Below are 56216 nucleotides of genomic sequence, written 5' to 3'. Positions count from 1 at the left end.
CGTCGGTCTCCAGCCGTGGCCACGCCGGCCCGCCGCCCTTGACCAGGTCCACGACGACGACGGTGCGCATGGCCGCCTCGACGGCGGTGCCGCAGACCTCGCCCTCGCCCTGCCGGCAGTGCCCGTCGCCGATCGACAGCTGCCCGCCGGGGACGTTGACGCCGAAGTACAGCGTCGTCCCGGCGCGCACCTCGGGGGTGTCCATGTTCCCGCCGTGCGCACCCGGGGTGATGCTCGCGTGCACCTCGCCCGCGCCCGGGGCGACGCCGATCGTGCCGTGCATCGGGTCGAGCGGGAGCTCGACCTCCGGCCCGCCGCGGCGCGGCCGGAACAGGCAGGTACCCCGCTCCCGGTCGACCTCGTAGAGCCACACCAGCTCCTCCAGCGGCGCGTGCAGCATCGCCGTCTGGTGCGTGGTGGTCAGCGCACCGAAGTGCGGGAAGGTGGTCGACACCGCCCAGTCGCGCACCGGCGCGACGTCGACCAGGTGCACGGCCAGCGTGTCGCCGGGCTCGGCGCCCTCGACGGCGATCGGGCCGGTGACCGGGTTGAGGTAGGGGAACACGCAGACCTGGCTGGGCAGGTCGTCGACGCCGCGCACCGCCCCGCCGAAGCAGTCCTCCGTGGTCAGCTCGACCACCGTGCCCGGGGCCACGGTCAGCAGCGGCTCGGCGCCGCCGAAGGAGTACCGCAGCTGGTCGGGGGCCGGCTCCAGCGAGACGACCTCGAGCGCCGCGGTCACAGGTTCTCCTCCGCCCGGATCTCCGGCCGGCGGCCGGTGGCGATCAGGACGACCATCAGCACCACGCCGATGGCCAGCCACACGAACCCGAGCTCCTGGGCGGCCACCTGGGCGTTGTAGACGACGTAGGCCAGGATGCCGAACCCGATGACCGGCACCACCAGGTGCAGCCACCAGTTGCGGCTCCTGAGGCGACCGACGAAGTGCCAGACGACGGCGACGTGCAACAGCAGGAACGCCGACAGCGCGCCGAAGTTGACCAGGGTGGACAGCAGCGTGATGCCGTCCTCGCGCTGCTCCATGTAGAGGCCGAGGACGAGGGAGACGGCCGCGACGAGGAAGGTGGCGTTGACCGGCACGCGGCGGGTCGGGTGCACCTGGCGCAGGAAGCCGGGCAGCTGGCGGTCGCGCGCCATGGCGAACAGCAGCCGCGAGGTGGCCGCCTGGGCGACCAGCGAGTTGGCGAAGCCCCACGCGACCGCCGTCGCGATCGCCGTCAGCGTGCCCAGCCAGGCACCGCCGGCCACCTCGGCCGCGTCGTAGAAGGCGGTGCCCGCGGCGTCGCCCTCGGCGATGAGCGCGTCCGGGTCGGGCACCAGCAGCGCGGCGACCCAGGTCTGCACGATGAACAGCGTCCCGGCCAGCGCCAGCGCGGCGATCATCGCCTTGCCGATGGAGCGGGCCGACTCCCGGTTCTCCTCGGCGAGGGTGGAGATGCCGTCGAAGCCGAGGAAGCTCAGCACCGCGACCGACACGGCGCCGAACACCAGCTCCAGCGAGAAGGTGTCGCTGTTGTAGATCGGCGTGAGGTCGAAGCCGCGGCCCTCGCCGGAGGCCAGCGCGACGACGCCGATGACGAGGAAGACCGCCAGCACGACGAGCTCCCCGACCAGCATGATCTTGTTGACCCGCGCGGTGAACTCGATGCCGAAGTAGTTGACGACCGTGTTGAGGACGACGAAGCCGATCAGCCAGACCCAGACCGGGATCGACGTCACGATCGAGTTCATCGCGACCGCGGCGATGAGGTACAGCAGCGCCGGGACCAGCACGTAGTCGAGCAGGATCATCCAGCCGGCGATGAACCCGACCGGCTGGGCGATGCCGCGCCCGGCGTAGGTGTAGACCGAGCCGGCCATCGGGAAGGCGCGCGACATCTGCGAGTACGACGCCGCGGTGAAGGCCATCGCCAGGCCGCCGATGGCGTAGGCGAGCGCGATCATCCCGCCGGAGGCCTGGAAGACGCTGCCGAAGATGCCGAACGGCGCGATCGGGACCATGAAGACCAGGCCGTAGACCAGCAGGTCGGTGAAGCTCAGCGAGCGCTTGAGCTCCTGCCGGTAGCCGAACTCCTCGACCCCGGCGGCGCCGGCGGCCGGGACCGCGCCGGCACCGGTGCTCCCGGTGGCGTGCGCGGTGGGGGTGGTGCGGGGGTCGGTCACGACTCCTCCTCTCGGCCGGCTCGGGGCCGGACGCGGGGAGGGTAGGCCGAGATCCTTCCAACTGGAAACACCGGGGGGTCGGCCCCGCGGTCAGACCTCCCGGAAGACGAGGCCGTCGGCGCGGGCCAGCCGGGACCGGGGTGCCCGCACGGGCGGCGCCGGCTCGCCGGCGAGCAGGCCGGCCGCGGTGCGGACGCCGTCGTAGACGCCGCGGGCGTAGGCGCACACGACCGGCGCGTCCGGCCCGGCGCGGGCGGCCAGCCGCTCCTGCAGCGCGAGCTGCCCCTCGTCGGTGGCGCCGGCTCCCGCGGCGAAGGAGGGCATGCAGGCGTAGAGCTCCCCGGAGCCGTCGCCGCCGACGGCGTAGAGGCCGTTCTCCTCCAGCGCCCCCGACAGCCGGACCACCCGGCGGTCGAGGCCGGCGCGGGCGAAGGCCCGGTTGAAGGCGACCAGGTCGCGGCCGACCAGGCTGAGCAGGACGGCGTCGGCGCGGCTGCGGCGGACCAGGTCCAGGGCCGGGCCGGGGTCGGCCGGGCCGAAGGGCACCAGCAGCTCGCCGACCACCTCGGCGCCCAGCTCGCGCAGGACCGCGCGGGCCGCGCGGTGCACCGCCTGCGGCCACACGTAGTCGGTGCCGAGCAGCACCCAGCGCCGGGCCCGCCGCCGGCGCACCAGCCAGGCCAGGGCGGCGGCGTGCTGGCCGAGCGGGGAGGAGCCGATCCGCAGCACGCCGCCGGTGCTGCGGCCGCCCTCGTGCGGCGGGGTGAACACGTAGCCGGCGCGCCCGGCCAGCGCCCCGGCGACGGCACGGGACACGTCGCTGGTGGAGAAGCCGACGAGCACGTCGACCGCGCCGGCGGCGTGCAGTGCGGCGGCCTCGGCGGCGACCTCGGCCGGGCGGCGCCCGGCGTCGACGGCGACCAGTTCCAGCGCCCGCCCGCGCACGCCGCCGGCCTCGTTGAGCTCGTCGGCGGCCAGGCCCGCGAGGTCGAGCGCCGACGGCGCGGTCATCGCCAGGGGACCCGACAGCGGGACGGCCAGACCGACCCGCGCGACGCCGGGGGCGCGGCCGACGACGGCGGCCTCCCAGGCGTCCAGCGGGACGGTCGGTCCGGGCACCGCCTGAGTATGGTGCCGACCATGACGGTCGAGCAGCGGGCCACGGGTGTTCCCGTGCCGCCGTCGACCGGGCCCTCCCTGGTGGAGCTGCTGACCGCGGTCACCCGGCGGGTCGCCCGCGGCGTCACCGCGGTGCTGGCCGAGGACGGCGCGACGCTGGACTCCTACCGCGTCCTGCGTGCCCTGGGCGCCGGTCCCGGCTGCACGATGGGGGAGCTGGGCGGCGCGCTGACGATGCCGGCGCCCACCGCCACCCGGCTGGTCGACGGGCTGGTCGACGCCGCGCTGGCCTACCGGCTGCCCGACCCCGACGACGGCCGGCGGGTGCGGGTGCACCTGTCGGCCCGCGGCCGCACCCGGCTCGACCGGCTCGAGGCGCTGGTGCGCGCGCACGAGGACGCGCTGGCCGCGGAGCTCGGCGCCGAGCGGGTGGGCGCGCTGGTCGCCGCGCTCACCGACGTCGCCGCGGCGCGGGTCTGAACCGCCGTCCGCTCACTCCGCGGGCGGCAGGATCCGGGGGACGAAGACCTCGTCGATCGGGCGCGGGCCGACGTACTGCCGGCAGGTGCAGGGCACCCAGGTGTGCCCGGCCCAGCGGCCGCGCTTGTCGTAGGAGTCGCGGCGCAGCTCGGCGTAGCAGGTGTTGGTCTCGGTGTCGTGCTGGCTCAGCGCGTGACCGCAGCCGCACAGCGGCACGGGGTTCGGCGGCGGCGCGGCGGGACGGCGCCGTCCGAGCCGCCCGGCCACGAACCCGACGGCCAGCAGTGCCGCACCGACCACCAGGCTGACTGGTTCCACCGAAGACCCCTCCTGACGCCGCTGCCCTCCCGACGGTAACGCCAGGAGGGCAGCGGCGGCGCCGGACGGCTCAGGTGTCCTGCTTGCCCCGCCCGCTGACGGCGTCGCGCAGGTGGTCGATGAGCGCGGCGACCGGCCCGACCACCGTCCGGACCACGCCCTCGTTGGGCGTCATCGGGTGCGGCCGGGTCGGCGCGATCTTCTTGACCCGCTCCACCTGCTCGGCCATGCGCACCAGCTCCGCCCGGTCGAAGGAGGCGCGCAGCTCGGTGAACATGCGGCCCTCCTCGTGCTCGACGTGGCCGCGGATCTCGTGGATCAGCGTCCGGATCTCGACGTCGTAGCGCTCGTCGGACGGGTCGAGCCGCTCGAGCTGCTTCATGGTGTGCTCGGCCCGGTCGTGCTCGTGCTTGGACCGCTGCGCCTCCTCGGCGTCGACCTCCTTCTGCACCCGCGGGTAGACCTGCGTCTCCTCGGCGACGGAGTGCTTGACCAGGCCGATGCTCACCTCGTCGACGAGGGCGCGCTTGCGGGCGAGCGCGTCGGGGTCGGTGCTGCCCATCAACTGCTCGAGCTCACGGAAGATGCGGTCGAACTCGCGGTGGTCGGCGCTGAGCAGCTCCACCACGTCGCGCTGGGTCTCGGTCACGGCGTCTCCTGGGGGTCGCGGTCCGCGGCAGGGGACCGGACCCTTCCCCGGCGGCCGCCGGGGCACACGCGAGGACCGGGGCGTCAGCGCCGCCGGCCGCTGATGGCCGACAGGCCGGTGATCTCGCGGCCGACGATCAGCGCCTGCACGTGGTCGGTGCCCTCGAAGGTGTAGATCGCCTCGATGTCGGCGTGGTGGCGGGCGATGTGGTGCTCGAGCAGGATGCCGTCGCCGCCGAAGAGGTCGCGGGCGTCGGCGACGATCTGCCGGGCGGTGGCGCAGCAGTGCCGCTTGGCCAGCGAGGCCATCGCGGCGGTCATCCGGCCGGCGTCGGCGAGGGTGGACAGCCGCCAGCACATGAGCTGCATGGTGGTGATCTCGGCCAGCATCCGGGCGAGCTTCTCCTGCACCAGCTGGTAGCCGGCGATCGGCTGGCCGAACTGCTCCCGGTGCAGGCTGTGCTCCAGTGCCAGCTCGTAGGCCGCCGTCGCCAGCCCCAGCGCCCGCCACGCGACCGTGTAGCGGGTGCGGTCGAGGATGGTGGAGACGTCCTTGAACGACCGGCAGTTCTCCAGCCGGTTCTCCACCGGCACCCGCGCGCCCTCGAGGGTGATCTCGGCCTGCCACACCGCGCGCAGCGCCGTCTTGCCGGTCATCACCCGCGCGGTGAAGCCGGGCGTGCCCTTCTCGACCACGTAGCCGCCGACCTGGCCGTCCTCGCCGCGCGCCCACACGATGACGTGGTCGGCGATCGTGCCGTTGCCGATCCACTTCTTCTGCCCGTCGAGCACGAAGGCGTCGCCGTCGCGGCGCGCGCTGGTCTCCAGGGCGACCGCGTCGCTGCCGTGCTGCGGCTCGGTCAGCCCGAACGCGCCGATCTGCTCCATCCGCGCCATCGGCGGCAGGAACCGCTCCCGCTGCTCCTCCGAGCCCAGCAGCGCGATCGACTGCATCGCGAGGAAGCTGTGCACCCCGTTGAAGGTGCCGATGCTGCCGTCGGCGCGGGCGAGCTCGGCGGCGACCAGCCCGGCGGCGACGCAGCTCATCCCCGGCGAGCCGTAGCCCTGGATGGTGCCCCCGGCGATGCCGAGCTCGGCGAAGCCGGGCACCAGCTCGAAGGGGAACGCAGCAGCCTCCCAGTAGTCGTTGATCCGCGGCGTGACCTCCTTGGCGCACCAGTTCCGCACGCGGTCGCGGATCTCGACCTCCTCGGGGGTGAGCAGGTCCTCGAGGGCGTAGAAGTCGGTGAGCGCGGTGTCGGTCACGCGCCGACGCTACGCGCGGCGGGAGCCCGCCGCCGGACGGCGCCGGGCTGCCCGCGGGCCGAGCCCCACCGCGGCCCCCGGACGCCGAGTGGGCGGTCCTGGCCGCCCGGGACGGCGTGTCGGCGCGTGCCGCCGACCGCGACCGCCCACTCGGGCCGCGACGGTGTGGCGGCTCAGGCGCCCAGCAGTCCCCGCACGTAGGCCGCCTGGCCCACGTGCTGCAGGTCGTCGGAGAGCACGCTGACCAGCCGCACGCCGAGGGTCACCGGCGGGTCCCACCGCTCGTCGACGACGCGGTCGAGGTCGTCGTCGGTCAGCCCGTCGAGGAACGCGTCGCTGGCCGCGGCGACGGCGTCGGCGTACTCCAGCAGCAGCCCGGCGGAGGGCACCCGCACCGCCTCGACCTCCTCCGCGGACATGCCGTAGCCGGTGGCGGCGTCGTCGACGGGCAGGCCGAAGCGGGCGGCGAAGCCCTGCGCGGTCCACACCTGTGCCGTGCCGGCGACGTCGGCGAGGTGGTCGTCCTGCACGCGCAGCAGGTGCCAGGCCAGCCAGCCGACGGGGTTGGCGCCGGGCCCGGGCCGCTGGGCCAGCTGCTCGGGGGTCAGGTCGGCGACGGCGCGCCGCAGCGTCTCGCCGACCTGCGCGTAGGCGTACCGGAGGAGCTCGGAGGTGCGCATGCCGCAGCGCTACCCCTCCCGCTCGCGGGGGACGCCCCGGGCGGCGGTGCGACGGTAGGTTGCGGTGTCCGCCCGCCCGGCCGAGGGGGTCCCGCGTTGCCGTTCCTGCTGCAGCGGCTCCTGCGCACCCTGCGCCTGCGGCTCGGCGGCTGGCGGCTGCCGCTGGCCGTCGCCGCCCTGGTGTTCCTCACCAGCTGGGCGGCGATGGCGCTGGTGGAGCCGCCCGGCAGCGGCATCGCCGCGCCGGCGAACTACTGGTGGTACTTCGTCGTCACCGCCGCCACCGTCGGCTACGGCGACCTGTTCCCCGTCTCCACCGGCGGCCGCGTGGTCGGGGCCTACGTCATCGTCGGCGGGATCGTCACGCTGACCCTGCTGTTCACCGAGCTGGCCACCGCCCTGCAGACCACGCGGGGCAAGCGGCTGAGAGGAGTGGTCGGCCTGGACCTCCGGGACCACGTCGTCGTCCTGGGCTACACGCCCGGGCGCACCGAGCGCATCGTCGCCGAGCTGACCGTCGAGCCGGGCACGCGGATCGCGCTGTGCGCGCACGACGACGTCGCGGTCAACCCGATGCCGGAGGAGCCGGCGGTCTCCTTCGTGCGCGGGGACCTGACGCACGCCGACGTCATGACCCGCGCCGGGGTGGCCCGCGCCCGCACGGTGGTCATCGACGGCCGCGACGACAACGAGACGCTGGCCATCGCCGTCGCCGTCGACCACGCCAACCCCGACGTGCACATGGTCGCGGCCGTGCGCGACCTCGGCCGGCGCGCCACCCTGCGCTACGTCAACGCCGGGGTGCAGGTGGTGCAGTGGCACATGCCGTTCCTGCTCTCGGAGGAGGCGGCCGACCCCGGGCTCACCCAGGTCTACAACGAGCTGATGACCGCCGGCGGGCACGGCAACACCTACTCGGTGCGGGTGCCGCCGGGGATGCCGCACCGCACCTTCGGCGAGTGCCAGACCGCCTTCGGCCGCGACCACGGCGCGACCGTGCTGGCCCTGCGCACCGGCGAGGGCCTGCAGGTCAGCCCCTCCTGGGACACCCCCGTGCCGGAGGGCGCGACGCTGTACTACGTCGCCGAGCGCCGCCTGGACCCCGCCGGGCTGGTCCGCCGGGGCTGATCACCAGAAGCCGAGGAGGGCGGCGACCAGCGCCACCAGCCCGCCGAGGGCCGCGACGACGGCCAGCACGGTGACGACGACCGGCACGACGACCCAGCGGCGCTTGAACCGCCAGCGCTGCACTCCCCGCCGGCGGGTGCGCTGCGGCGTGCGCGGCATCCCCCGCGGAGCCGCCGGCCCGGGAGTCTGCGGCGCGGGAGTCTGCGGCGCGGCAGCCGGTGGCGCGACCGCGCGCGCCCGGTGCCCCCGGTCCGGCCCGCGCTCCCTGCCGTGCCGGTGCTCCCCGGAGCGGTGCTCCTTGCGCTCCTTCCGCTCCTTCCGCTCCTTCCGCTCCTTGCGCTTCTCGGCGAGGTAGCGGGCCTGGTCGCGCGCGTCGCGGGCCACCGTGCCGATGACCGAGGCCAGCGCGCGCAGGTCGTCGAGCTCGAAGCGCTCGACCTGGCTGCCCAGCGTCGGCCCGCTCACGGCCGGGGGGCCGCCGGGTGCCGGCGGTGACCAGGCCGGCCCCGGCCCGGCGCCGGCGAGCGCGTCCCGCAGGCCGGCCCGGGCGCGGCCGACGTCCCACCGCTGCGCGGTGTCGCGCGTGAGCAGCCCCTGCAGCACCGGCGCCAGGGGGCCGGCCCGCTCGGGAGGAGCGGGGTCCTCCTGGACGACGGCGAGCAGCGTGGCCATCGGCTCGGGCCGGTCGAAGGCGAGCCGGCCCTCGACCGCCGTGTAGAGGGTCGCGCCCAGCGACCACAGGTCGACGGCGGGACCGGGCTCCTCGCCGCGCGCCCGCTCCGGCGACATGTAGGCCGGGGAGCCGAGGATGGCGCCGGAGGTGGTGATGGACGCGTCGCCGGTGGCCGTGGCGATGCCGAAGTCGGTCAGGTGCGCCGAGCAGTCGGAGCCGACGAGCACGTTGGCCGGCTTGACGTCGCGGTGCACGATGCCCGCCGCGTGCGCGGCCTCCAGCGCGTCGAGGACGTCGAGGCCGATGCGGGCCACGGTGCGCCACGGCAGGGGGCCCGAGCGCTGCACGATCTCCTGCAGGCTGCGGGACTCCACGTGCTCCATGACCAACCAGGGCCGGCCGTCCTCCTCGACGACGTCGTAGAGGGTGGTGACGCACGGGTGCACCAGCCGGGCCGCCGTCCGGGCCTCGCGCAGGGTCCGCAGCCGCAGGGACTCGCGCTCCTCGTCGGTGAGGTGCGACGGGTAGACGATCTCCTTGAGGGCGACCGGCCGTTGCAGCACCCGGTCGGTGGCCCGCCACACGACCCCCATGCCACCTCGGCCGATGACCTCGGACGCCGCGTAGCGCCCGGCGACCACGCGTCCGGTACCGGTTTCGGCGGACATGCGAGAACGCTACGCCCGGGAGCGGGCCCGCGTCCCCTGCTCAGGCCGGGTTCGCCGGCTCCTGGGGGTCGCTGCGTTCCTCCAGGTCGGCGGCCACCTCCTGAGTCTCCATCTCCACGGCGATGTCGCGCGGCTGGGGGGCGTCGGGATCGGGCTGCGGCGGCGTCGTCATGTCCGGCAGCCTGCCCCGGATCGCGGCGGCGCGCTCCCTAGACTCCGGCGTCCGTGAGCGTCACCCGCCTGCTGGTCGCCAACCGCGGCGAGGTCGCCGTCCGCGTGCTGCGGACCGCCGCCGCCCTCGGCCTGTCCACCGTCGCGATCGCCCCCGCCGACGACGCCGGGAGCCTGCACGTGCGCCGCGCCGACGACGCCGTCCGGCTGCCCGGGACCGGCCCGGCCGCCTACCTCGACGTCGCCGCGGTGGTCGGCGCCGCCGTGCGCAGCGGCGCCGACGGCCTGCACCCGGGCTGGGGCTTCCTCGCCGAGAGCCCGCGGCTGGCCCGCGCCTGCGCCGACGCGGGCATCGCCTTCGTCGGCCCGGACGCCGGCGTGCTCGCGCTCTTCGGCGACAAGACCCGGGCCCGGGCGCGGGCGGCCGAGCAGGGCGTGCCGGTGCTGGCCGCCACCGGCGCCGACCCCGGCCCCGAGGCGGCCGCGGCGTTCCTCGCCGGCGGCCCGGCCATGGTCAAGGCGCTCGCCGGGGGCGGCGGGCGCGGGATGCGGCCGGTGCACGACCCGGCCGGGCTGCCCGCCGCCCTGGAGCGCTGCCGGTCGGAGGCGCTCGCGGCGTTCGGCGACGGCAGGGTCTACCTCGAGCGGCTGCTCACCGGCGCCCGGCACGTCGAGGTCCAGGTGGCCGGCGACGGCGCCCGCGGAGTCGTCCTCGGCGACCGCGACTGCTCGCTGCAGCGGCGCCGGCAGAAGCTGGTCGAGGTCGCGCCCGCCCCGGCCCTCGACGACGACCTCCGCGCCCGGCTGGCCGCCTGGGCGACGGCGCTGTGCGGCTCGGCCGGGCTGCGCGGCCTGGCGACGGTGGAGTTCCTCGTCCGCGGCGGCGAGGTCGCCTTCCTCGAGGTCAACCCGCGGCTGCAGGTCGAGCACACCGTCACCGAGGAGGTCACCGGCCTCGACCTCGTCGAGGTGGGCATCCGGCTGGCCGAGGGGGTGTCGCTGGCCGACCTGGGCCTGTCCGCGCCGCCCCCGGCCCGCGGCGCCGCCGTGCAGGCGCGGGTGAACGCCGAGACGCTGCTGCCCGACGGCACCGTACAGCCGGGCACCGGGGTGCTGGAGCGCTTCGTCCCGCCGACCGGGCGCGGCGTGCGGGTGGACACCGCCGCGGTGCCCGGCGCCGAGGTCGGCCCCCGCTACGACTCGCTGCTGGCCAAGGTCGTCGTGCACGACCGCGACCTCCCCCGCGCGCTCGCCGGCACCGCCCGGGCGCTGGCCGAGCTCGACGTCGCCGGCGTGCCGGTGAACCGGGACCTGCTCGCGGCGCTGGTCGCGCTCCCGGAGGTGGCCGCGGGCGGGGCCGGCACCGACCTGGTCGACGCGCGGCTGGCCGAGCTGGTGTCCGACCGGCCCACGGCGGAGGTGCGGCCCGTCGACGGGGTGCTGCCGGTGACCGCGCCGCTGTCGGGGGCGGTGGTCGAGGTGGCCGCCGCCGACGGGGACGCCGTCGCCGCGGGCGCGCCGCTGGTGGTGCTGGAGGCGATGAAGATGGAGCACGTGGTCGCCGCACCGGCCGGCGGCGTGCTCACCGGCCTGGCGGTGCGCGTGGGCGACGTCGTGACCGCCGGCGCGGTGCTCGGCGGGGTCGTCCCGGGGGACGTCGGGGCCGGGGCCGCCGGGCCGGGGACGGCCGACCCCGACGCCGTCCGGCCCGAGCTGGCCGAGCTGCTCGGGCGGCGGGCGGCCACGCTCGACGAGGCGCGGCCGGAGGCGGTCGCGGGCCGGCACGCCGCGGGCCGGATGACCGCCCGGGAGACCGTGGCGGCGCTGGTCGACGACGGCACCTTCGTCGAGTACGGGCAGCTCGGCCTCGCCGCGCAGCGCGCCCGCCGGTCGCTGGAGGAGCTCGTCGCCCGCACGCCCGCCGACGGCATCGTCACCGGCGTCGGCGAGGTCGGCGGCGTGGCCTGCGCGGTGCTGGCCTACGACTACACCGTGCTGGCCGGCACGCAGGGACGCACCGGCCACCGCAAGACCGACCGGCTGCTGGAGCTCGCCGCTGACCGGGGGCTGCCGGTGGTGCTGGTCGCCGAGGGCGGCGGCGGGCGGCCCGGTGACACCGACGGCGCCGGCTTCTCCCACCTCGACGTGCCGACGTTCACCACCATGGCGCGCCTGGCCGGCAGGGTGCCCACGGTCGCCGTCGTCTCGGGGTACTGCTTCGCCGGCAACGCCGCGCTGGTGGGCTGCTGCGACGTCGTCGTCGCCACCGAGGACAGCAGCATCGGCATGGGCGGCCCGGCGATGATCGAGGCCGGCGGGCTGGGCGTCGTCGCGCCCGACGACGTCGGCCCGACGGCGGTGCACGCGGCCACCGGCGTCGTCGACGTCGTGGTGCCCGACGACGCGGCCGCCGTGGCCGCCGCCCGGCAGGCGGTCGGGTTGCTGGCCGGCCGGGTCGAGCCGGGGGAGGGCGGCGACCAGCGGGCGCTGCGGACGGCGCTGCCGGCGAACCGGGTGCGCAGCTACGACGTGCGGCCGGTGGTCGGCACGCTGGCCGACGCCGGCAGCGTGCTGGAGCTGCGCCCGGCGTTCGGCCGCGGCGTCGTCACCGCGCTGGCGCGGCTGGGCGGGCGGCCGGTGGGGTTCCTCGCCAACGACCCGCGCCACCTCGGTGGGGCCATCGACGGGGAGTCGGCGGACAAGGCGGCGTCGTTCCTGCGGCTGTGCGCGTCGGCCGGGCTGCCGGTGGTCTCGCTGGTGGACACCCCGGGGTTCATGGTCGGGCCGGAGTCCGAGCGCACCGGCACCGTGCGGCGCTTCGGCGGGCTCTACGTCGCCGGCGCGCAGCTGGGCACGCCGCTGCTGGCGGTGGTGCTGCGCAAGGCCTACGGCCTGGGCGCGATGGCGATGCTCGGCGGCGACCTGCGGGCCCCGCTGCTGACGCTGGCCTGGCCGACCGGCGAGTTCGGGCCGATGAGCCTGGAGGGCGCCGTCCGGCTGGGGGCGCGGCGGGAGCTCGAGGCGCTGCCGCCCGCGGCGCGGGAGGCGCGCTTCGCCGAGCTGGTGGCCGAGTCCTACGCGCGGGGTGGGGCGCTGACCGTGGCCTCGGCGTTCGAGGTCGACGACGTGGTGGACCCGGCCGAGACCCGGGAGGTGCTGCTCCGGGCGCTGGCCGGGCTGGCCTGAGCGGGGTTCAGCCGGACTCGCCGAGCCGGCGCTGCAGCACCTCGTGCTCGCGGCGCAGCACCACCTGGGTGACCAGGTCGCGGACGGCGGCCTCGGCCTGCCGGCCGATGAGCGGCGCGTGGACCTTCGCGTCGCCGGTGACCGTGGCGCGCGTCCCGTCGGCGGAGGGGGTCAGCCGCCGCTCGCAGCGCACCCGCGCCTCGCGGCCCATGATCTCGGCGCGCAGGTCGAGGGCGCCCCGGTGGCCGCCGTCGCCGTCCGAGGTCCAGGTGGTGGTCTGCGAGACGGGCACGGTGCTGCCGACGAAGCGGGCGAAGACCGGCGGGATGCCCGTCGTGGGGGCCGACAGCCGCACCCGGGTCGTGGTGGCGGTGCCGTCGGCGCTGCTCGACGCCTCCTGCACCTGCGCCTCGAGGGCCGCGGCCACCTCGCGCAGGAAGGTCTCGTCGGTGAGGACGGCGAGGACGCGGTCGGGGTCGGCGGTGTAGGTGGTGGTGGCGTCGATGGGCACGCCCCATCGTCGTCCGACCGGCCGGCGGCTGCACGAGCGGGGTCCGCGGGGGTGGTGGGACGGGTGCGCCCGGCACGGTGCGGACCTCCGCGGTTCCGGTTCGACGGCGACCTAGCGTCCGGGCACTGCGCGCCGGTCATCCGGATCCGGCGCCCTGATCGAGGAGACGACGCGTGCGCCGCAGCACCGCCGTCGCCGGGGCTCTCGCCGCCGGCGCCACCATCCTGTTCACCGGTCCGGCCGCCCAGGCCGCCGCGACCGATGTCCTCCACGTGCCGGACGAGTTCGTCCCCGCACTCAGCGACACCCGCGCCACGGGCCACTACGACGTGGTCGGCACCGGCCTGCGCGTCTGGACGACGCCGAACACCGCTCCCGCCGGCTCACCGGGCACGGACAAGGTCGCCGAGTACGTGGCCACCGACGTCCCGCTCGCCGACGTGGGGGAGCCGAGCCTCGACTACACGGCCACCTCGGGCACCATCCCGCCCGGCTTCCAGCTCCGGATCGACTTCGACTCCGACGGCGACTTGGACGGCATCCTCATCGGCGAGCCGGCCTCCTACGGTGACGACTGGTGGCTGAACAACGCCGCCGCACAGTTCGTCAAGGACGGCGCCCCCGAGAAGGTCAGCTCGGGGTCCGGGGGCCCCAACCACGGCACGCTCGACCAGTGGCGGGACGCCTTCCCGAACGCCGATGTCCGGGCGTTCGGCTTCTCGCTGGGATCCGGGGTCCAGGGCGACGGGGTCATCGAGTCGATCGAGTTCGCCGGGACGACCTACACCTTCGCCGAGCACGTGCGCCTGACCGGCAAGCAGCAGTGCAAGGACGGCGGCTGGGCCTCCAGCACCGACCCGGTCTTCCGCAACCAGGGGCAGTGCGTGGCCCACTTCGCCAAGGCCGCCGAGCGCTGACCTGCTCACGGACAGGGGCCCGTCACCCGGGATCGGGTGGCGGGTCCCTCGCCGTCCCGGCTCCACACTGCTGGGGTGGACGGCGTGCTGATCCGGCCGGCGGAGCCGGGGGACGCGGCGGGCGTCGCGTCGGTGCACGCGCGGGCCGGCCGGGCGGCCTGGTCGTCGTTCCTCGGGGACGTCCTGGCCGAGCCCGACGTCCCGCTGTGGCAGGAGCGGGTGACCGCACCGGGGTTCCTGGTGGCCGAACGCGACGGCGTCGTCGTCGGGTTCGGGCGGGCCGACGTCACCACCGGTGAGGTGGCCCTGCTCTACGTGGACCCCGCCGGGCAGGGGAGGGGGACCGGGCGGGCGCTGCTCGGCGCCGTCGTCGACCTGCTGCGCCGGGCGGGGTGGCAGCGCGCCCGGCTGCGCACCGAGGAACGCAACACCGGGCCGCGGTGCTTCTACGAGCGGGCCGGCTGGTGTCCGACGGGTGAGGTCCTCGAGCGCGAGTGGGCCGGGCGCCGCCTGCGCGAGGTCTGGTACGCCGCGGACCTGACGGAGTGAGCGCCCGGCCGACCCCGGCCTCCGGACAACGGCGGAGGCCCCACCCCGCACGAGGGGTGGGGGCCTCCGTCCCGTCGCGGATCAGGGAGTGGCGGGCGCCGGTCCGGCCGGGATGCAGACGGTGGCCTCCGGAGTGGCTTCCGGGGTGGCCGCGGGGTCGGTGGCCGGCTGCTCGGGTGCCGTCGTCGCCGGGTCCGTCACCGCGGGGTCCTCGCACGCCGGGTCGGTGGGCGTGGGGGCCGGTGTGTCGGTCGGCTCCGCCGGGGCGGGGGCCTCGGTGGGTGCCGGCGAATCCGCGGGCGTCTCCGTGGGCGCGGGCGCGGGCGTCTCCACAGGCGCGGGCGTCTCCACAGGCGCGGGCGCTTCGGAGGTCGGAGTCGGGGTCTCGGTCGGCTCCGTCGGCGCCGGCGTCTCGGTGGGTGCCGGAGCCTCGGTGGGCGTCTCCGTCGGCGTCGGGGTCTCGCTGGGCGTGGGGCTCGGCGTCTCGGCGGGGGTCTCGGTGGGCGTCGGCGTCTCGGTGGGCGTCTCCGTCGGTGCGGGGGTCTCGGTGGGCGTCGGTGTCTCGGTGGGCGTCGGTGTCTCGGTGGGGGCCGCGGCCGGGGCGGTGCTCGGGGCCGTGGAGGCCGGCGTGGTCGGCGTCGGGGTCCCGGTCGGCGTCGGGGTCCCGGTCGGCGTCGGGGTCCCGGTCGGCGTCGGGGTCCCGGTCGGCGCCGGGGTGCCGGTAAGCGCCGGCGTGGCACTCGCGGTCCCCGCCGGGGCAGGCGCGGGCGTGACGCCGGGAGCGGTCGAGGGGGCGGGGGCCGTGCTGCTCGACGGGGCGGCGGCCGTGGGGCTGCTCGACGGCGCGGCCTGGGTCCCCGCGGAGGCGCCCTCGTCGAGGTAGCGGTCGAGGTCGCGGGCCAGGGGTGGAAACGGGTCCTCGGGCGTCAGGGCCGTCCAGTCGACGACGGGCTCCAGCGGCGGCGCCGGTGCCCACCCGTTCTCGAAGCCCGGGGCGAGCACACCGATGCTCGGCAGGGCGAGCGGGCCGGCGTCGGAGGCCGGATCGGACGCCGACGCGTCGACGTCACCGGTCGAGGAGGGGTGCCCTCCGGTGGCGCCGGCGACGGGTGCCCCCGATGCCGCGGTCAGCGCTGCCGCGACCCCCAGCGCGCAGGCGCTCGCACCCACGGCCGGGATGAACCGGGCCGAGCGGATGCCGCGTCGTGACCTGTCCACTGCTCTCCCCCCTGAGCCACCGGACGACGTGGACGCCCATCGTGACCCGGACGGTTCCGGTCGTCTACGGGAGTCCGCGCGTCGCGGTCGACCGGCCGCGTGTCGCGAGGCCACCCGAACGCGCGGGTCGTCACTGCCCGTGCGCGCCGCTGTCCGGAGCGCGGCAGGTGGTCGGGCCGGCCGTGGTGTGCCGGTCAGAAGGGCGGCAGGTCGAGGTCGGTCCCGAAGCGCGGGGGATGGCTGTGCCGCACCTCTCCGCCGGGTGCCGTCACCTCGAGCGCGCCGTCGTCGCCGACGTCGAACCGCCAGCCGGGCGCCTGGTGCTCGAGCCGGTGGTGGTGCTCGCAGAGGCAGCACAGGTTGGTGTGGGCGGTGGGGCCCTCGGGCCACGGGCGGCAGTGGTCGAGGTCGCAGGTGCGTGCACGGGCGCGGCACCCCGGGAACCGGCAGCGCCGGTCGCGGAGCCGGACGAACCGGTCGAGGTCGGTGCCCGGGGTGTACCGGTCGCTCCCGGCGGGTGGGCCGAGGGCGGCCCCGCGGCGGAGGCCGGCGGCGTCGGTGAGGGCGACCAGGCTGCCGCGGAGCATGTCGACGACCGCGACGTTCGGGCGGTGGGCCAGCCCGGTGCCGCGGATCGTGTGCGTGCCGAGCAGCGCGCCCAGGTCGAGCAGGCCGCGCAGGTCCCCGTCGGTCCAGGTCCCGTCCAGGACGGCCTGCCGGGCACCCGACGACGCCCGGGCGGCGGCGAGCGCCATCCACTCGGCCAGCGGGCGGTCGGTGACCGGTGTCGGTGGGTCCGGTGGGCCGTCCGGCGGCACCCCGGTCGCGGCAGGCGGCCGGTCCGTCACCTGCCGGATGCCGTCGGCGGATCGGATGTCGCCGAGCCGGACGCCGTCGCCAGGGCGGGTTCGGCGTCGGGCGGGTCGTCGACCGCCGGCGTGGGCCGGGGGAGCAGCCCGAACGTGTACGCCAGCTCGCGGACCAGCTCGGCCGGCACCACGTGACCGTCGACCTGTCCGGGTTCGGTGCCCCCGAGCACGGTCTCCAGGGTCGCCACCAGCGTCAGGGCGATGCTCACCGGCGGCAGTCCGTTCTCGCCGGGCCGGAGCACCAGGTCCTGCAGGACGTCGGCCATCCGCTGCTGCTTGGTGCGCTCGTCGCCGTCGACGCGGGCCTGTTCGGCGTGGGCCTCGAGCGCCCGGTGGATCGCTGCGCACGCGGGCAGCGGCAGGTCGATCACGATGCTGCCGGTGCCGTCGCGGCGGTCGTGCGGGCGCACGCCCCGGTCGCGGATCGCGGCGACGAGCTTCCGACCGGCGGCCTCGGCGTCCTTGCGCAGGACGACGCGGCGCGCGCAGTCCCCCAGCTGCGGTGGGGTCTTGTCGCCCAGCAGGCCGAGCACGTGGGCCTCGATGTCGGCGCGCAGGGCGTCGTCGCGGACCGGCCCGACCACGGCGACCATCTGCCGGGCGTGTGCCGGGGTGAGTGCGCCGCGGGACAGCAGCGCCAGGGTGGCGGGGAGTCGCTCGACGAGCGTGACGGCTCGTCGAGCTGCACCGACGCGGCCCGGGTGGTGATGCGGAGGGCCAGGGCGGCCTCGTCGACCGCCCACTCGCTGACCTCGGTCAGGGCAGCCGGGCGGGCGGCGCGCGTGCCGGCGGACATGGCTCCCCGTTCACCGGGCTGCCGGTCCAGCAACGCCGATGGCCGGCAGCGGGCGAAGTCGGCGAGGGCGGAGGCGGACACCGCGGCCAGCCGTGCCGCCTGCCTCGACGCCGTGGTGGCCCGCGCCAGGGCCTCGGCCCCCGACGCCAGCAGGCGGTCGAGCTCGGCCGCCCCGGCGCCCACCGTGGTCGTGCGACGGTGCGGGCCGGACTCGATCAGCCACTCCCGCCCCGACCGGAGCTCGGGATGGAGCAGATCGGCACGACGCGGCGCCGGTACACCAAGGCGCCCAGGGCGTGTTCGATCCCGCCGGGAGCCAGCCTGTCGGGATCGAACACGTGTTCGATCCTAACCGGCGGAGGTGACGCTGACCAGCGGAGATGCAGCCTGCGGAAGACGGAGCGTCCTCCACGCGACCGGTGCAGCGCGCGTCCGTGACCGAGGTCGGGGACGCTCGTGTCGCGGCACCTGTGCCTCTCGTGCCGCGGTGGACCGCCTCGTGGTCGGCGCGGGCACGAGGGGCTGGAGCGGCCCGGGCAGGGGTCGGGGGTGCCGGGTGGCGCCTCGACGTGGACCGCCGCGCCCACCGGTGCGGCGAGCGCGGCGGCAGCCGTCGTCGAGCAGGACGGTTCAGACCGGCACGGCCTCCCGGGTGACGGGTGCCGGCGCCACCGGCTGCGAGCGGCGGGCTCGGGCGGCGGCCAGACCGATCAGGGCCAGGCCGGCCAGGCACCACACGGTGAGGGTGAGCGCCGCCGGGCCGGCCCCGGCGCCGTCGAACCAGGAGGTGACGCGCAGCAGCGTCCCGGTCGCCCCCGGCGGCAGCCACTGGCCCACGGTGCCCCACGCGCCGGGCAGCAGGTCGGGTGCGCCGGACAGCCCGGACAGCGGGTTGCCGAGCAGCACCGTGGTCGCCGCACCCAGCGCCAGCCCCGGCGTGCCGAGCAGTTCGTGCAGGCCCAGCAGCACCAGTGCGGTCGCCGCGATGCCGAACGCCACCACGGCCGACGTCGTCCACCACGACCCCTCGACCGACCCCAGCCAGCTGCCCAGGACGGTGGCGGTCACCGTGCCGCCGGCCACCGCCGCGGCGAGCGCCGTGGCCACCCGCCGCCCCCGTCCGCGGACCAGCCGCGACGTGAGCCCGGCGGTGACGATCCCGCCCAGGGCGAGCGGCAGGGCGGCCGCGGCCAGGCCGGCACCGCGCGGGTCCGCCTCCGGCGCGGGGACGACGTCCTCGACCGGCACCGGCGCCCCGGTGGCCGCGCCGAGACCGGCCGCCACCTGCCGCAGGGAGTTCGCGACGGTGGGGGAGGCGGCCGAGGCGACCAGCAGGCGCGGCCCGCCGGTGTCGACGACGACGGCGCCGTGGACCTCGCGCTCCTCGATCGCCGCGCGGGCCGCGGCCTCGTCGCCCACCGGCCGGACGTCGAAGGCGCCCGGCGCGGCGGAGCCGAGGGCGGTGGTCACCTGCTCGACGGCGGCCGGCGGCCCCGCGACGGCGAGCGGGAGATCGTGCGGCGCCGACCGGACGGCGGGCCACGCGAACGCGGTCAGGACGACGGTGAGCAGGACGGCGACCGCGGCGACGGCCGCGAGGGCGGCTCCGCGGGGGCGCCGGACCGGGGATGTGGCAGAGGTGGGCATGGCAACCGCTCCTGTCGAACGAATGACCGTTCGCTTACGCCGACGAGTGTGGCCCCGACACGGCCCGGCGTCAAGAACGGTCGTTCGATTTACCATGGCGCCGTGCCCCGCGTCCCCGAGTCCCACCTCGCCGCCCGCCGCGACCAGATCCTGGACGCGGCCACCGCCCGCTTCGCGGCCAACGGCTTCCAGGCCACCGGCATGGCCGACGTCATCGCCGCGTCCGGGCTGTCGGCCGGCGCGGTCTACCGCTACTTCCGCAGCAAGGACGAGCTCATCGCGGCGATCGTCGAGCGGGTCGTCGGGGAGGCGGCCGGCCGCTTCGAGGTGCTGCTGCACGACGACGTCCCCGACCCGGCGACGGCGGTGGCCACGGCGGTGCAGATGGTCGCCGACGTGGCCGCGCGCGGGCCGGTCGACCTCACGCGGGTCGCCGTCCAGGCCTGGGGGGAGTCGCTGCGCAACCCCCCGGTGCACGCCGCCGTCGAGCGCGCCTACCGCACCATGCGGGGGTTCTTCGTCGAGGTCGCCCGGAGGAACCAGGCGGCCGGCCGGCTGCCCGCCGACGCCGACCCGGTGCACCTGGGCGCGACGATGCTCTCCTCGGTCATCGGCTTCCTCGTGCAGCGGCTGCTGCTCGGCGACGTCGACCCCGCCGCCTACGGCCGGGCGGTGCAGGTGGCCTGGGGCGGCGCCCCGGTCCCGGGCGCCTGAGACCCGGTCAGCCGCGGTTGCGGCGGGCGATCTCCCCGCTGAGGACCGTGGCGAACGCCGTCCAGGCCGCGTAGGGCAGCAGCGCCCGGCCGGCGGTGCGGTCGAGCCGGGCGGTGCGCCGGGCGAGGTCGGCGGTCGACGCCGCCAGCGCCGCGGCCTCCACGGTCGCCAGCGGCGGCCGGTGCGCGCGGAAGAACGCCCACGACCAGCCCGCGTTGAGCACCAGGTTGGTCGCGAAGGCGCGGGCGTAGGCGGGGTCCGCCGGGGCGGCGAGCCGCAGGCCGCGCCCGCCGGCGAACGCCAGCAGCGCGTAGAGCCCGGTCCACACGATCCCGAACACCGGTCCGGGCGGCTGCCAGCGGGGCTTGTCGAGGCGGCGGTACCAGGTCGAGTCGACGTCGGTCGCGGCCGTGCCCGCCAGGGCGGTCGCGACGACGGCGGCCGAGGAGGTCAGCGTGGGACGTCGCACCGGTCCAGCCTGCGCCGTCCCCGGGCGGTGCGCGCGGCGCCGGCTCAGGGCCGCCAGCGGTGCAGGCCGGTGAGCCGCCGCACGGCGGCCGCCGTCGCCCGGTAGGGGAGCCGTCCCAGGACCGCGGCGAGGCGGGCGTCCGGGCCGACCGTCACCCGGAACGGCGGGCGGCCGGCGGCCAGCGCGCAGGCCACGGCGCGGCCGACCTCCCGCGGGTCGCGGGAACGCGGCAGGTGCTCCTCCTCCACGAAGCGCTCGACCGTGGCCAGCAGGCCGGCGTAGGGGCTGTCCGGCGGGGTGACGCGCGGGGTGGTCGACCAGATGGCGGTGTCGTAGTTGCCCGGCTCGACCAGGACGACCCGGACGCCGAAGGGCTCCACCTCGTAGGCCAGGGACTCCGCCCAGCCCTCGAGCGCCCACTTCGACGCGCAGTACAGCGACAGGCCGGGGTTGCCGTAGCGCGCCGAGTCGCTGGAGACGAACAGCAGCCGCCCGGAGCGCTGCGCACGCATCACCGGCAGGACCAGCTTGGTCAGCCGCATCGCGCCGAGCAGGTTGGTGTCGAGGACCCGCTGCCACTCGCCCTCGTCGGTGTCCTCGAAGGCGCCGCCGGAGGCCGTGCCGGCGTTGCTGACGAGCGCGTCGAGCCGGCCGCCGGTGAGCTCCAGCGTCTCCTCCACCGCCCGCTTGGCCGAGTCGGGGTCGGTGACGTCGAGCGCGACGACGTCGAGCGGGTCGAGGCCGGCCTCCCGTGCGCGGGCGTCGAGCGCCGCGCGCCGCTGCGGGTCGCGCATCGAGGCGACGACCTGCCAGCCGCGGGCGGCCAGCTCGACGGCGGTCTCGAGGCCGAGGCCCGAGGAGCTGCCGGTGACGAGGACGGAGGGGCGCTGCGGCTTCACCCCCCTCCCATCGGCGGGCCGGGACCCGGACCGGACGTCCTGGCGGGTCCGGGCGCCGACCCGCCGGGCCGGCGGTTGTCGCGCGCGCCGCCGGGGCGCAGCCTTGCGGCATGGCACGCAGCGGGAGCTCCGCCGGCACCGTCGTCCGGTGGGACGACGGCACCGGCGGCGTCATCGAGGTGACCGACCCGCCGGAGGAGTGCTGGGCCGACACCGCCGTCGTGGTCGGCGGCCCGCTCCGGGCCGGGCAGGTCGTCACCGTGGACTGGACCGAGCCGGGCGACCACGGGCGGCCGCTGCGGGCGGTGCGGGTCCGGCGGCGCGACGACATGGGGGCCACGCCCGGCGGCTGACCGGGGCCGGCGCCGTCACCGGGGCCCCCGGCTCTGCCTACTCCGGGCCGCCTCGAGCAGGACCCGGGCGCGGGCCGGCTCGCGACGACGGACGGGACCTCCCGTCGTCGGCGGCGTCGGAACGGCACCACCATCGGCCCGGGGCCACCGCACGCCGCTGCGGCAGGTCCCCGACCAGCGGGACGTGCAGCACGCGGCCGGGGACCTCCGGCCCTACGGAGCCGGCCGCGCCCGCGCGGAGGCTCTCCGGATGAGGACCCCGACGCTGCCCGCGGCGGCCCCCGCACGGACCTGGCCCGCGGGCACCGGTGCCGGCTGGGACGGTCCCGGGCCGTGGACCCTGCCGGCGGCGGAGGTCGTCGCGCGCACCGGTGCCGACCCGGTGTCGGGTCTCCCCGAGGGGGAGGCCGCGGCCCGGCTGGCCGCCGACGGGCCGAACGAGGTGGCCACCGAGCCGCCGGTGTCCCTGCTGCGCTCGGTCCTCGCCCAGCCGCGCGACACGCTGATCCTCGTCCTGCTCGCCGCCGCGGTGCTCACCGCGGCCACCGGGGACCTCGTCGACACGGCGGTCATCGGTCTGGTGGTCGTCGTCAACACCACGCTCGGAGTGGTCCAGGAGCGGCGCGCGCTGCGGGCGGTGGCGGCACTGTCCCGGCTCGTGGCGCCGTCGGCCCGGGTGCTCCGCGGCGGGCGCGACACCTGGGTGCCCACGCGCGACCTCGTCCGCGGCGACGTCCTGCGGCTGACCGCCGGTGACGTCGTCGGCGCCGATGCGCGGCTGCTGCGCAGCACCCGCCTGCAGGTCGACGAGTCCCCGCTGACCGGCGAGTCGCTGCCGGTGGACCGGACCGCGGACTCCGTCTCGCCCGCCGACGCCCCACCGGCCGACCGGTCGGGCATGGTGCACGCCGGCACCACCGTCGTCCGCGGCACCGGCGAGGCCGTGGTCGTCGCCACGGGCGCGGCGAGCGCGGTCGGGCGGGTGGCCGCGCTGGTGCAGCGGCGGTCACCGCTGACGCCCCTGCAGCGCCGGCTGTCCCGGCTGGGGCGGCAGATCTCGCTGGCGGTGGCCGTGGCCTGCCTGCTGTTCGTGGCCTCGGGGCTGCTGCGCGGTCAGCCCTGGGAGACCACGGTCGTCGCCGGCGTCGCCGGCGTCGCCCTCACCGTGGCCGCGAGCTGCCTGCTGGTCGCCGTCGTCGCCCGCGCCCAGGGCGGCCCCTGGCAGACCCAGCTGTTCGTCGCCCTGACCGCCGGTCAGCCGGCCGTCGCGCTGGCGATGCGGCCGGCCGGGGCCTGGCGCGCCGGACGCTGGCTGCCGGTCGCCGCGCTGGGCAGCGCGGCCCTGCTGGCGGCGGCCGTGTACGCGGCACCGCTGCAGGACCTGCTGGGTACCGAGGCGCTGGGCGTGGCCGAGCTGGCCACCGCTCTCGTCGCCGCGCTCCCGCCGGCCCTCGGACCCCTGCTCCTGCGGGGACGGCGGCGGGGACGGGCCACCTGACGTCGATCCCGGGACCTCGATCCCGGGACCTCGGCCCCTCCGGACCGGGCCCTCGGGCCGTCCCGCGCGGTGGTGCCGCAGCCCCAGCATGGGTGCACCGTCCGCAGCGCGGCGGCGACAGCCGGCCCGCCGGCTGCGGTGGCTGCCGTGCGCCGCCGCCGAGCGGCCCGGACGGCCGGACGTCACCACGACGGTCGAACCGACCGGGAGGACCGCACCATGACGACTCCCCGGGGACGACGGTCCCTGCGCTGCCTGCTCGGGATCCACGACTGGGTCCGCCGACACCCACCGGACGAGCGCTACGAGGGCCCGGATCGCCGGGTGTGCCGCCGCTGTGGTCGGCAGACCGGGCCGTGGGACGTCCCGCCGGGCGCCGTCGGGGTCCCGGGTGGCGGGGGCGTGGCCTGAGCCCGCGGCCCGCGCCAGGGGCTCGCCGGCCGGGGCCTTCCGACCCTGCCCGTCGCCGGCGACCGGTGGGGAGGCTGGACCGGTTCACGAGGAGGGGTGGCATGGGCCGACGGGTGGCGCGACGGGCAGGGCGCGGGACGGTCCTGGATCCCGTGGCGGTGCGTGCGCTCGCCACGGGCGCGGTGGCGCTCGGGTCGATGGCCGTGGGGGCCCTGGCGGTGGGGTCGCTGGCGGTGGGGTCGCTGGCGCTGGGGCGGCTGGCGGTGGGCCGGGCGGACCTGCGCACCGTGCGGGTGGGACGCCTGGAGGTCGGGGAGCTCGTCGTCGGCCGGGTCTCGGGCCCGCGACCCGGCGGGTCCTCCCCGGACACGCGGGAGGGCCCCCGGTAGGCCCGCCCACGCGGTGGGCGGTCGTCCGACCCCTGGCGGCCGCCCGGCTCAGCCCATCCGGCCGCTCAGCAGGCAGGTCGCACCGGCGACGTGGGCGTCGACCTCCACGAGACGGCGGCGGACCTCGGTCACCACCTCGTGGTGCGCGGCGGGCAGGGCGAGCAGCACGGGCCGGGCACGCCGGAACGCCGGCTCGGAGAACAGCTCGGTGACCAGCGCGGCCGCCGTCCGGGCCGGCAGCGGCCGGGATGCGCGCACCTCGACGCGCACGGCGTCCTCGTCGTCGCGGAGGACCGCCTCGGCGACGCCGCCGTCGGCCGAGCGCGCGGCGACGGACCCCTGCCCGTGGACCACCTGCCAGGCCGTCGACCGGGCGTCGGCAGTGGCGTGACCGACCGGGAGGGGGGAACGGACGTCGTCCATGCCGTGACGGTGCCGCCCGCCGGCCGGCGGCGGTGAGGGCCGGACGTCCTCCGTCGCCGGGCCGGAGGTCGCGGCGGGCTCCCGCGCGGGACGTGCGTGGGTGGCACGTCCGGGGGAGGGCCGGTCTCGCCGCCGGTGGCGACCTGCGACCGGGGGCCCCGGAGCACGACGGCGACCCTGCGACGCGGCGCGGACGCCGCCTGCGGAGCCGCTCAGCGGCGGCGGCCCCAGCGGAACCAGGCGAGGGGACCGATCCAGTTGACGGCGATGACCGCCGCCCAGGCGGCCTTGCGGCCGTGGACCTGGTCGGGGCGGCGGCGGGCGAGGTCGGTCCAGGCGGCGACCGCCAGTGACAGCTGGACCGCCCCGAGGGTCAGCAGCAGTCCCTGCTGGCGCGGGCTCAGGTCGGCCCAGCGGCGCGGACGGCGGGACCGCGTCCTCGCCCGGCCGGCGGCGGGTCGGCGGGCGCTCCGGGTGGACGTCATGGCCGGGCCTCCTCTGCTGCGGGGTGCGTTCCGTCCAGGCTCCGGGGCGGACGATCGTCCGGGCAGGGCCCGAGGCACCACCGGACGGGGCCCTCCGTCCCGCTCGGGCCGCCGGGCGTCGGCAGCGGGCGGTGCGTCCCTGGCCGCGCGGGACGTTCGGCACTCCGGCCCCGCGGGAGGGGCGCGCTGGACTGGACGCTCCGACGACGGGAGGAGAGGTCATGGAGGCGCTCGTCTACCACGGTCCGGGCAAGCGGTCGTGGGAGGTCGTCCCCGATGCGCGCATCGAGGACCCCGAGGACGCCGTCGTGCGGGTCGACGGGTTCACCATCTGCGGCACCGACCTGCACATCCTCAAGGGCGACGTCCCCGAGGTGCCGCTGGGGACGATCCTCGGCCACGAGGCGGTCGGCACGGTCACGGAGGTGGGACCGGGCGTGCGCACCGTCGGCCCCGGCGACCGGGTGCTCGTCTCGTGCATCACCGCGTGCGGCCGGTGCCGCTACTGCCGGGAGGCCCGGTACGGGCAGTGCCAGGGCGCGGGCTGGATCCTCGGGCACACCACCCACGGTGTGCAGGCCGAGGCGGTGCGCGTCCCGTTCGCCGACGGCTCCGTCCACCGGCTGCCCGAGGGGGTGGCCGACGAGGCGGCGCTGATGCTGGCCGACATCCTGCCCACCTCCTACGAGGTCGGTGCGCTCAACGGCGGGGTCCGGCCGGGGGACACCGTGGTGATCGTGGGCGCCGGCCCGATCGGGCTGGCCGCCGTCATGACCACCGGCCTCTACACCCCGGAGCGGATCGTCGTCGTCGACCCGGTCGGGGCCCGGCGCGAGGCGGCCACCGCGCTCGGCGCCGACCTCGTGCTCTCGCCCGACGACGACGTCGTCGGTACCGTGCGCGCGCTGACCGGCGGGCTGGGCGCCGACGTCGGCATCGAGGCGGTCGGCATCCCGGCGACCTTCGACCTGGCCGTGGACGTGGTCCGGCCCGGTGGCCGGGTGGCCAACATCGGGGTGCACGGCAAGCCGACGACGCTGCACCTCGAGGACCTGTGGATCCGGGACGTCACCATCACCACCGGCCTGGTCGACACCCACACCACGCCGATGCTGCTGCGGATGCTGCAGGCCGGGAAGCTCGACGCCGGCCGGATCGTCACGCACCGCTTCGGCTTCGACGAGGTGGCCGCGGCCTACGACCTGTTCGCCGACCCGGTCGCCTCCGGTGCGCTGAAGGTGGCCGTCCACCGATGAGCGGGACGGTGACCGAGCGGCCGGTCGTGGACGGCCCCGGGTACGGCATGGCGGTCCAGGTCGACCTCCCGTTCGACGAGGCGCTCACGCGGACCCGGGCCGCGCTGGCCGGCCAGGGGTTCGGCGTGCTCACCGAGATCGACGTCGCGGCCACGCTGCGGGCGAAGCTGGGTGCGGAGGTGCCGCCGCAGGTGATCCTGGGGGCCTGCAACCCGCCACTGGCCCACCGGGCGCTGCTGGCCGAGCCGGACGTGGGTCTGCTGCTGCCCTGCAACGTCGTCGTCCGGGTCGACGAGCAGGGCGCCACCCGGGTGGCGGCGATGGACCCCGGCGTCATGGTCGCGCTGACCGGCCAGGCGACGCTGGCCCCCGTCGCCGCCGAGGCGCGGGACCGCCTCGCGAGCGCGCTCGGTGAGGTCGCCGACGGTGCGCCGCCGGGATGAGGTCGCCGTCGGGATCAGGCCCTCGGGCACCGCCGCGCCGGTCACCGGTCCCGGACGGGGACCGGTGACCGGTGGACGGGTCAGACCCGCGTCGTCCGTCCGCCGACGGCGGCCTGCACCGGGCCGAGCGCGATGGCCAGGCCGACGGCGGCGCTGACGGCGTGCAGCCAGTTGTCCGCGGCGTTGACGGCCAGGAAGTCCCACGTCTCCCCGATGGCGAACAGCCCGTAGACCAGGGCGGCCCCGTAGCCGACGGCGAGCGCCCAGCCGTAGGTGCGGGCGAGGGCGAGGGAGCGGGCCAGGGCGAGACCGGCGACCCCGATGGCGAGGTGGACCAGGTTGTGCAGCGGGTTGACCTCGAAGCCGAGCAGCTCGTCGCCGGTGTGGGCGGCGAAGCCGTCGAACCCGGTCACGAAGAACCCGGCGATGCCGACGATCGTGTAGACGGCACCGACGACGAGGGCGGCGACCTGCGGCCACGTCCACGTCCCGGGTGTGCTGACGGTGCGGTCTCGTGCGGACATGGGGACCTCCTCGACGACGTCCGCGGTGAGGACCCCAGTGCGCGCCCGTCCGGGGTGGAGCGGCAGAGGAGCAGGTCACCGGGAGCAGGGGACCTCGGTCGCCGCGCGGCGGTGCCGGAGGTCCTCCCTCCCGGGCACCGGCGAGGACGGCCCGGGCCCGAGCCGTCCGGCTGCGGACGGAGGCGACCCGGTCGGTCACCGTCGGCACCGGAGTCCCACGAGGGCCGCCGACGATGACCCGCAGCCCGTCCGGCCGGGTCCTCCCCGGGTGCGGCGGGGGCCTGGCCGCACTGCTCCTCCGCGGCGGCCCGGGTGCCGTCCCGGTCGTCCCCTTCCCCGGACACGCCGCAGTGTCGGCCGGTGTGCCTGTCCGTGGACACGGCCGTTCCCGGACACCCGCCACCGGGGTACTCCGGCCCGGACGTCCCGGACCTCCGGCACGCCCCGGAGGTCGCGGCGTCGCTCTACCGTGCCGACGTGCCGGCGAGTGACGTGCCCGACGAGGCGGACGCGCGGGAAGTGCCGGCCGTCCCGTCGTCCCCGCCCGCCGCCGACGGCGCGGGCCCCGGGCGCTGGAGTGCCGAGCCGCCCTGGCTGCGCCGCGTCCTGCTGCTGGCGCTGCTCGCCGTCGCCGCCTACCAGGTGGCGGGGTGGGCCTTCACCCACCTGCGCGGCTTCCTCGGCCTGGTGTTCCTGGCCTGGATGTTCTCGATCAGCATCGAGCCGGCCGTGCACGCGCTCACCCGCCGGGGACTGCGCCGCGGCGCCGCCACCGGTCTGGTGGTGCTCGGCGTGGTGGTCCTCGTGATCGGCCTGGTGGCCGCCTTCGGCACCCTGCTGGTCGACCAGCTCGCGGGGCTGGTGAGCTCGCTCCCCGACGTGATCAGGGACGTGGTGGAGGCGGTCAACCGGACGTTCGGCACCACGCTGCAGCCCGGCGACGTCGTGGACTCCCTCCAGCTCACCCCCTCCCGCGTCCAGCAGGTCGTGCAGGACCTCACACCCGGTGTCGTCGGGATCGTGACCGCGGTGATCGGGGCGGTCTTCCAGACGCTGACGTTCCTGCTGTTCGCCTACTACATGTCCGCCCAGGCGCCCGCCCTGAGGGACACCGTCTCCCGCCGCTTCCCGCCCCGGCAGCAGCGGGTCATCGCGACCGTCTGGGACATCGCGGTGGAGAAGACCGGTGGCTACGTGTTCTCGCGGTTGCTGCTCGCGCTGCTCAGCGCGTTCGTCACGGCCGTCTTCCTGCTGGTCCTGGGGGTGCCGTTCTGGTTGCCGCTCGCGCTCTGGACCGGGCTGGTCTCGCAGTTCATCCCCACCGTGGGGACCTACCTGGCGATCGGCCTGCCGGCCGTCGTGGCCCTCGCCGGCCAGCCGTCGGACGCGCTGTGGGTCGTCGTCTTCGGCGCCGCGTACCAGCAGGTGGAGAACTACCTGGTGGGGCCGAGGATCACGGCACGCACGGTGCACGTGCACCCGGCGGTCGCCCTCGGCTCGGTGATCGTCGGCGTGAGCCTGCTGGGGGCCATGGGGGCACTGGTCGCCATCCCGGTCGTCGCCGCGGTCCAGGCGGTGATCGAGACCTACGGGCACCGCTACGAGCTCGTCGCCGACGACGGCCCGGGGGTCCCGCAGCGTGTCGCCCGTCGGCGGTGGCGCGGGGTGCTGCGGCAGCCGCGGTGACCGCACCGCGGGTACGACGGCGCGGGACCACCGGGCCGTCGGCCGGGCGTCGTCGACCGGTGGACCGGCGGCGTCCGTACGTCCCGGATCGCCGGCGACCTTCGGCCCTCAACGAGGAGCGCCGGTGTCCCCAGCATCGGGACATGACCGACCTGAGGACCCGTCCCCCGTCGACCGCCGGGCGCCGCGGCGGCGCCGTGGCCGCCGCGCTGGCCAACGGAGTCCTCCTGCTGCTGGTCCACGTCTGGCCCGGGTGGGAGGTCGTGCCCTTCCTGACCGACGACACGACCCGGGTGCTGCGCTACGTCGACGCCGCGCTGATCGCCGGCATCGCGGTCGCCCTGCTGCAGCTGGTGCGCCCGGGGGGAGCGTCGGTCCCGGCGGGGACGGTCGTGACGACGGCCTTCGGCCTGGCGGCCACGGTGCGGGTGCTGCAGGTCTTCCCGTTCGACCTGGACCCCGGCTGGGAGGTCGTCGTGCGCGTCGTCCTGTGGATCGGCGTGGCCGGCGGCGTCGTCGGGATCCTCGTCGCGCTGGTGGCGCTGCTCCGCCTGCGCGCGGCCCGGCGGTAGACGGCCGTGCTGGACACCCCCGCTCCGGCCGACCCCCCGGTCGTGCTCTCCCTCGACGTCGGCTCGTCCTCGTTGCGGGCCGCCGTGCGCGACCCGGACCTGCGCGTGCGCCGGCCGGGTCCTCCGGCGCACGACGGCCGGGCCTCCCGGCAGGCGGAGGCAGGGGCCTCCGGCGCGACGCGCCGGGTCCTCGGGCACGACGCGCCGCTCCGGGGCAGGAGCCGCGCCGCCACCCGGTGACAGCCGGGGGCACCGTGCCCCAACCTGGGCCGATCCGGACCCGGGGGACATCTGAGCGAGCGGATGGGGCGGGTGGTCGACGGTGGCAGACCTGACGATCGAGCGGTCGCCCGAGCGCCACGGCACCGGACCCGCTCCCGACCTGCGGCCCGACCGGCGGGCGTCCGGTGCGCCGTCGCCGCCGTCCGACGGCGTCGCGCTGTCCCGCCTGCTGGCCCTGGCCCGGCTCACCGTCCCGCAGGCCCTGGAGCTGGCCGCGGCGGTGCTGGAGGCGGCCGCGCAGCTGCCGGTGTCCGGGGTCGCCGACCCCGGGAGCGGCGGCCCACACGTCCGCGCGGTGGTCGGCCCCGACGGTCGCGTGGCCCTCCACCGGGCCGCGGCGCCGAGCGGTCGCGCCGTCGCAGCGGTCCTCGGCGACGTGGCGGCGGCCGCCCCGTCGCGCGCCGGCTCCGCCGATCCGGTCCCGGACCCGCTCTCGGCCGCCCTCGACGCGGCGGTGGCGGACCTGCCCGACGCCGGCGTCCCCGCCGTGGCGCGCAGGCTGGCCGAGACCGCCGCCGCCGTCGACCGCGACGCCGTCCGCGGCGAGCTCGGCGCGCTGGTGCGCGCGATCGGCGCCGGCGGACCGGTGGCCGCGGCCCCGCCGGCCGCGGTCCGCGCCCCGGTGACCCGTCCGGTCCGGCGGGAGGGCTCCCGGACCGCGCGGCGCGTCGGCGCGTGGCTGCTCTCGGTCCTCGTCCTGGCCGCGGTGGTCACCGTCGAGGTCGTCGTGCTGCGCGACGACATCGCCGACGACGTCGACGTGCTCCTGGACGCCGGCCGCTCCGGGGTGGAGCCGACCGTCGAACCGGAACCCGACGGCGTGCCGATCACTCCGCCCGCCCCGGCGGCGTCCGGCAGCGTCACCGGGGTCGACCTGCGCGGCCTCACGGGGTGCGAGCCGGGCGCGCCGTGCACCGTGCGGGTGCAGGTGCGGCTCGACGCCGGGGCCGCCGACCGGCAGGTGACCTGGTCCTACCTGCTCGTCGACCGCTGCACCGGCGCCACGTCCACGGCGCCGGGGGGCACGGTGACCGTCCCGGCGGGAGGAACGCGGGCCGAGGCCGTCGGCGTCGTCGCGCTGCCGCCGGTGCCGGCCGTCGCGGTGCTGGCCGTCACCGACCTCCCCGCGGCGGCCGCCTCCGCGCCGCTGCCCGTGGGGTCGTGCCCACCCGAGCTCCTGGCCCGCTGACCGACGGGAGGTCCGCATGCCGTACCCCCTGCCGGCCGGGCGGCCGGCGGACGAGGTCAGGAGCCGGCGGTGGAGCCGGCGTCAGCGCCGGGTGCTGTGGGCGGGCCCGGAGGAGCCGCCCGGGGAACGCGACGGGCTGCCCGCCGGACCGGACGGCAGGCGGCGGCGGACCCGGCAGGAGCGCCGGGACCGCCGCAGCGCCCTGTTCGACCTGGTCGCGGTCGTCGCCGCCCTCGCCGTGGTCGGGCTCGGGCTGGCCAACCTGTACCTGATCGGGGACACCGACCTCGCGGTCCGCCAGGCCGTGATCGCCGCCGGGGGCGTGCTGGCCCTCGCCGTGTTCTGGCGGGTCCGCGTCCGGTACCTCGCCGTGCTGGGCCGGATCGCCTACGCCGCGGCCGTCGTCTTCCTCGTCGGCGTCCTCACGGTCGGGGTGACGGTGAAGGGCGCCACCCGGTGGTTCGTCCTCGGCTCGGTCACCTTCCAGCCCTCCGAGCTGGCCAAGCTGGGGGTGCTGCTGGTCCTCGCCGCGGTCCTCGGCTCCGGCCGGCCGGCGTGGCAGCGCTTCTCCCTCGCCGTGCTGCTCGCCGCCGTGCCCATCGGCCTGACGCTGCTGCAGCCCGACCTCAGCACCACGGCGCTGCTCGTCGTCCTCACCGCGTCGATGCTCGTCCTCGGGCGGGTGCCCGCGCGCTTCCTGCTCCCGCTGGGCGCCGCGGTCGTCGTCTGCGCGCCGCTGCTGATCAGCCTGCTGCAGCCCTACCAGCTGCAGCGCCTCGGCACGTACCTGGTCGGCGCCCACGAGTCGCCGACCGGCTCGGGCTGGGCGCTGCGGCAGGCGCACATCGCGGTGGCCTCCGGCGGCCTCCTCGGCCGCGCCGACGACCCGCTGCGCGAACTGCGCGCCGAGTACCTGCCCGAGGGGCACACGGACCTCGCGCCGGCGAGCCTGGTCGGCCAGTGGGGGCTGGTCGCAGGCGCCGGGGTCGTCCTCGCCGTCGTCGTCCTCGTGTGGCGGCTCGCGCTGGCCGCCCGCCGGGCGCGCACACCGCACGCCGCGCTCGTCGGCGGCGGGCTGGCCGTCCTCATGGGCGTCGAGACCGTCGTCTCGGTGGGCGCCAACCTCGGGCTGCTGCCCCTGGCCGGCGTCCCGTTCCCGCTGCTCAGCTACGGCGGGACGGCGTTGGTCGTGCACCTGGCCGCGATCGGCGTCGTGCTGGGCGTCCGCCGCGACAGCGCCCGCCGCCGGCTGTGGGCGCTCCCGGTCCGGCGCAACCCACGCCCGCGGCTGCTCCGGCTGGCCGCGGCGGCCCTGTCGGTCCTCCTGGTCTCGTTCGGCCTGTACGGCTGGCGGCTGCAGGTCACCCGCGGCGAGGAGCTCTCGCTCGCCGGTGAGGAGCAGATGACCCGCTGCATCCGGCTGCCCGCGCCCCGCGGCGCCATCACCGACCGGCACGACGCCCCGCTCGCCGTGGACGCCGCGGCCGCCGGCACCGGCGTGGACCGGGTGCTCGTGGTCCCGGCGCTGCTCCGCGACGACCCCGCGGCCGTCGAACGGCTCGCCGCGCTGACCGGCCCGCCGGCCGCCGACCTGCACGCGGCGCTCGACGCGGCGGAGCCCACGGCGCTGTCCCTGCCCGTGGCCGAGCTGCCCCGTCCCGCCGCGGACGCCGTCGCCGCGGCCGGCATCGCCGGCGTGCTCGTCGTCCCGGAGCCCCGCCGGTGGTACCCGGAGGGTGCCGCGCTGGGGCCGGTCCTCGGGTTCGTCGGCGTGGCCACCCCCGAGTCCGAGGAGCGCTGGCCCGGCCTGCCCACCGGCGAGATCGTCGGCCGGGCCGGCCTCGAGCTGCAGTACGACGCGGTGCTGCGCGGGACCAACGGGCGCCAGTGCCTGTACGTCGACCCGGCCGGTGTGCCCGTCGCGCTCGCCGGGCGCACCGAGCCGGTGCCCGGCGCGGACCTGCGGCTGTCGCTGGACGTCGGCCTGCAGCGGCGGCTGTACGACGGGCTGGTGACCGCCCTGGGCAACCAGCGGCGGCCGGTGGGGGCCGTCGCCGCCGCGGTCGCGATGGACCCCCGCTCGGGACAGGTGCTGGCCATGGCCAGCGCCCCCTCCTCCGACAACAACGTGTGGGGGCCGCCGGCCGACGCCGCCGCGCTGGCGGCGCTGGACGAGGCGCCCGGGTCACCGACGCTCGAGCACGTGACCCAGGCGGCCGTGCCGCCCGGGTCCACGTTCAAGCTGGTGGTGGCCGCGGCCAACCAGGCGCACGGCACCCGGGACCCCCGCCAGGTCGTCCCCACCGGGGGCAGCTTCGCCTACGGCGGTCACACCTTCGGCAACTGGAAGCCGATGGGGCCGATGGACCTGGTCGACGCGATCGCCATGTCGAACGACGTCTACTTCTACGAGCTGGCCCTCGCGCTCGGGCCCGAGGCGATCGCGGAGACCGCCACCGCGCTGGGGGTGGGGCAGCGGACCGGCATCGACCTGCCCGGCGAGTCGGCCGGCTACCTCGGCACCCCCGAGTCGGTGGAGGCCGACGGGGGCACCTGGTACGGCGGATCGACCGTCATCCTCGGGATCGGGCAGGGCGAGATCCAGGTCACCCCGCTGCAGAACGCCCGGTGGACCGCTGCCGTGGCCACCGGCGCGCTGGTCACCCCCCGGCTGGGGATGGCGATCGGGACGGCGGACTCGGGGTGGAACGCGCTGCCGGCGCCGGAGGCCACGCCGCTGCCCTTCGCCGCGGCGCTCGGGCCGGTGCGGGAGGGCATGCGCGCGGTGGTGACCTCCGGCACGGGCGCCCGGTACGCCGACCTGCCGGCGCCGGTCGGCGGCAAGACCGGCACCGCGCAGGACGGCGGCCTGGCCGACGACGAGTACGACTACTGGATGACCGCCGCGGCCCCGATGGACGCTCCCGAGATCGTGGTCACCACGCTGGTGCAGGCGCCGGACACCGCGCCGAGGAGCGCGGGAGACGTCGCCGAGGACGGGCTGCGGTACTACCTGGACAACCGGGACGGGGTGCTGGCCACCGCCCCGGTGCAGGCCCCCTGATCCGCGTTCAGCGGCGGCCGTAGGCCGACAGCAGCGCCCGGTTGCGCAGCGCCCGCGCGGCGCCCTCGGCGACGCAGGTCAGCGGCTCGTCGGCGCACTTGACCGGCAGGCCGAGCGCCCGCTCCAGCTCCTGCGGCAGGCCCGGCACCAGCGAGGACCCGCCGAACAGGAGCACGCCCTCGCCCATCACGTCGGCGATCGCCTGCGGTGGGAGGTCGTCGAGGCAGGGGACCAGCGTCCGGAGGACCTCGTCGACGACCGGGCGCAGGGCCCCGGCGACCTCGGCCGCCGGGACCGTGGCCAGCCGCGGCCGCCCGGTGACCCCGTCCCGGCCCTGAACGACCAGCGGCTCGTCCCCCGCCGAGGCCAGGCGGACCTTGAGCGCCTCCGCCTCGAGGTCACCGACGAGGAGCTGCTGCTGCTCGCGCAGGTACCGGGCGACGGCGAGGGTCATCTCCTCACCGCCGGTCTTGCTGGTGCGGGAGGCGAGCACGCCCCCGTAGCAGAAGGCGACCGCCTCGGACCGGCCGCCGCCGACGTCGACGACCATGTGGACCCGCCGCTCCAGCGGGTCGATGCCGCAGCCGACGGCCCCGGCGACCGCCTCGTCCAGCGCGGTCACCGGGCGGATGCCGGCCTCCTCGGCGGCCTCGAGCAGCGCGCGGTGCTCCAGGGCGCTGGAACCGGCGGGCACGGTGACCACCGCGCGGACGGGCAGCCGCCACAGCCGTTGTCCCGCCGCCCGCAGCACCGCGCGCAGGTAGGTGCGGGTGGTCTCGAGGTCGGTGACCACGCCGTCGTCCAGGGGGCGGACCGAGGCGTACCGGGACGGCGCGCGACCGAGCAGCTCGGCGGCCTCCCGGCCGACGGCGAGGACGCGTTCCCGGCGGCCGCTGCCGCGCCGCACGAGCATGACGGTGGGCTCGTCGTAGAGGATGCCGCGCCGCACGTCGCTGACGACCGTGGTGGCGGTACCGAGATCGATCCCGAGTTCCACGCGGTGCCTCCTGACCGCCGGGACCGCCAGTGTGGTGGCGGCTCCGTGCGCGGTCCAGCCCCGGCCGCTCCGGGGCCGGAGGTCCCGGCGGCAGGGACCTCCGGCCCGGGGGACGGGTGGGCCGCCCGTGTCACGGTCGGGGTCGACGCACCGGCACGGGGAGGACCCATGAAGGACAGCACTGCGACCGACCGGGCACCGGCCTTCGGGGCGCCCGTCGAGCGGGACGGGGCCACGGTGGTCCCCGTGACGTCGTCGACGAGTCACACGGCCAGTGCCGGTGACGGCCGTACCGGGCACGGCCCGACCGCCCAGATGGCCGGGGTCCGGCCGCTGGGCGCCTTCGAGGTCCGCGACGGCCGGGTGCGCTGGCACCCCGTCGTCGACGTCACCCGGGTGGTGACCACGGCGGAGGTCGTCGTCGGCGCGGTCGCGGTCGCCTCCCGCCTGGCGCGCAGGCCCAGCCCGGCGGTGGCGCGGGTGACCATGGGGCCCGGCGGCTGGGTGAGCATGAAGGGCGGCGCGATGGCCGTGCGGCCGGCCGCCCGGTTGTGGCGGCGGGCCCGCCCACCGGCACCCGTCCGGCGGCCGTGGTGGGCCCGGCTGCTGGCCGCCACGGCGCTCGAGCGGCTGGTCGGCTGATGACCCTGGCGGGACGGGTCCGCAACCGGTTCGTGAACCCGGTCGTGCGCGCCCTGTCCCGCAGCCCGGGGCGCCGACTGCTCGGCCGGCACCTGGTGGTGCTCGGCTACAGCGGGCGGCGGACCGGGCGGCGGTACGAGCTGCCGGTGATGACCGCCCCGGCCGGCGCGGACCTCGTCGTCCTGGTCGGCGGCGCGGCCGGCAAGACCTGGTGGCGGAACCTGACCGACGGTCCGCGCGACGTCACCGTCCGGCGCGACGGGCGCGAGGAGCCCTACCGGGCCCACCTGCTGCACCCCGGCGGGCCCGGCAGGGACGACGCGGTCGCCGCCTACCGCGCGGCCTTCCCGCGGGTGACCGTCCCGCCGGGCGACCCGCTCCTGGTGCTGGAGCCGGCCCGGCCCGGCTGAGCCGGTGCGCCGGGAGGACGTGCGGCGCCGGCTCCGGGACCTCCGGCACTACGGGCCCGTCGTCCCGGTGACGGACGCTCCCCGGGTGAGCACCCCGGCCCCCGTCGCGCCCGCCGGCCCCCGGCCCGTCGCCCCCGGCTCCCCGCTCTGGCGCCGGTGGCTGGTGGTCGTCACCGCGGGGGAGGCCGCCGGCTTCCTCGTCCCGGTGCTGGTCGTGCTGTCCGGTGCCGCGGACACCGCGGGCGCTGCCGGGCTGGTGGTGCTGCTCCTCGCCGGCGCTGCGGAGGGCGCGCTGCTGGGCGCCGCCCAGGCCTCGGTGCTGGCGCGGGAGGTCGCGGACCTTTCCCGGCGGGACTGGGTGCTGCGCACCGCTGCGGCGGCGGTGCTCGCCTGGGCCGTGGGGACGGGCCCGAGCACGTGGGCGGCCGCGGTCCTCGACTGGCCGGTCCCGGTGCAGGCCGTGCTCGCGGTGGTCGCCGGAGGCGTCCTGCTCGGCTCGATCGGGGTGGCCCAGTGGACGGTGCTGCGCCGGCACGTGCCGCACGCCGGGCGCTGGGTCGCCTGGACCACGGCCGCCTGGCTGGCGGGTCTCGCGGTGTTCACCGCGATCACGACGCCGCTGTGGCAGCCGGGCCAGGCCCCTGTGCTGATCGCGGCCGTCGGCGCCGTCGGCGGCCTGGCCATGGCGCTGACCATGGCCGCCGTGACCGGACGCGGTGCCGTCCGGCTCCTGGCCGGCCGGCGCCGGACCTGACCGGGCGAACGGCCACCCCCGGTCGCGCCGGGCCGGACCCGGCCCGGCTCCGGTACGCCCGCGCGGTGCCGGTCGCGACGGGGTAGGGAGAGGACAGCGACGAGCTCGACCCCGACGACCACGTGGAGGAACGCCGAGTGGACCAGCAGCAGTGGACAGCGGTCGTGGAGGCGGCGACCCGAGCCCCGTCGATCCACAACACCCAGCCGTGGGCCTTCCGCGCCGGCGGTGACCGGCTGGAGGTCCGGACCGACCCCGGGCGGGCGCTGCACACCCTCGACCCCAGCGGCCGGCAGCGGACCGTCAGCTGCGGCGTGGCGGTCGAGTTCGCCGTCGTCGCGCTGGCCGCGGCGGGACGCGCCGCCGACGTCGAGCTGCTGCCCGACGTGGCCGACCCGGACCTGCTGGCCGCCGTGACGGTGACCGGGGACCGGGAACCGGGGGAGCGTGACCGGGCGCTGGGCGACGCGATCGCCGTCCGGCACACCGAGCGGGCCCCGTTCCTCCCGAGGGCGGTGCCCGCCGAGCTGCTCGACCGGCTGCAGGCCGTCGCCGGGGACTTCCGGGTCTGGTCCAAGGCGATCACCGAGTCGGAGGAGGAGGTCGCCACCGTCTTCCTCCTCTCCCGCGCGGAGGAGATCGAGCAGGGCGAGCCGGAGTACCTCGAGGAGCTGCAGCGGTGGATGCGGACCGACCCGACCGCCGTCGACGGCATCCCGGTGGGCGCGGTCCCGGCCGACGACCCGTCGACGCGGCCGTCGAACTGGCTGATCCGCGACTTCGTCGTCGGCTCGCGGTCGGGCGGCCCGGTGTCGCACGACCGGGACCCCGACGCGCCCCCGCCCGAGGTGGAGCGCCCGACCGTCGTCCTCATGGGCACCGACGGCGACGACCGCGAGGCGTGGTTGACGGCCGGCCGTGCCCTGGGCCGGGTGCTGCTGGAGGCGACCGCCGCGGGGCTGGCCGCCTCGCCGCTCACCCAGGCCCTGGACTGGCCGGCCACGCGGACGCAGCTGCGCTCCCGCCTGTCCCTGGTCGGGTACCCACAGATGCTGCTGCGGCTGGGCTACCCCAGCGGCGACCGGACGCCGTCGACCAACCGCCGCCCGGTCGCCGACGTCCTCACCTTCGGCTGAGCCCGGCGGCGGGCGGGGTCCCCCAGCCGGGCCCAGCGGCGGGTGCCGGTGCCTGGAACGGCGCCCTCAGGCCGGGGTGCGCGTGCCCTGGTGGAAGCGCAGCCGCCAGCCTGCCGCAGGGGCGCGCACCCACACCGAGCTGCGCAGCGAGCCCCGTCCTCCGCTCACCCGGTAGGTGAGGAGGACGACGTCCTCGGCGAGTCGCACCGGCGCGAACGCCTCAGCGGCGCCAGGCGTCGTCGGGTCCGCGGCCAGCGCATCGACGATCGTCTCCCGGTCCCAGACCCGCCCCGAGGCGCCGAACTCCTGGAAGTCGGGGTGCAGCAGCCCGTCGACGCGGCGACGGTCGGCGCGGACGTCGGGCCTGAGCAGCAGTCGCTCGAGCTCGACCACCGCCGCTGCCTCGTCGTCGTCGGTCACGCGGACAGGGTGGCGGCCGCGGCGGGCCGGGGCGATCGGCGGCTCCTGGATCCGGGCACCTCGCCCGACACCCGAGTGCTCCCACACCGTGCGGGGAGCCCCGACACTGGGGTCCCGCGGCGGTCGGTGGCACCGTCGCCCGGCTGGTCAGGAGGGCCGACCGTGTTCGCTCGAGTCGCCGTCTGGGAGCCCATGCCGACCGACGACCGGTCCTGGGTGCTGGAGGCCGCGAAGGCCGTCCCCGGTGTGCGCGAGACCTTCCACCTCGTCGATCCCGAGACCGGCAACGGCCTGTCCGTGGGCCTCTACGACAGCCGGGAGGCGATCAGTGCGGCCCACGCCGCGATCGAGCAGCGCGCCCGGGAGATCGGCTGGCACGACCGGCCGCGGCCGGGGCCGGTGTCGGTCACCGTGTACGAGGTGGTCCGGAGCTGAGGGCCCGACCACCCGGTGGGGGTCGGGTCCCGGTGCGTTGGACCCGCCGGACCCGGGCCCTTCGGCGGTGACCGCCCCGGCGGGCGGCTCCCTAGCGTCGACCTGCCACCGCAGCGCGGTGGACGCCGGTGACCACCCGAGACGGGGTCGCCCGCCGAACGGAACGGGGGAGCGGGACGTGAGGACGAGACTGCGCCGGCTGCCGGGGCTGGTCGCCGCCCTGGCCGCGACGGCCGCCGCGACGGGGCTGGCGCGGCGCCCCACGGGGGAGCCGGTCAGCGTGACGACCCCGCGGGGGCAGACCGCGGAGCTGGCCGGCAGCGGGCTGTACGCGCACGACACCGTGTTCACCGCCGCGGGGAACACCGCCGTCGACGCCGTCGTGCTGGCGTTCGGCGTGCCCCTGGTGATCACCTCCTGGCTGCAGCACCGCGCGGGGTCCCCGCGCGGGTCCCTGCTGCTCACCGGCACGTTCGGGTACCTGCTCTACGTCTACGCCAACTACGCCCTGGGGGCCGCCTACAACCCCCTGTTCCTGGCCTACGTGACGCTGGTGGCGACCGCGCTCGCCGGCTTCCTCACCGGCCTCGCGACCACCGACCGGGCCGCCCTGCGCGCCCTCGCCGCCGACCCCGGCGTCCCGCACCGCGCGCTGTCGCGCTTCCTCCTCACCGCCGCGGCCGTGACCGCCGTCGTGTGGCTCCAGCCGCTGCTGACCGCGCTGCGCACCGGGGGGACGCCCGAGCTCCTCGACGTCTACACCACGCCGGTGACCTCCGCGCTCGACCTCGCCGTCGTCGCACCGGCCGCGGCGCTGGCCGGGCTGCTGGTCCGCCGCGGCGACCCGCGGGGCCACCTGCTCGCGGTCCCGCTGCTGGTGCTGATCGTGCTGCTCCTGCCCACCATCGCGCTGAGCACCGTCCTGCAGGCCGCCGCCGGGATCTCGTTCACCGTCCCCCAGGTCGTCGGTCCGATCGCGGGCTTCGGCGTCCTCGGCGCGATCGGGGCCCGGCTGCTGACCCGCCTGCTGCGCGCCGTCCCGGCGGTGCCCACCCCCGGTCCCGTCCCGCCGAGCGAGGTCCCCGATGAGCACGTCCACGTCTGACCGCCCGCGCACGCCGGCGCGGCCGCCGCGCGCCTTCACCCGCCGCCTCGCCGCCGAGTGCCTGCCGGCCGGGCCCGCGGCGGACCCGGTGACCGAGGCCGACCTGGACGGCCTGCCGCCCGCCGCCGTCCGGTACATGGAGGCCATGGGCGTCGTCGGGCGCCCGCGCACCCGGGCGCTGCGCGCCCACTGGCGCGGCCGCTTCCGCCGCCGCACCGACGGCCCGTGGATGCCGTGCGACGCGTGGCAGGTCAACACCGCCGAGGAGGTGGCGCGTTACTACCGGATGCGGCTGCTGGTCGGGCGCGTGGTGCCGATGTGGGGTTGGGACACCTACCGGCACGGCGCCGGGCGGATGCTGGGCAGGGCCCTGGGCGTGGTCACGGTGGCCGACGGGTCGGGCCCGGAGTTCGACAGCGGGGAGCTGGTGACCTGGCTCAACGACGCCGTGCTGCTGGCCCCGGCGATGCTGCTGCACCCCCGCACCGGCTGGGAGGACCTCGGCGAGGACCGCTTCGGGGTGTCGGTGACCGATGCCGGGCGCACCGTCGGCGCGGTGGTCGCCCTCGACGGGTGCGGCCGGCCCCTGGACTTCTGGACGGGGGACCGCTGGGCGGACCTGCCCGGCGGGCCGGTGCGGACGCCGTGGAGCACCCCCGTGAGCGGGTGGACCGTCGCCGCCGGGGGACTGCGACCGGTCGGCGGCGCGGCCGTGTGGCACCTGCCCGACGGGGAGTTCACCTACGGCGAGATGACGCTGGCCGACCTCGACCTCGACGTCGTCCCGGGGCGGTGAGCACCGTGCTGCGCGCCGCGCTGCTGGCCGCCGCCGGAGCCGCCGGCCTGGAGTACCTGCACCGCCACCGGGACCGGGGCGCCACCGCGGCCGAGGTCGCCCGGGTCCTGCCCGGCGACGACCTCGTCCCCGAGCCGGCCACCCAGACGACGCTGGCGGTGACCGTGGCCGCGCCCGCCGAGGAGGTGTGGGCGTGGCTGGTGCAGATGGGCGCCGACCGCGGCGGCATGTACAGCTACGACTGGCTGGAGAACCTCGTCGGCCTGGACATCCACACCACCGACGAGATCCGGGAGGAGTGGCAGCACCTCGCCCCGGGCGACCGGGTGGTCGTCGCCCCGGCGGGCTGGGGCCCGCTGCCCGACGGCTACGCCTTCCGGGTCGCCCTCGCCGACCCGCCCCGCACGCTGGTGCTGCGCCAGGCGCCGCCCGAGCACCCGTGGAACGGCGTGTGGACCTTCGCCGTCGTCCCGCTGGACGAGGGGCGCTGCCGCCTGCTGTCCCGGTCCCGCACCCAGGTCGACGCCCGGCTCGCCGCGCGGCTGGCCGGCCGGCTGGGGGAGCCGGTCACCGTGGTGATGACCCGGCGGATGCTCCACGGCATCCGCGAGCGTGCCGAGCGCCGTGCCCGTCCGGTGGAGGCGCCCGCGCAGCGCTGAGCGGGCGGGCCGGGAGGACGAAGGTCCCCCACGACGGGGGACGTCGGCCCGCGTCCCGCCGTCCGCGGACGGCGCAGTCTCGGGTGAGCGCCCGGCGGGTGTCCGGGCAGGAGCGGAGGCGCCACGGTGACGACGGAGCAGACGACGAGCCACGCGGCAGGGCCCGGACGGGTGGTCGTCGGCGTGGACGGCTCACCGGGGGCGCGGGTGGCCCTCGCCTGGGCCCTCGCGGTCGCGGCCCGGGACGGCGCGACGCTCGAGGTGGTCAGCGCCTACCCGGTCGACTTCTACTGGGTCGACCCCTACCTCCTCGACACCAACCGGCTCGACGCCATCCGGTCCGACACCGAACAGCGGGTCCACGAGTTCCTCGCCGAGGTCCGCCAGGACCCGGCCGTGGCCGCCGTGCCCGGCACCGCGGAGGTCGAGACCGACGTCGTGGTGGCCGGCGGCGCCCCGCTGGACCACCTGGTGGCCCGGGCCGAGGGCGCGGACCTGCTCGTCGTCGGCAGCCGCGGCCGGGGCGGTGTGCGGAGCACCCTGCTCGGCTCGGTGGCCCTGCACTGCGTGGCGCACTCGCCCTGCCCGGTCGTCGTGGTGCACCCCGGTGCGATGGCGCCGCCGCCGCGGGTGGTGGTCGGGGTGGACGACTCCCCGGCGGCGCGGACCGCGCTGCAGCGGGCGGCGGAGGAGGCCCGCCGCCTGGGCGCGACGCTCGAGGTGGTCGCGGCGTTCCGGCCCGAGGCCTACTGGAGCGACCTCTACGCCATCACCGCGCCGCCGGCGTCGGAGACCGAGGAGCACGCCCGCGCCCGGACCGGCCAGATCGTCGCGGAGGTGCTCGGCGCCGGCGCCGAGGCCGACGTCCGCGTCGTGCAGGGAGCGCCGGGGGAGGCCCTCGTCGAGCGGGCCGACGGCGCCGCGCTGCTCGTCGTCGGCAGCCGCAGCCGCAGCCGGGTCGTCGGCATGGTCCTGGGCTCGGTGGCGCTGCACTGCGCGGTCAACGCCCCCTGCCCGGTCATGGTCGTGCACCCCCACCCCGCCACCGGGGAGGCGGTGCCCGCGGCGGCCGCGGCGGGCACGGCGCCTGCCCCGGCCCCGGCCCCGGCCGGCTGAGGATCCCGTCAGGGGCGGCGACCGGAGGACGGGTACCCGTCGGCGGCCGCCGCCCCCGACGCCGGCGCGCCGGCCGGCCGCGTCGGCACCCCGACGCCACGGCGGCGGCCCGGTGGGTGACCGGCCCGGCCAGGGCGGCAGCCGCGAGCAGCAGCAGGGCGCTGCCCAGCCCGGCGGCCACCGCGAGCCCGGGCGGTACGTCCGCCACCAGCACCAGGCCGGCCGGCGCCGCCGCGGGGGTGCCCAGCTCGACCAGGTTGTCCAGACGCCGGTGAGCGCCACCGCCCGCGTGGTCGCCGCGGCGGAGAAGCCGTACGAGGAGAACACCGCCGCGTTGACGCCGACGCCGGAGGCGAAGCCGGCCGGCACGGTGTCGATGACCACGGGAGGAGTCCACGGGATCCGGGGCGGTGCCACCCGGGCTGTCGGTCCCGTCCGGCCGGGGCCTCGCGCCCGCGGGCCGACGGGACCGCCGGGCCGGGTCAGGACCCGGTCGGGCCGTCCGGGTGCCCGGCCCGCCGGTCGAGCAGCAGGCCGACCACGGCCGGTCCCCAGGTGGTGAGCGACCGGGTGACGAGGACGGCGGCGCAGGCGGCGGCCACCGGGATCCCGAGCGCCACGAGCAGCAGGACAAGCAGGGCCTCGGGCACCCCGGGCAGCCCGGAGGCCGGCACCGCCATCCACACCAGGCGCAGAGCCGCGTAGCAGCCGGTCAGGGCGAGGAGCGGGACCCCCCCACCGGTCGCCTGGACCGCGGCGGCCAGGACGGCGGCCTCCAGCGCGGCGGCCAGGACCGCCCAGGACACCAGGGGCGCGAGGTCGCGCCGCGACGCCGCGGGGCCCGGCGGCGCCGGCGCGTCGGGCCCGCCGCCGGAGCGGCGGGCCGACAGCTGGCCGGCGCCCACCAGCAGCCACGCGGCCAGACCGGCGGCCGCCGCGGGCAGGGCGTCGGCGGGGGAGCGCCAGTCGGGCGTGGAGCCCTCCACGAAGGTGAGCGCGACCGCGGCCACCGTCACCGCGGCCGCCGCGACCAGCCCGGCCACCGCCGTCCGCTTCGTCGCCGCGTGCGCGGCCGGCGGCAGCAGCCCGGCCCGCTCGAGCAGTCGCGCGCGGGCCCGGCGCTCGCCGTCCCGGCCGTGCACGAGTCCCACGTTGCGGGCGACCAGCGTCACGACCAGTGCCCGGCCGACCGACACCCGCCGGTCCGCGGCGTACCGGACCGCGGTGGCCCGGGCCAGCGCCGTGGCGGCGGCGAGCAGCAATGCCGCGCCGAGCCAGCGCCAGCCCTGCGGTCCGATGCTGCCCGCGGTCGCGCCGGGTCCGGCCGCCAGCACCGGGCCCGCGACGGCGACGGCACAGCCGGCGAGCACGAGGGTCCGGGCGGCCGGACCCGCCGGCGGGAACGCCGGGCGGCCGGGGTCGGGCAGGTCCAGCCGGGCGTGGACGGCGGTGCGCAGGGCGGCCAGGCGCGAGGGGTCGGCACGCAGCCGCCGCCGGGTCTCCGAGGAGAGCGCCAGCGGCGTCAGGGAGGACAGCGCCGCGGCGACGGCCGGCTCCCCGAGGACCTCGATCGCCGCGGCCGTCAGCTCCCCGGGGTCGCAGGTGGTGTCGGGCGCGGCGGCCAGCGAGGCCAGCAGCTCGGCGACGTCGACCGCCTTCTCGTCGTCGGTGGCCCCGGTGCGGGCGTTGCCGAAGTCGACCACCCACGGCCGGCCCTCCGGGTCGACCAGCACGCTGGAGGCCACGAGGTCGCGGTGCGCCACCCCCGCGGCGTGCATCCGGGCCACCTCGCCCCAGACCGCGCGCAGCAGGCCGGGGTCCCGCTCCGCCTGCCCCAGCTCGTCCAGCGGCCGGCCCTCGACGTACTGCTGCACGACGACCGCGTCCCCCTCGCCGCCCCGGGCCAGCAGCACCGACGGCACCCGGACCCCGCGCCGCTCGGCCGTGAGGGCGGCGACGGCCTCGTGCTCGGCCTGGTGGCCCAGCGGCGCCAGGGCGTCGGCGTCCTTCACGTCCCCGGCGACGAACAGCCGCCACAGCCGGTGCAGCCGGTCCCGCTCGTGCCGGTCGGGCTCCAGGTACTTCACGTACAGCCGGTTGCCGTCGGCGTCGACCGCCTGGAACGGCTGCGAGCTGCGGGCCCGCACCGGGGCGGCGACCACCCCGGTGACCGGCAGCCCGAAGCGCTGCAGCAGGGCCTCGACGCGGCCGGGCGGCACCTCCCGCGCCGGCACCCCGAACACCCAGTGCACGAGCGACCCGATCGCCCAGCCCAGGGCGACGCCGCCCACGACGTCGAGGGGCAGGTGGGCGCCCACGTACACGCGGGCGAGCGCCACCGACCAGGCCAGCGCCCAGGCGACCCGGCGGCCCCGCCGGGTCAGGTACGGGGCGGCGGCCGTGGCCAGGGCCGCGGCCACCGCCGAGTGCCCGGAGACGAAGCCGGCGCCGCCGATCGGACCCTCGTGCAGCACCGCGCCGACCGGCAGGCCCGCGGGCCGCTCCCGGCCGACCAGCGACTTGACCAGGTCGGCGGCCAGGTAGGCGGCCAGGCCCGACACGAGGAGGTCGCGCGCCGCGCGGAAGTGCCGCCCGACGGCGGCCGCGACCGCGAGCGCCGGGACGGCGAGGACGTTCCCCAGCTGCATGACCACCCAGACGGCCGGCAGGATGCCGGCCGGCAGGTCGTTGAACAGCCGGAAGAGGTCCCGCTCGAGGACCGGGAGCTGCCCCCGCTGGGCGATGAGGACGCCGATCCCCAGGACGACGAGCCCGAGCGCCACGCGCACCAGGTCGGCCGGCATCCGCTCGGGGGACCGGCGTCCGGCGGGGGCCGGGGGAGCGACGGCGTGCGAGGCCCGTCCCCCAGGGACGGTGCGGCTGGTCACCGGGCCAGTCCAGCGCCCGGCCACGGCGCCGGGCAGGGTCCTCCGACCCTGCTCGCGGTGCCGCCCGGCCCAGGACGCGGACCCGTCCCAGGACCCAGTCTGGGCCGGTGACCGCTCCCGGACCGGCCGCTCCCGTGCGCGGGCAGCGCGCCGGGGTCTCCCGCACGCGGGCGCCAGCCGTCCGGCCGCGACGGCCCTCCTGGCCCGGGGGGACGGCGCGGCGGCGTCCCTCGGGTCGTGACCGGCTGCTGTCCCGGCGTGTGCCCCCCGCGGTCTGGGGGTGGACGGCGGTGGTGGCCGCCGCCGTCGTGCTGCTCGTGCTCGCCGACCGGCCCGGCGGGCTGCTCGGGGTCGACCGGGCCGTCGCCGAGCTGGCCGGCCCGGCGGAGCGGCACCCCCGGGCGGCCGAGCTCGCGCGGATCGGCGCGGTGCTCGGCTACCGCTGCCTGTGGGTGCCCACGGCCCTGGTGCTGGTGTGGACGGCGCGGTGGCGGCACCTGCTCGTGTACCTGGGCACGATCTCGGTCGTCGCCGGGATCGCCCAGCTGGCCGCCGGGGAGGGCGTGTTCGTGCGCGCCGTCCGCGCCGAGGTCACCGGGACGCCGGCCGCCGTCGAGCTCTCCGCCTGGCCCGTCGTGGTCCTGGCCACGGTGTCCGTGGCGACCCTGCACGTGCTGACGCCCTCGGGCCGGGCCCGGTGGTGGGGCTGGGTCGCCGTGGCGGCCCTGCTGACCACCGCCGTGGTGCCCCGCGTCTCCCTCGGTCTCGACGGCGCCTCGGTCGCGCTCGCCGCCGTCGCGCTCGGGGTCGGGACCGCGGCCCTGGTGTGCACGGTGCTCGCGCCCGAGGACGCCTTCCCCGTCGCCTGGCACCGGCGCGTGGCCGCCCACCTGGCGCTCGACGCGGCCCGCACCGCCCGGGTGCGCGCGGCGGTGCTCGAGCAGCTCGGCGTCGACGTCCTCGCCGTCGAGCCCTACCGGCTCGACGGCTCGGCCGGCTCCACGCCGTGCCGGCTGGTCCTGGCCTCCGGCCCGCCGGGCGCCCTGTTCGCCAAGCTCTACTCGACCACCCACCTGCGGTCGGACCGCTGGTACAAGCTGCTGCGGGTGCTCCGCTTCGGCCGGCTGGAGGACGAGGCGCCGTTCGCCTCCGTGCGCCGGCTGGTCGAGCACGAGGACTACATGCTGCGGCTGCTGCGCGACGGCGGCGTCCGGGTGCCCGAGCCGATGGGCGTCGTCGAGGTGGTGCCCGGCCGGGAGTACCTGCTGGTCACCGAGCTCGTGCCCCGCACGGTCGAGATCCGGCGGTCGGCGCCGGCCGACGCCGTCGTCGACGACCTCCTGCGCCAGGTCCGGCTGCTGTGGTCGGCCGGTGCCGCGCACCGCGACCTCAAGCCCTCCAACGTGCTCGTCCAGGACGGCGAGCGCGTGGTCCTCGTCGACGTCTCGTTCGGGGAGCTGCGGCCCAGCCGGTGGCGGCAGGCGGCCGACCTGGGGAACGCGCTGCTGACCTGTGCGCTCGTCGCGGGGCCCGACCGGGTGCTCGACCGGGCGCGGCGGCAGTTCACCGACGCGGAGCTGGCCGAGGCGGTGGCCACGACCTCCTCGCTCACGCTCCCCACCCAGCTGCGCAGGATGCTGGCCGAGGACGGCCGGGACCTGGTCGGACGGCTGCGCGAACAGCTCCCGCCGCACCCGCGGATCCGGGTGCAGCGGTGGAGCGCCCGGCGCCTGCTGCTGGCCGTGGCCACCGGCGGCGGGGCGGTGCTCGCCGCGGTGCTCGTGGTGCTCAACCTGCGCGCCGGCGGCCTGCTGTGACCGCCGGCCCGGCGCCCGCGGCCCCGCCCGCCCGCGTGGCCGACGCCTCCCCGACGGCGGCGAGCGGCCTGACCTCGGCCCAGGTGGCCGAGCGGGTGGCGGCCGGTCGGGTCAACACCGTGACGACCCGGACCAGCCGGACCGTCGGGCAGATCGTGCGGGCCAACGTGCTCACGTTCTTCAACGGCCTGCTCGCCGCGCTGTGGGTGACCATGGTCCTCGCCGGGCGCTGGCAGAACGCGCTCTTCGGCGGGGTGGTCGTGGTCAACGCCGTCGTCGGGATCGTGCAGGAGCTGCGCGCCAAGCGGACCCTCGACCGGCTGGCGGTCCTGCAGGCACCGCGCGCCCGGCCGGTGCGCGACGGCGCCGAGCGCGAGGTGCCGGTCGCGGAGGTGGTCCTCGACGACCTGCTGGTGCTGCGCGCCGGCGACCAGGTCCCCGTCGACGGCGTGGTGCGCGCCTCCCGGGGACTCGCCGTCGACGAGTCGCTGCTCACCGGCGAGGCCGACGCCGTGGCCAAGGGGATCGGCGACCCGGTCCTGTCCGGCTCGATCGTGGTGGCCGGCAGCGGCCGGGTGCAGGCCACCGCCGTCGGCGACGACGGCTACGCCGCCCGGCTGGCCGCGCAGGCGAAGGTGTTCACCCGCACGCACTCGGAGCTGGTCGCCGGGACCACCCGGTTGCTGCGCTGGATCGCCCTGGGCCTGCTCGTGGTCGGCCCGGCGGTGCTGTGGAGCCAGTTCCGGTCCCCGGAGAACGACGGCTGGCGGGACGCGGTCACCGGCACCGTCGGGGCGCTGGTCGGGATGGTCCCGGAGGGGCTGGTCCTGCTCACCACGCTGGCGTTCCTCCTCGGCGCCGCGGGCCTGGCCCGGCGGCGGACGCTGGTGCAGGAGCTGCCCGCCGTCGAGGGGCTGGCCCGCGTCGACGTCGTCTGCCTCGACAAGACCGGCACGCTGACCCACGGCGACCTCGCCTTCGACCGGCTCGAGCGGCTGCGCGCGGACCCCGGCGCCGAGCGGGCCCTCGCGCTGCTCGCCGCCGCCGACGCGGGCAACGCCACCGCCCGCGCCCTGGCGGCGGCCTTCCCCGACCCGGGCCGCGAGCAGGCGGCCGGCGCCGTGCCCTTCGACTCGGCGCGCAAGTGGTCGGCCGTGCGCACGGCCGCCGGCACGACGTGGGTGCTCGGTGCGCCCGAGCTGGTGCTGCCCGCCCCCGCCGGGCCGGCCGACGCAGCGGCCCGCGACCGCGCCGACGCCCTGGCCGCGGAGGGTCGCCGGGTGCTGCTGCTGGCCTGCGCGGCCGCACCGTGGCCGGCGGACGCGGGCACCCCGCGGCTGCCCGCCGGGCTGGTCCCCGTGGCGCTCGTGCTGCTCGCCGAACGGGTCCGCGAGGACGCCGCCGAGGTGCTGCGCTACTTCACCGAGCAGGGGGTGGCGCTGAAGGTGCTCTCCGGGGACAACCCGCGGACCGTCGGCGCCGTCGCGGCCGCGGTGGGCCTGCCCGGGGTGTCGGGCGCGGCCGACGCCGTCGACGCCCGGACGCTGCCCGAGGACCCCGACGCGCTGGCCGGCGTGCTGGAGTCGGCGTCGGTCGTGGGCCGGGTGACCCCGCAGCAGAAGCGGGCGGTCGTGCGGGCGCTGCAGCGCCGCGGGCACGTGGTGGCGATGACCGGCGACGGCGTCAACGACGCCCTGGCGCTCAAGGACGCCGACGTCGGCGTCGCGATGGGCAACGGCTCCCCGGCGACCCGCGCGGTGGCCCAGCTGGTGCTGCTCGACGGCCGGTTCGCCGCGCTGCCGCACGCCGTGGCCGAGGGCCGGCGGGTCATCGCGAACATCGAGCGGGCGGCGAACCTGTTCCTGGTCAAGAACGTCTACAGCCTGGTGCTGTCGCTGGTCACCGTGGCCACGCTGGTGGCCTACCCGCTGGCGCCGGTGCAGCTGACCCTGGTCTCCGCGGTGACCATCGGCGTGCCCGGCTTCGTGCTGGCGCTCGCCCCGAACCGGCGCCGCTACCGGCCGGGCTTCCTGCGCCGGGTGCTGACCTTCTCCGTGCCCGTGGGCGTGGTCACCGGCGGGGTCTCCTACGCCGCGTACGCCCTGACCCGGGGACTGCAGCCCGCCGGCGGGGTGCCCGCGGCGCGGACGGCGGCGCTGCTCGCGGTGCTGGTCACCGCGCTGTGGACGGTGCTCGTGCTGGCCCGGCCGCTGACCGCGGGGCGGGTGGCCCTGGTGGCCGCGATGGCGGCGGTGGTCGTCGCCGTGCTCGCCGTCCCGGTGCTGCGGGAGGACGTCCTGCTGCTGGCCGTCTCGCCGCCGGTGGTGCTGGCCGGCACCGTGCCGGGCGTCGTCGGCGTGGTGCTGGTCGAGCTCGTCGCCCGGCTGCCGGGAGTGCGGCGGTCGCGACCGGCCGCCGCACGGGAGGCGCGGTGAGCGGCGAGCGGGTCCTCGTCGCGGTGGCCAGCCGGCACGGGGGCACGGTCGGGGTCGCCGAGGCGGTGGCCGACGGCCTGCGCCGCGGTCCCGGCGACGGCGCCGTCGTCGACGTCCGCCCCGTCACCGAGGTCGACGACGTGCGCGGCCACGACGCGGTCGTGATCGGCAGCGCCGTCTACCACGGGCACTGGCTGGAGACGGCGCGGGACACGGTGCTGCGCTGCGCGATCGACCTGTGGGACCGCCCGGTCTGGCTGTTCTCCAGCGGCCCGCTCGGCGAGCACGCCCGCCCGCCGGAGGAACTGCTCGACGTCGGGGAGGTCCTGGCGCTGACCCGGGCCCGCGAGCACCGCGTGTTCCCCGGCCTGCTGGACCGCGCCCGGTCGGGCCCCGTCGAGCGGGCCGTCGCGGGACTGCTGCTCCTGCCCGCGGGGGACACCCGCGACCCGGACGGCGCCCGGGAGTGGGGGAGGTCCATCGCGGCCGCACTGGTCACCGCGCGCCCGCAGCGCCGACCCACCCGCCGGTCGGTCGCCGGTCACGGCCGGTCCCCGGCGCGGCGGGGCGCCGGGACGCGGGTGGCCCCCGTCCCGGCGCCCCGCGGGACCGGGATCGCCACGGCCGCCTCGCGGCGCGGCACGGGGGCCGCCCAGGCCTGGCGCCGGGTCCGGACGACCGCGGTCCAGCACAGGACCGCCGGCGACGCGCCGACCGCCCCGAGCACCGTCGCCGTCAGCGCGCCGGCGGCCGGGCCCGCCGCACCGGGCAGGGGTGCGGTCCACGTCGTGGCGCTCGCCTCCGCGGCGACGAGTGCCAGGCAGCCGGAGACGGCGAACGCGGCCGGGCCGGCCCACCGCGCCCCGCGCAGGAGGCCGACGCCGGTGGCCGCGGCGGGCAGCAGCAGGGCGGGGTCCCGGCCGGCGACGGACGTGCCGGCGGCGAGCAGCAGCACGCCGATCAGGCGGCGGCTGGGCCGGTCGAAGACCGCGGTCGCCTGCGGCACCGCCCGCCACGAGCCGACCGCCACGGCGGCGCAGAGCACGAGCACCGCCACGGACACCGGCAGGTGGACCCCGTCGGCACCGGGCACGCCGGCGCGGCCGGGGACCCGCTCGGCGGCCAGGTACCCGGCGCCCAGCGAGGTGCCGAGGGCCAGCAGCGGCCCGGCCGGGGAGCAGCGGCGCACCATCGCCGCGGCGAGCAGGGTCAGCGGGGCGACGGCGACCAGGGCGACGACGTCCGCGCCCTCGAGCCGGCGGTCCGGGAGCGGCCCGAGGACGGCCACGGCGGCCACCGCGACCGCGAGGACGGCCGTCACCGGAGCCAGCCGGCGGGCGCTGGCGGCGCCCACCTGCCGGGAGCCGTCGCCCCCGTGCAGCGGGGCCCGGGTCACGGGACGCCGTGCCCGGAGCCGGTGTCGCGGGGGGACGGACCGGCAGCGGGGACGGGCGGGACCCGGGGAGGGGTGTCGTCCATGGGGAGACCGTGCCGCCGCGGACGGGGAGCGGGCAGGGCCGTAGGGCCCGTTCCCGGGACCTTCGGCCCCGGGCGCCGGGGCCGGTCGACCGCCTAGCCTCGGGGGCGATCGCCGGGCGACGGCGGCGGGTGCCGGCGACGGCGGACGGGGAGGTGACGGGTGACCGACGACGGGCAGCAGGCCCCGATCCGGGTGTTCCTGCTCGACGACCACGAGCTGGTGCGTCGCGGGGTGGCCGACGTGCTCGGGGGCGACCCGGGGATCACCGTCGTCGGGGAGGCGAAGAACGCCGCGGAGGCGATGGCCCGGGTGCCGGCCCTGCGCCCGGACGTGGCCGTGCTCGACGTCCGGCTGCCCGACGGCGACGGCGTGACGGTGTGCCGCGAGCTGCGCAGCCGGATGCCCGACCTGCGCGTCATCATGCTGACCAGCTACAGCGACGACGAGGCCCTGTTCGAGGCGATCATGGCCGGGGCCTCGGGCTACCTGCTCAAGCAGATCCTCGGCGCCGACCTCGTGGGCGCGGTGCGCACCGTCGCCGCCGGCGGCTCGCTGCTCGACCCCGCGGCCACCACCGCGGTGCTCGACCGGATGCGGCGCGCCGCGGAGCCTGCGGGACCGCTGGCGCGGCTCAGCGAGCAGGAGCGGACCGTGCTCCAGCTGATCGGCGAGGGCCTGACCAACCGGCAGATCGGCGAGCGCATGTTCCTGGCCGAGAAGACGGTGAAGAACTACGTGTCCCACCTGCTGGCCAAGCTGGGGCTCGAGCGGCGCACGCAGGCCGCGGTGCTGGCCACCGAGCTGCGCTCGGGCTCGACCCGCAGGGACTGAGCGGCTCCCTCAGGTCAGCGGCGCCCACCAGCGCAGCCGCGTCCCGCCGTCGGGCAGCGCCCCGACCTCGAGGTCGCCACCGCGACGGCGGGCCCGCTCGGCCAGGTTGCGCAGCCCGCTGCGCGCGGCGCGGGCGTCGATGCCCCGGCCGTCGTCGACCACCTCCAGCACCACCTCGTCGCCGACGTCGAGGGTGACGGTCACGTGCCGGGCGCCGGAGTGGCGGGCGGCGTTGCTCACCGCCTCCCGGGCCACGGCGACGACGTCGGTCGCGAGGTCCCCGGTGACGAGGGAGTCGACCGCGCCCGACGTGCGGACGGTGGACTCCAGGTCCCCGGCCGTGCCGGCGACCGTGTCGAGGACCCGCCGGCGCAGGCCGCCGTCGTCGGAGGAGTCGGTGGTGTGCAGGTCGAAGATGCTCGTGCGGATGTCGCGGACGGTCTCGTCGAGCTGGGCCACGACGTCGCGGATCCGGCGCTGCGCCTGCGGGTCGCCCACCCGGGGGAGCACCGACTGCAGGCCCAGGCCCGCGGCGAAGACCCGCTGGATGACGTGGTCGTGCAGGTCGCGGGCGATGCGGTCGCGGTCCTCGTAGACGTCCAGTTGACGGGCCAGCCGTTGCTGCGCGGCGAGGTCGAGCGCGACCGCCGTCTGGTCGGCGAAGGCCTCGACGAGCGCGGCCACCGACGGGTCGAACGATGCGGCGCCGGCCCGCCGGGCGGCGATGACCACCGCCGGCTCGGCCTGGGTCGACCGCAGGGGGACGGCCAGGCACGGGCCCCAGTCGACGTGCGCGTTGGGGCCCTCGTAGGCCAGGCCGCTCATGTCGAGCGTGACGAACCCCTCGGACCGGGACGCGGCGTCCAGGACGGGGCTGGTCGCCGTGTCCAGCCGGCGGCCGGTGAGGTCCTCCAGCCCGTCGCCGACCTGCACCTGCACCTCGTAGCAGGACCCGGCGTCCGGGCCGACCACGATCCACGCGGCGTCGGCGGCGGTCAGCGCGGCGACCCGCTCGGCGATCAGCTGCAGCGCCCGCTCGCCGGCGTCGGGTTCGAGCAGGGCGGCCCGCACGTCGGAGAGGGCGGTGGCCCACCGGCGCCGCTCCTCGGCCTCCTCGTAGAGCCGGGCGTTGTCCACGGCCACGCCCGCGGCCCCGGCCAGCGCGGTCAGCACGGCCTCGTCCTCGGCGGTGAACTCCCCGTGCCGCTTCTCGGTCATGTAGAGGTTGCCGAAGACCGTGCCCCGCACCAGGACCGGGACGCCCAGGAAGCTGCGCATCTGCGGGTGGCCGGGCGGGAAGCCCACCGACGACGGGTGCGTGCCCAGGTCGCTGATCCGCAGCGGGTACGGCTCGGTGATCAGCTGCCCCAGCACCCCCTTGCCCTCCGGCAGCGACCCCATGGCGGCGGCCGTCTCGGGGTCGATGCCGACGTGGATGAACGCCGCGAGGCCACCCTGCGGGGCCAGCACGCCGAGCGCGCCGTAGCGGGCGTCGACCAGGTCGCAGGCGCTCTCGACGATCCGCCGCAGCGTCGTCTCCAGGTCCAGCCCTGAGGAGACGGCGAGGAAGGCGTCCAGGAGCTGCTGGACGCGGGCCTGGTTGCGGGCGACGGCGGCCAGCCGGTCCTGCACCTCGCCGATGAGCTCGGTCAGGCGCATCCCCGCGAGCGAGGACTCGGCGGCCGGGTCGGAGCCGCGGGTGGTCTCGGTGGAGCTCATCGGGGTCCCTGCTGGCCGGCGGTGATCGTCCGCCCAGCGTGGCACCCCCGGGTCCGCCGGTACAGGCCCCGGAGTGCCGGGACGGTCACGCGGCGGACGGGTCACGCCGGGCGCTGCTCGGCCGGCGCGGCGACCGGCAGGACCCGCCAGCCGCGCAGGATCGTGGCCTGCAGCACCACGTACCCGTGGCCGTCGCCCGGCACCGGGTCGCGGGGCCACCCGGCCGCGTCCCACGCCTCGACGGAGGCCGGGTCGGTGACGGTCCGGGCGGGCCCCACGACCGAGACCGCCCAGCCGTGGTCGCCGTCGAACTGGTCCACGCACAGCACCACCACGCCGCCGCGGTGGGGGAGCAGGTGGTCGTCGCCGGGGTGCGCCGGGACGGCCAGCCGGTCCCCGTCGACGACGTAGCGGACCGGCACCACGGCCGGCAGGGCGTCGCGCGTGAAGGCCAGGTGACCGACGCGGGCCCCGGCGACCAGCCGTCGGCACTCCTCGTCGCTCAGGTCCCGCCGGTGGCTGGTCACGCCCGTCCCCCCTCCGCGCCGCTGGGTCGGGCGCCCCGAACGCCCACGGTCCCAGCACCGGCCGTGGTGCGGTCAGGGACCTCCGTCCCGGATGGGCGGGCCGGGTGGCCCGTCGTCGGGCCCGAGCGCGGGGACCTCGGACCCGTCCCGCCGGCGCGCCGTGCGTGGCAAGGTCGGGGCCAGACGACGGCAGGAGGAGGCACGCGGTGGAGTCGACGGCGGGGTCGGGGCAGCGGGGCGGCATCGTGGTGGGGGTGGACGGCTCCGCCTGCGCGCGCGAGGCGCTGGCCTGGGCCGGGCGGCTGGCCGGCCGAGCCGGTCTGCCGCTCACCGTGGTGCGGGCGTGGAGCATCCCGACCGCGCCGCGGCCGGACACCTGGGAGCCGGGCTACGTGCCGCCGATGGCCGACTACGAGCGCGCCGTCGAGCAGGCGCTGGCCGACGACGTCGCCGCGGCCGGGCTGCCCGACGACCTGCCGGTGACCTGCCGCGCGGTGCACGCCGCGCCGGCCGAGGCGGTGGTGGGGGCGTCGGCCGGCGCGGAGATGCTGGTGGTCGGGGTCCGCGGGTGGGGTGGCGCGATGGGCCGGCTCGGGTCGCTGGCGCAGGCCGTGCTGCGCGAGGCCCGCTGCCCGGTCACCGTGGTGCGGTCGGGCACCACCCCGCGCATCGGGGACACCGGGCAGCCACTGGTCTGATCTCGCCGGTGGGTACCGCGCGGCTCAGGCCGGGGTCATCGGCTCGCGCCGCGCCGCGGGCTCCTCGGCGGCCAGGACGCCTGCGATCTCGCGGGCCCACGCCCGCACGGCCTCCCAGTCCCGGAAGTCGCCGACCGGCGCGCGCATCGCGGTGACCATCGCCCGCTCCTCGAACCGCAGCCGGGCCGGGTCGAGCCGGCCGGGGAGGACCCGGGTCCCGTGCACGGGGAGGAGCGCGGTCAGCGTGCCGACGTCGTAGGGCTCGTCCGGCGGGAACGGTGGTGCGCCGATCGGCCCGCTGGAGAACAGCCACACCGGCTTGCGTCGCAGGTCCGCCACGTGCCGGACGGCGAGGTCGTGGGCCGGGGCGAGCCAGCGGCCGCCGTAGACGGCGCTGCCGAGCACCACCGCGTCCCAGGACGCCGGGTCGGGGCCGGCTCCCGCCGGCACCGCGGCGGCGCTCAGTGCCGCGTCGCGGCCGGCCGGGCAGCCGGCGATCTCCGCGGCGAGCACCGAGGCGATCTCCGCCGTCGAGCCGTGCCGGCTGGCGGCGGTCACCAACACCCGCCGGCCGGTCACCGCACGCCGCCCGGGGCGTCGGTCGTCGGCACCACCGCGACGGGACAGACCGGCCGGTGCACCACCGCGTGGGTGGTCGACCGCAGTCGCGCCGGCCCGTGGTGACGGCGCGCACCGACCACCAGCAGTTCCGCCGTCAGCCCGGCCGCGAGCAGGGCCCGGGCCGGCCGGTCGCGGACCACCGCCTCGCGGACGGGGACGTCGGGCTCCTTGTCCCGCCAGCCGGCCAGCGCCTCCGCCAGCACGCGCTGCTCGTCGGCGAGGACCCCGGCCCAGTCGACCAGCGGGCCGGTCGACAGCACCGCGGTCTCCAGGGCGGGGTCCTGCCAGGCGTGCACGGCGAGCAGGTCCGTCGCCCGCATCGAGGCCTCGGCGAACGCGAACGCCAGCACGGCGTCGTCGGCGGGCCCCCCGGCGACCGCCGCGACGACCGAGGTCCGTGGCCGGACCACCGCGGCCGTCGCGTCGGGGAGGAGCAGCACCGGGCACGGCGGTGCCGTGAGGACCGCGGCGGCGGTCGACCCCAGCAGCAGGTCCGAGACCCCGCCCACGCCCCGGCTGCCCAGGACGAGCAGCTCGGTCCCCCGCGCCTCGCCGGTCAGCGCGTCCGCGGGGTCGCCGGGGACGATCGACCAGCTGACGCGATCGGGTCCGAGGACGTCGGCGGCGTCCCCGGCCGCCGCCCGCAGGTCCGCCTCGGCGGCTGCGCGGAGCAGCCCGCCCACGTCGGGCCCGGTGACACCGGTCCCCTGCACCGCCGGTCCGGCAGCCGCCCAGGGCAGTACGTGGACCAGGTGCAGGGCGGTTCCGCGGCGCGCGGCCTCGTCGACGGCGACCGCGGCGGCCTCCCGCGCGGTGTCGGACCCGTCGATCCCGACGACGACCGTCCGCGCGGCCCGCGTCACGGCCTGACCCCCGCGGCCCGGTCGGACAGCGGACGGACCGGCTCGTCACCGGCGGTCCCCGCGTCCTGGGGAGGCAGCACGCGGACGTCCGCGACGCCCCCGACGGTCAGCGCGAGCGCGGTCAGCGCCCGGCGCTCGACCTCCTCGGAGCCCTGGGGCCCGCCGCGGAGCCGCCGGATGGT

The 56216-nt window shown here is 77.7% G+C and carries 56 protein-coding genes and 1 pseudogene (2 of these 57 running past the window's edge); 30 read left to right on the top strand and 27 right to left on the bottom strand.

Annotation, left to right across the window (positions count from 1 at the left end):
• From CHC04_RS07260 to CHC04_RS07250, 3 genes are all read right to left on the bottom strand, one after another.
• Window positions 1-742, bottom strand: the 5' portion of a protein-coding gene (locus CHC04_RS07260; RefSeq protein ID WP_089403170.1) for an acetamidase/formamidase family protein. Its footprint begins 281 nt before the window's first position; the window shows 742 of its 1023 coding nt (coding positions 1-742); the start codon lies at window positions 740-742; its stop codon lies beyond the left edge, outside the window.
• A complete protein-coding gene (locus CHC04_RS07255) occupies window positions 739-2184 on the bottom strand; it encodes an APC family permease (protein ID WP_089403169.1) in 1446 nt (481 codons plus the stop codon). The genes CHC04_RS07260 and CHC04_RS07255 overlap by 4 nt, the downstream gene beginning before the upstream one ends.
• A gap of 90 nt (window positions 2185-2274) precedes the next feature.
• A complete protein-coding gene (locus tag CHC04_RS07250) occupies window positions 2275-3303 on the bottom strand; it encodes an ABC transporter substrate-binding protein (RefSeq protein WP_217897214.1) in 1029 nt (342 codons plus the stop codon).
• A gap of 21 nt (window positions 3304-3324) precedes the next feature.
• Between CHC04_RS07250 and CHC04_RS07245 the strand changes: the two genes are divergently transcribed.
• A complete protein-coding gene (locus CHC04_RS07245) occupies window positions 3325-3783 on the top strand; it encodes a MarR family winged helix-turn-helix transcriptional regulator (RefSeq protein ID WP_089403407.1) in 459 nt (152 codons plus the stop codon).
• A 12-nt stretch (window positions 3784-3795) separates the two neighbouring features.
• Here the strand turns inward: CHC04_RS07245 and CHC04_RS07240 are convergent, their stop codons facing one another.
• From CHC04_RS07240 to CHC04_RS07225, 4 genes are all read right to left on the bottom strand, one after another.
• The gene (locus CHC04_RS07240) at window positions 3796-4101 is read right to left on the bottom strand and encodes a hypothetical protein (protein WP_089403168.1); all 306 of its coding nucleotides are present in this window, start codon (window positions 4099-4101) and stop codon (window positions 3796-3798) included.
• A gap of 70 nt (window positions 4102-4171) precedes the next feature.
• Window positions 4172-4750, bottom strand: a complete 579-nt coding sequence (locus CHC04_RS24000; protein ID WP_176449856.1) for a hemerythrin domain-containing protein — start codon at window positions 4748-4750, stop codon at window positions 4172-4174.
• Window positions 4751-4833: 83 nt separating this feature from the next.
• Window positions 4834-6015, bottom strand: a complete 1182-nt coding sequence (locus tag CHC04_RS07230; RefSeq protein WP_089403166.1) for an acyl-CoA dehydrogenase family protein — start codon at window positions 6013-6015, stop codon at window positions 4834-4836.
• 173 nt (window positions 6016-6188) lie between these two features.
• Window positions 6189-6695: a mycothiol transferase gene (locus CHC04_RS07225; RefSeq protein ID WP_089403165.1), complete on the bottom strand. Its 507-nt coding sequence runs from the start codon at window positions 6693-6695 to the stop codon at window positions 6189-6191.
• A 96-nt stretch (window positions 6696-6791) separates the two neighbouring features.
• On the opposite strand from CHC04_RS07225, the gene CHC04_RS07220 reads away from it, so the two are divergent.
• Window positions 6792-7823: an NAD-binding protein gene (locus tag CHC04_RS07220; RefSeq protein WP_089403164.1), complete on the top strand. Its 1032-nt coding sequence runs from the start codon at window positions 6792-6794 to the stop codon at window positions 7821-7823.
• Here CHC04_RS07220 and CHC04_RS07215 read toward each other — a convergent pair whose 3' ends face one another.
• Together CHC04_RS07215 and CHC04_RS25205 are read right to left on the bottom strand one after the other, a co-directional pair.
• Window positions 7824-9164, bottom strand: coding sequence for a serine/threonine-protein kinase (locus CHC04_RS07215; RefSeq protein WP_089403163.1), 1341 nt, complete (start codon window positions 9162-9164; stop codon window positions 7824-7826).
• 40 nt (window positions 9165-9204) lie between these two features.
• Window positions 9205-9336, bottom strand: a complete 132-nt coding sequence (locus CHC04_RS25205; RefSeq protein WP_281252199.1) for a hypothetical protein — start codon at window positions 9334-9336, stop codon at window positions 9205-9207.
• Between the two features lie 53 nt (window positions 9337-9389).
• Between CHC04_RS25205 and CHC04_RS07210 the strand changes: the two genes are divergently transcribed.
• Complete coding sequence (locus CHC04_RS07210; RefSeq protein WP_089403162.1) at window positions 9390-12521, top strand: acetyl-CoA carboxylase family protein; 3132 nt, start codon at window positions 9390-9392, stop codon at window positions 12519-12521.
• Between the two features lie 7 nt (window positions 12522-12528).
• Here the strand turns inward: CHC04_RS07210 and CHC04_RS07205 are convergent, their stop codons facing one another.
• Window positions 12529-13032, bottom strand: coding sequence for a DUF2505 domain-containing protein (locus CHC04_RS07205; protein WP_089403161.1), 504 nt, complete (start codon window positions 13030-13032; stop codon window positions 12529-12531).
• A gap of 173 nt (window positions 13033-13205) precedes the next feature.
• Between CHC04_RS07205 and CHC04_RS07200 the strand changes: the two genes are divergently transcribed.
• The 3 genes from CHC04_RS07200 (at window position 13206) to CHC04_RS07190 (ending at window position 15381) form a co-directional block, all read left to right on the top strand.
• On the top strand, window positions 13206-13949 hold the full coding sequence (locus tag CHC04_RS07200; RefSeq protein WP_089403160.1) for a hypothetical protein: 744 nt from the start codon (window positions 13206-13208) through the stop codon (window positions 13947-13949).
• 75 nt (window positions 13950-14024) lie between these two features.
• On the top strand, window positions 14025-14498 hold the full coding sequence (locus CHC04_RS07195; RefSeq protein WP_176449855.1) for a GNAT family N-acetyltransferase: 474 nt from the start codon (window positions 14025-14027) through the stop codon (window positions 14496-14498).
• Between the two features lie 433 nt (window positions 14499-14931).
• Complete coding sequence (locus CHC04_RS07190) at window positions 14932-15381, top strand: hypothetical protein (RefSeq protein WP_176449854.1); 450 nt, start codon at window positions 14932-14934, stop codon at window positions 15379-15381.
• 529 nt (window positions 15382-15910) lie between these two features.
• On the opposite strand, the gene CHC04_RS07185 is transcribed toward CHC04_RS07190, so the two are convergent.
• From CHC04_RS07185 to CHC04_RS07175, 3 genes are all read right to left on the bottom strand, one after another.
• Window positions 15911-16564 carry an HNH endonuclease signature motif containing protein gene (locus CHC04_RS07185; RefSeq protein ID WP_089403158.1) on the bottom strand — a complete coding sequence of 218 codons (654 nt, stop codon included), beginning with the start codon at window positions 16562-16564 and terminating at the stop codon, window positions 15911-15913.
• Window positions 16561-17328: a DUF222 domain-containing protein gene (locus tag CHC04_RS07180; RefSeq protein ID WP_089403157.1), complete on the bottom strand. Its 768-nt coding sequence runs from the start codon at window positions 17326-17328 to the stop codon at window positions 16561-16563. The genes CHC04_RS07185 and CHC04_RS07180 overlap by 4 nt, the downstream gene beginning before the upstream one ends.
• Window positions 17329-18011: 683 nt before the next feature.
• Window positions 18012-19028: a hypothetical protein gene (locus CHC04_RS07175; protein ID WP_089403156.1), complete on the bottom strand. Its 1017-nt coding sequence runs from the start codon at window positions 19026-19028 to the stop codon at window positions 18012-18014.
• A gap of 102 nt (window positions 19029-19130) precedes the next feature.
• On the opposite strand from CHC04_RS07175, the gene CHC04_RS23995 reads away from it, so the two are divergent.
• Window positions 19131-19742 (top strand): TetR/AcrR family transcriptional regulator, encoded by a 612-nt coding sequence (locus CHC04_RS23995; RefSeq protein ID WP_176449853.1) that lies wholly within the window; start codon window positions 19131-19133, stop codon window positions 19740-19742.
• A gap of 7 nt (window positions 19743-19749) precedes the next feature.
• Here the strand turns inward: CHC04_RS23995 and CHC04_RS07165 are convergent, their stop codons facing one another.
• Both CHC04_RS07165 and CHC04_RS07160 read right to left on the bottom strand, forming a co-directional pair.
• Window positions 19750-20211, bottom strand: a complete 462-nt coding sequence (locus tag CHC04_RS07165; RefSeq protein ID WP_089403155.1) for a TspO/MBR family protein — start codon at window positions 20209-20211, stop codon at window positions 19750-19752.
• 44 nt (window positions 20212-20255) lie between these two features.
• Entirely contained in the window at window positions 20256-21110 is an 855-nt protein-coding gene (locus tag CHC04_RS07160; RefSeq protein ID WP_089403154.1) for an SDR family oxidoreductase, read from the bottom strand.
• A gap of 110 nt (window positions 21111-21220) precedes the next feature.
• Here CHC04_RS07160 and CHC04_RS07155 point away from each other — a divergent pair, with 110 nt between their 5' ends.
• The 3 genes from CHC04_RS07155 to CHC04_RS07145 all read left to right on the top strand — a co-directional run bounded on the left by CHC04_RS07155 (window position 21221) and on the right by CHC04_RS07145 (window position 23761).
• Window positions 21221-21463 (top strand): hypothetical protein, encoded by a 243-nt coding sequence (locus tag CHC04_RS07155; protein WP_089403153.1) that lies wholly within the window; start codon window positions 21221-21223, stop codon window positions 21461-21463.
• Between the two features lie 250 nt (window positions 21464-21713).
• Window positions 21714-22961 (top strand): HAD-IC family P-type ATPase, encoded by a 1248-nt coding sequence (locus tag CHC04_RS07150; RefSeq protein ID WP_141233710.1) that lies wholly within the window; start codon window positions 21714-21716, stop codon window positions 22959-22961.
• A gap of 569 nt (window positions 22962-23530) precedes the next feature.
• Window positions 23531-23761: a hypothetical protein gene (locus CHC04_RS07145; RefSeq protein WP_176449852.1), complete on the top strand. Its 231-nt coding sequence runs from the start codon at window positions 23531-23533 to the stop codon at window positions 23759-23761.
• Between the two features lie 48 nt (window positions 23762-23809).
• On the opposite strand, the gene CHC04_RS07140 is transcribed toward CHC04_RS07145, so the two are convergent.
• Together CHC04_RS07140 and CHC04_RS07135 are read right to left on the bottom strand one after the other, a co-directional pair.
• Window positions 23810-24184, bottom strand: a complete 375-nt coding sequence (locus tag CHC04_RS07140; RefSeq protein ID WP_089403150.1) for a hypothetical protein — start codon at window positions 24182-24184, stop codon at window positions 23810-23812.
• A 212-nt stretch (window positions 24185-24396) separates the two neighbouring features.
• Window positions 24397-24669 (bottom strand): PLD nuclease N-terminal domain-containing protein, encoded by a 273-nt coding sequence (locus CHC04_RS07135; RefSeq protein WP_089403149.1) that lies wholly within the window; start codon window positions 24667-24669, stop codon window positions 24397-24399.
• Window positions 24670-24890: 221 nt separating this feature from the next.
• Here CHC04_RS07135 and CHC04_RS07130 point away from each other — a divergent pair, with 221 nt between their 5' ends.
• The gene (locus tag CHC04_RS07130; RefSeq protein ID WP_089403148.1) at window positions 24891-25925 is read left to right on the top strand and encodes an alcohol dehydrogenase catalytic domain-containing protein; all 1035 of its coding nucleotides are present in this window, start codon (window positions 24891-24893) and stop codon (window positions 25923-25925) included.
• A complete protein-coding gene (locus CHC04_RS07125; protein ID WP_176449851.1) occupies window positions 25922-26368 on the top strand; it encodes a DUF302 domain-containing protein in 447 nt (148 codons plus the stop codon). Before CHC04_RS07130 ends, CHC04_RS07125 begins: the two co-directional genes overlap by 4 nt.
• Before the next feature lie 80 nt (window positions 26369-26448).
• On the opposite strand, the gene CHC04_RS07120 is transcribed toward CHC04_RS07125, so the two are convergent.
• Window positions 26449-26892 carry a DUF4383 domain-containing protein gene (locus CHC04_RS07120; RefSeq protein WP_089403147.1) on the bottom strand — a complete coding sequence of 148 codons (444 nt, stop codon included), beginning with the start codon at window positions 26890-26892 and terminating at the stop codon, window positions 26449-26451.
• A 477-nt stretch (window positions 26893-27369) separates the two neighbouring features.
• On the opposite strand from CHC04_RS07120, the gene CHC04_RS07115 reads away from it, so the two are divergent.
• The 4 genes from CHC04_RS07115 to CHC04_RS07095 all read left to right on the top strand — a co-directional run bounded on the left by CHC04_RS07115 (window position 27370) and on the right by CHC04_RS07095 (window position 33685).
• Window positions 27370-28578, top strand: coding sequence for an AI-2E family transporter (locus tag CHC04_RS07115; protein WP_245817038.1), 1209 nt, complete (start codon window positions 27370-27372; stop codon window positions 28576-28578).
• 143 nt (window positions 28579-28721) lie between these two features.
• Entirely contained in the window at window positions 28722-29150 is a 429-nt protein-coding gene (locus CHC04_RS07110) for a hypothetical protein (RefSeq protein ID WP_089403146.1), read from the top strand.
• A 322-nt stretch (window positions 29151-29472) separates the two neighbouring features.
• Window positions 29473-30621 (top strand): hypothetical protein, encoded by a 1149-nt coding sequence (locus CHC04_RS07100; protein WP_089403144.1) that lies wholly within the window; start codon window positions 29473-29475, stop codon window positions 30619-30621.
• Window positions 30622-30637: 16 nt separating this feature from the next.
• A complete protein-coding gene (locus CHC04_RS07095) occupies window positions 30638-33685 on the top strand; it encodes an FtsW/RodA/SpoVE family cell cycle protein (protein WP_245817037.1) in 3048 nt (1015 codons plus the stop codon).
• A gap of 7 nt (window positions 33686-33692) precedes the next feature.
• On the opposite strand, the gene CHC04_RS07090 is transcribed toward CHC04_RS07095, so the two are convergent.
• Window positions 33693-34682, bottom strand: a complete 990-nt coding sequence (locus CHC04_RS07090) for a rod shape-determining protein (RefSeq protein ID WP_089403143.1) — start codon at window positions 34680-34682, stop codon at window positions 33693-33695.
• Between the two features lie 168 nt (window positions 34683-34850).
• Here CHC04_RS07090 and CHC04_RS07085 point away from each other — a divergent pair, with 168 nt between their 5' ends.
• From CHC04_RS07085 to CHC04_RS07070, 4 genes are all read left to right on the top strand, one after another.
• The gene (locus tag CHC04_RS07085) at window positions 34851-35324 is read left to right on the top strand and encodes a hypothetical protein (protein ID WP_089403142.1); all 474 of its coding nucleotides are present in this window, start codon (window positions 34851-34853) and stop codon (window positions 35322-35324) included.
• Window positions 35324-35734 (top strand): nitroreductase/quinone reductase family protein, encoded by a 411-nt coding sequence (locus tag CHC04_RS07080; RefSeq protein WP_089403141.1) that lies wholly within the window; start codon window positions 35324-35326, stop codon window positions 35732-35734. The genes CHC04_RS07085 and CHC04_RS07080 overlap by 1 nt, the downstream gene beginning before the upstream one ends.
• An 85-nt stretch (window positions 35735-35819) precedes the next feature.
• Entirely contained in the window at window positions 35820-36488 is a 669-nt protein-coding gene (locus tag CHC04_RS07075; RefSeq protein WP_217897213.1) for a hypothetical protein, read from the top strand.
• A 137-nt stretch (window positions 36489-36625) separates the two neighbouring features.
• Window positions 36626-37624: an Acg family FMN-binding oxidoreductase gene (locus tag CHC04_RS07070; protein ID WP_141233709.1), complete on the top strand. Its 999-nt coding sequence runs from the start codon at window positions 36626-36628 to the stop codon at window positions 37622-37624.
• Window positions 37625-37690: 66 nt separating this feature from the next.
• Here the strand turns inward: CHC04_RS07070 and CHC04_RS07065 are convergent, their stop codons facing one another.
• Window positions 37691-38044 (bottom strand): nuclear transport factor 2 family protein, encoded by a 354-nt coding sequence (locus tag CHC04_RS07065; RefSeq protein WP_089403139.1) that lies wholly within the window; start codon window positions 38042-38044, stop codon window positions 37691-37693.
• 162 nt (window positions 38045-38206) lie between these two features.
• Here CHC04_RS07065 and CHC04_RS07060 point away from each other — a divergent pair, with 162 nt between their 5' ends.
• The 5 genes from CHC04_RS07060 (at window position 38207) to CHC04_RS07040 (ending at window position 42155) form a co-directional block, all read left to right on the top strand.
• Window positions 38207-38479 carry a hypothetical protein gene (locus CHC04_RS07060; protein ID WP_089403138.1) on the top strand — a complete coding sequence of 91 codons (273 nt, stop codon included), beginning with the start codon at window positions 38207-38209 and terminating at the stop codon, window positions 38477-38479.
• A gap of 178 nt (window positions 38480-38657) precedes the next feature.
• A complete protein-coding gene (locus CHC04_RS07055; RefSeq protein WP_089403137.1) occupies window positions 38658-39584 on the top strand; it encodes a hypothetical protein in 927 nt (308 codons plus the stop codon).
• Complete coding sequence (locus CHC04_RS07050; protein WP_089403136.1) at window positions 39565-40380, top strand: DUF6544 family protein; 816 nt, start codon at window positions 39565-39567, stop codon at window positions 40378-40380. The genes CHC04_RS07055 and CHC04_RS07050 overlap by 20 nt, the downstream gene beginning before the upstream one ends.
• A complete protein-coding gene (locus tag CHC04_RS07045; protein WP_217897212.1) occupies window positions 40377-41039 on the top strand; it encodes an SRPBCC family protein in 663 nt (220 codons plus the stop codon). Before CHC04_RS07050 ends, CHC04_RS07045 begins: the two co-directional genes overlap by 4 nt.
• A gap of 126 nt (window positions 41040-41165) precedes the next feature.
• The gene (locus CHC04_RS07040) at window positions 41166-42155 is read left to right on the top strand and encodes a universal stress protein (protein WP_089403135.1); all 990 of its coding nucleotides are present in this window, start codon (window positions 41166-41168) and stop codon (window positions 42153-42155) included.
• A 482-nt stretch (window positions 42156-42637) separates the two neighbouring features.
• Here CHC04_RS07040 and CHC04_RS07035 read toward each other — a convergent pair whose 3' ends face one another.
• Window positions 42638-45043 (bottom strand): phosphatase PAP2 family protein, encoded by a 2406-nt coding sequence (locus tag CHC04_RS07035; RefSeq protein WP_141233708.1) that lies wholly within the window; start codon window positions 45041-45043, stop codon window positions 42638-42640.
• A 260-nt stretch (window positions 45044-45303) separates the two neighbouring features.
• Between CHC04_RS07035 and CHC04_RS07030 the strand changes: the two genes are divergently transcribed.
• The 3 genes and pseudogenes from CHC04_RS07030 to CHC04_RS25505 all read left to right on the top strand — a co-directional run.
• Window positions 45304-46860 (top strand): RIO1 family regulatory kinase/ATPase domain-containing protein, encoded by a 1557-nt coding sequence (locus CHC04_RS07030; RefSeq protein WP_141233707.1) that lies wholly within the window; start codon window positions 45304-45306, stop codon window positions 46858-46860.
• Window positions 46857-49295 carry an HAD-IC family P-type ATPase gene (locus CHC04_RS07025; protein ID WP_217897211.1) on the top strand — a complete coding sequence of 813 codons (2439 nt, stop codon included), beginning with the start codon at window positions 46857-46859 and terminating at the stop codon, window positions 49293-49295. The genes CHC04_RS07030 and CHC04_RS07025 overlap by 4 nt, the downstream gene beginning before the upstream one ends.
• A pseudogene (locus tag CHC04_RS25505) lies at window positions 49292-49693 on the top strand (flavodoxin domain-containing protein); the annotation flags it as partial. The gene CHC04_RS07025 and the pseudogene CHC04_RS25505, both read left to right, overlap by 4 nt.
• Before the next feature lie 143 nt (window positions 49694-49836).
• Here CHC04_RS25505 and CHC04_RS24810 read toward each other — a convergent pair.
• Window positions 49837-50691 carry a hypothetical protein gene (locus tag CHC04_RS24810; RefSeq protein WP_176449823.1) on the bottom strand — a complete coding sequence of 285 codons (855 nt, stop codon included), beginning with the start codon at window positions 50689-50691 and terminating at the stop codon, window positions 49837-49839.
• A 243-nt stretch (window positions 50692-50934) separates the two neighbouring features.
• On the opposite strand from CHC04_RS24810, the gene CHC04_RS07015 reads away from it, so the two are divergent.
• A complete protein-coding gene (locus CHC04_RS07015; protein WP_089403131.1) occupies window positions 50935-51606 on the top strand; it encodes a response regulator in 672 nt (223 codons plus the stop codon).
• Window positions 51607-51615: 9 nt separating this feature from the next.
• Here CHC04_RS07015 and CHC04_RS07010 read toward each other — a convergent pair whose 3' ends face one another.
• The gene (locus CHC04_RS07010) at window positions 51616-53325 is read right to left on the bottom strand and encodes a GAF domain-containing sensor histidine kinase (protein ID WP_089403130.1); all 1710 of its coding nucleotides are present in this window, start codon (window positions 53323-53325) and stop codon (window positions 51616-51618) included.
• 101 nt (window positions 53326-53426) lie between these two features.
• Window positions 53427-53852, bottom strand: a complete 426-nt coding sequence (locus CHC04_RS07005) for a pyridoxamine 5'-phosphate oxidase family protein (RefSeq protein WP_089403129.1) — start codon at window positions 53850-53852, stop codon at window positions 53427-53429.
• Window positions 53853-54058: 206 nt separating this feature from the next.
• On the opposite strand from CHC04_RS07005, the gene CHC04_RS07000 reads away from it, so the two are divergent.
• Complete coding sequence (locus CHC04_RS07000; protein WP_089403128.1) at window positions 54059-54550, top strand: universal stress protein; 492 nt, start codon at window positions 54059-54061, stop codon at window positions 54548-54550.
• 24 nt (window positions 54551-54574) lie between these two features.
• Here the strand turns inward: CHC04_RS07000 and CHC04_RS06995 are convergent, their stop codons facing one another.
• The 3 genes in view from CHC04_RS06995 to CHC04_RS06985 are tightly spaced (at most 17 nt apart) and all read right to left on the bottom strand, a layout consistent with a single transcriptional unit that may run on beyond the window.
• Window positions 54575-55108: a flavodoxin domain-containing protein gene (locus CHC04_RS06995; protein ID WP_217897210.1), complete on the bottom strand. Its 534-nt coding sequence runs from the start codon at window positions 55106-55108 to the stop codon at window positions 54575-54577.
• A 17-nt stretch (window positions 55109-55125) separates the two neighbouring features.
• Complete coding sequence (locus CHC04_RS06990; RefSeq protein WP_089403126.1) at window positions 55126-56034, bottom strand: universal stress protein; 909 nt, start codon at window positions 56032-56034, stop codon at window positions 55126-55128.
• Window positions 56031-56216: the end of a CBS domain-containing protein gene (locus CHC04_RS06985; RefSeq protein ID WP_217897209.1), read on the bottom strand. 486 nt of this gene lie beyond the right edge of the window; 186 of the gene's 672 nt are visible here — the last part of the coding sequence; the start codon falls outside the window, past its right edge; its stop codon occupies window positions 56031-56033. The genes CHC04_RS06990 and CHC04_RS06985 overlap by 4 nt, the downstream gene beginning before the upstream one ends.

Source organism: Geodermatophilus saharensis, assembly GCF_900188205.1.
GTDB classification, from domain to species: Bacteria; Actinomycetota; Actinomycetes; order Mycobacteriales; family Geodermatophilaceae; genus Geodermatophilus; species Geodermatophilus saharensis.
The sequence above is the reverse complement of the archived record's forward strand: the minus strand, read 5'-3'. Positions and strand labels throughout refer to the sequence as shown.

Excerpts from the sequence above, each read along its gene's own strand:
- CHC04_RS07155 (WP_089403153.1), top strand. The coding sequence starts at position 21,221 with ATGGCACGCAGCGGGAGCTCCGCCGGCACCGTCGTCCGGTGGGACGAC.
- CHC04_RS07225 (WP_089403165.1), bottom strand. The coding sequence starts at position 6,695 with ATGCGCACCTCCGAGCTCCTCCGGTACGCCTACGCGCAGGTCGGCGAG.
- CHC04_RS07110 (WP_089403146.1), top strand. The coding sequence starts at position 28,722 with ATGACCGACCTGAGGACCCGTCCCCCGTCGACCGCCGGGCGCCGCGGC.
- CHC04_RS07085 (WP_089403142.1), top strand. The coding sequence starts at position 34,851 with ATGAAGGACAGCACTGCGACCGACCGGGCACCGGCCTTCGGGGCGCCC.
- CHC04_RS07130 (WP_089403148.1), top strand. The coding sequence starts at position 24,891 with ATGGAGGCGCTCGTCTACCACGGTCCGGGCAAGCGGTCGTGGGAGGTC.
- CHC04_RS25205 (WP_281252199.1), bottom strand. The coding sequence starts at position 9,336 with ATGACGACGCCGCCGCAGCCCGATCCCGACGCCCCCCAGCCGCGCGAC.
- CHC04_RS07175 (WP_089403156.1), bottom strand. The coding sequence starts at position 19,028 with ATGCCCACCTCTGCCACATCCCCGGTCCGGCGCCCCCGCGGAGCCGCC.
- CHC04_RS07245 (WP_089403407.1), top strand. The coding sequence starts at position 3,325 with ATGACGGTCGAGCAGCGGGCCACGGGTGTTCCCGTGCCGCCGTCGACC.
- CHC04_RS07215 (WP_089403163.1), bottom strand. The coding sequence starts at position 9,164 with ATGTCCGCCGAAACCGGTACCGGACGCGTGGTCGCCGGGCGCTACGCG.
- CHC04_RS07125 (WP_176449851.1), top strand. The coding sequence starts at position 25,922 with ATGAGCGGGACGGTGACCGAGCGGCCGGTCGTGGACGGCCCCGGGTAC.
- CHC04_RS07010 (WP_089403130.1), bottom strand. The coding sequence starts at position 53,325 with ATGAGCTCCACCGAGACCACCCGCGGCTCCGACCCGGCCGCCGAGTCC.
- CHC04_RS07135 (WP_089403149.1), bottom strand. The coding sequence starts at position 24,669 with ATGACGTCCACCCGGAGCGCCCGCCGACCCGCCGCCGGCCGGGCGAGG.
- CHC04_RS07095 (WP_245817037.1), top strand. The coding sequence starts at position 30,638 with ATGCCGTACCCCCTGCCGGCCGGGCGGCCGGCGGACGAGGTCAGGAGC.
- CHC04_RS07050 (WP_089403136.1), top strand. The coding sequence starts at position 39,565 with ATGAGCACGTCCACGTCTGACCGCCCGCGCACGCCGGCGCGGCCGCCG.
- CHC04_RS07150 (WP_141233710.1), top strand. The coding sequence starts at position 21,714 with ATGAGGACCCCGACGCTGCCCGCGGCGGCCCCCGCACGGACCTGGCCC.
- CHC04_RS07080 (WP_089403141.1), top strand. The coding sequence starts at position 35,324 with ATGACCCTGGCGGGACGGGTCCGCAACCGGTTCGTGAACCCGGTCGTG.
- CHC04_RS07120 (WP_089403147.1), bottom strand. The coding sequence starts at position 26,892 with ATGTCCGCACGAGACCGCACCGTCAGCACACCCGGGACGTGGACGTGG.
- CHC04_RS07140 (WP_089403150.1), bottom strand. The coding sequence starts at position 24,184 with ATGGACGACGTCCGTTCCCCCCTCCCGGTCGGTCACGCCACTGCCGAC.